General features: G+C 47.2%; 68 protein-coding genes and 2 tRNA genes (1 of these 70 cut by a window edge). 42 read left to right on the top strand and 28 right to left on the bottom strand.

Annotated elements, in window-relative coordinates:
* Window positions 1-32: the 3' end of an NAD(P)/FAD-dependent oxidoreductase gene (locus H0Z19_RS03925; protein WP_290724029.1), read on the top strand. Its footprint begins 1,063 nt before the window's first position; the window shows 32 of its 1,095 coding nt (coding positions 1,064-1,095); its start codon lies beyond the left edge, outside the window; its stop codon occupies window positions 30-32.
* Here the strand turns inward: H0Z19_RS03925 and H0Z19_RS03920 are convergent.
* A complete protein-coding gene (locus tag H0Z19_RS03920; RefSeq protein ID WP_290724027.1) occupies window positions 21-410 on the bottom strand; it encodes a winged helix-turn-helix domain-containing protein in 390 nt (129 codons plus the stop codon). The genes H0Z19_RS03925 and H0Z19_RS03920 overlap by 12 nt on opposite strands.
* 20 nt (window positions 411-430) lie before the next feature.
* Window positions 431-1,255 (bottom strand): ABC transporter ATP-binding protein, encoded by an 825-nt coding sequence (locus H0Z19_RS03915; protein WP_290724025.1) that lies wholly within the window; start codon window positions 1,253-1,255, stop codon window positions 431-433.
* A gap of 56 nt (window positions 1,256-1,311) precedes the next feature.
* On the opposite strand from H0Z19_RS03915, the gene H0Z19_RS03910 reads away from it, so the two are divergent.
* The 6 genes from H0Z19_RS03910 to H0Z19_RS03885 are packed head-to-tail and all read left to right on the top strand — an operon-like array spanning window position 1,312 to window position 7,071.
* Window positions 1,312-1,809: an ACT domain-containing protein gene (locus tag H0Z19_RS03910; RefSeq protein ID WP_290724024.1), complete on the top strand. Its 498-nt coding sequence runs from the start codon at window positions 1,312-1,314 to the stop codon at window positions 1,807-1,809.
* 30 nt (window positions 1,810-1,839) lie between these two features.
* On the top strand, window positions 1,840-3,189 hold the full coding sequence (locus H0Z19_RS03905) for a COG1361 S-layer family protein (protein WP_290724023.1): 1,350 nt from the start codon (window positions 1,840-1,842) through the stop codon (window positions 3,187-3,189).
* Window positions 3,186-3,872 carry an ABC transporter ATP-binding protein gene (locus H0Z19_RS03900; RefSeq protein ID WP_290724022.1) on the top strand — a complete coding sequence of 229 codons (687 nt, stop codon included), beginning with the start codon at window positions 3,186-3,188 and terminating at the stop codon, window positions 3,870-3,872. Before H0Z19_RS03905 ends, H0Z19_RS03900 begins: the two co-directional genes overlap by 4 nt.
* The gene (locus H0Z19_RS03895; RefSeq protein WP_290724021.1) at window positions 3,862-4,986 is read left to right on the top strand and encodes an ABC transporter permease; all 1,125 of its coding nucleotides are present in this window, start codon (window positions 3,862-3,864) and stop codon (window positions 4,984-4,986) included. The genes H0Z19_RS03900 and H0Z19_RS03895 overlap by 11 nt, the downstream gene beginning before the upstream one ends.
* Window positions 4,987-5,033: 47 nt before the next feature.
* The gene (ilvD, locus tag H0Z19_RS03890; RefSeq protein ID WP_290724020.1) at window positions 5,034-6,677 is read left to right on the top strand and encodes a dihydroxy-acid dehydratase; all 1,644 of its coding nucleotides are present in this window, start codon (window positions 5,034-5,036) and stop codon (window positions 6,675-6,677) included.
* Window positions 6,661-7,071, top strand: coding sequence for a hypothetical protein (locus H0Z19_RS03885; protein WP_290724019.1), 411 nt, complete (start codon window positions 6,661-6,663; stop codon window positions 7,069-7,071). Before ilvD ends, H0Z19_RS03885 begins: the two co-directional genes overlap by 17 nt.
* Here H0Z19_RS03885 and H0Z19_RS03880 read toward each other — a convergent pair.
* The 3 genes from H0Z19_RS03880 to H0Z19_RS03870 form a co-directional block, all read right to left on the bottom strand.
* Entirely contained in the window at window positions 7,068-8,006 is a 939-nt protein-coding gene (locus H0Z19_RS03880) for an archaeosine biosynthesis radical SAM protein RaSEA (protein WP_290724017.1), read from the bottom strand. The genes H0Z19_RS03885 and H0Z19_RS03880 overlap by 4 nt on opposite strands.
* Window positions 7,990-8,796 (bottom strand): rhomboid family intramembrane serine protease, encoded by an 807-nt coding sequence (locus H0Z19_RS03875; RefSeq protein ID WP_290724015.1) that lies wholly within the window; start codon window positions 8,794-8,796, stop codon window positions 7,990-7,992. Before H0Z19_RS03875 ends, H0Z19_RS03880 begins: the two co-directional genes overlap by 17 nt.
* 97 nt (window positions 8,797-8,893) lie before the next feature.
* Complete coding sequence (locus tag H0Z19_RS03870; protein WP_290724014.1) at window positions 8,894-9,523, bottom strand: hypothetical protein; 630 nt, start codon at window positions 9,521-9,523, stop codon at window positions 8,894-8,896.
* A 74-nt stretch (window positions 9,524-9,597) separates the two neighbouring features.
* Here H0Z19_RS03870 and sixA point away from each other — a divergent pair, with 74 nt between their 5' ends.
* The 3 genes from sixA to H0Z19_RS03855 are packed head-to-tail and all read left to right on the top strand — an operon-like array spanning window position 9,598 to window position 11,521.
* Window positions 9,598-10,053: a phosphohistidine phosphatase SixA gene (gene sixA, locus H0Z19_RS03865; protein ID WP_290724011.1), complete on the top strand. Its 456-nt coding sequence runs from the start codon at window positions 9,598-9,600 to the stop codon at window positions 10,051-10,053.
* A 59-nt stretch (window positions 10,054-10,112) separates the two neighbouring features.
* On the top strand, window positions 10,113-10,856 hold the full coding sequence (locus H0Z19_RS03860; protein ID WP_290724009.1) for an NAD+ synthase: 744 nt from the start codon (window positions 10,113-10,115) through the stop codon (window positions 10,854-10,856).
* On the top strand, window positions 10,853-11,521 hold the full coding sequence (locus H0Z19_RS03855; protein ID WP_290724007.1) for a MarR family transcriptional regulator: 669 nt from the start codon (window positions 10,853-10,855) through the stop codon (window positions 11,519-11,521). The genes H0Z19_RS03860 and H0Z19_RS03855 overlap by 4 nt, the downstream gene beginning before the upstream one ends.
* Here the strand turns inward: H0Z19_RS03855 and H0Z19_RS03850 are convergent.
* Complete coding sequence (locus tag H0Z19_RS03850; protein WP_290724006.1) at window positions 11,518-12,291, bottom strand: winged helix-turn-helix transcriptional regulator; 774 nt, start codon at window positions 12,289-12,291, stop codon at window positions 11,518-11,520. The two genes, H0Z19_RS03855 and H0Z19_RS03850, sit on opposite strands and share 4 nt — an antisense overlap.
* Before the next feature lie 122 nt (window positions 12,292-12,413).
* On the opposite strand from H0Z19_RS03850, the gene H0Z19_RS03845 reads away from it, so the two are divergent.
* Window positions 12,414-12,878: a MaoC/PaaZ C-terminal domain-containing protein gene (locus H0Z19_RS03845; protein ID WP_290724003.1), complete on the top strand. Its 465-nt coding sequence runs from the start codon at window positions 12,414-12,416 to the stop codon at window positions 12,876-12,878.
* Here H0Z19_RS03845 and H0Z19_RS03840 read toward each other — a convergent pair.
* The 7 genes from H0Z19_RS03840 to H0Z19_RS03810 all read right to left on the bottom strand — a co-directional run bounded on the left by H0Z19_RS03840 (window position 12,853) and on the right by H0Z19_RS03810 (window position 20,582).
* Window positions 12,853-14,385 carry a class I adenylate-forming enzyme family protein gene (locus H0Z19_RS03840; protein WP_290724001.1) on the bottom strand — a complete coding sequence of 511 codons (1,533 nt, stop codon included), beginning with the start codon at window positions 14,383-14,385 and terminating at the stop codon, window positions 12,853-12,855. The genes H0Z19_RS03845 and H0Z19_RS03840 overlap by 26 nt on opposite strands.
* A gap of 91 nt (window positions 14,386-14,476) precedes the next feature.
* A complete protein-coding gene (locus tag H0Z19_RS03835; protein WP_290723999.1) occupies window positions 14,477-15,181 on the bottom strand; it encodes a formylmethanofuran dehydrogenase subunit C in 705 nt (234 codons plus the stop codon).
* A gap of 13 nt (window positions 15,182-15,194) precedes the next feature.
* Window positions 15,195-16,880, bottom strand: a complete 1,686-nt coding sequence (locus H0Z19_RS03830) for a formylmethanofuran dehydrogenase subunit A (RefSeq protein ID WP_290723997.1) — start codon at window positions 16,878-16,880, stop codon at window positions 15,195-15,197.
* 6 nt (window positions 16,881-16,886) lie between these two features.
* Complete coding sequence (locus H0Z19_RS03825) at window positions 16,887-18,149, bottom strand: formylmethanofuran dehydrogenase subunit B (protein ID WP_290723995.1); 1,263 nt, start codon at window positions 18,147-18,149, stop codon at window positions 16,887-16,889.
* The gene (locus H0Z19_RS03820) at window positions 18,150-18,518 is read right to left on the bottom strand and encodes a molybdopterin dinucleotide binding domain-containing protein (RefSeq protein ID WP_290723993.1); all 369 of its coding nucleotides are present in this window, start codon (window positions 18,516-18,518) and stop codon (window positions 18,150-18,152) included. It abuts the gene before it with no gap.
* Between the two features lie 84 nt (window positions 18,519-18,602).
* Window positions 18,603-19,973, bottom strand: coding sequence for a hypothetical protein (locus H0Z19_RS03815; protein WP_290723991.1), 1,371 nt, complete (start codon window positions 19,971-19,973; stop codon window positions 18,603-18,605).
* A 9-nt stretch (window positions 19,974-19,982) separates the two neighbouring features.
* Window positions 19,983-20,582, bottom strand: coding sequence for a hypothetical protein (locus tag H0Z19_RS03810; protein ID WP_290724064.1), 600 nt, complete (start codon window positions 20,580-20,582; stop codon window positions 19,983-19,985).
* Between the two features lie 111 nt (window positions 20,583-20,693).
* Here H0Z19_RS03810 and H0Z19_RS03805 point away from each other — a divergent pair, with 111 nt between their 5' ends.
* The 27 genes from H0Z19_RS03805 (at window position 20,694) to cmk (ending at window position 35,272) form a co-directional block, all read left to right on the top strand.
* The gene (locus H0Z19_RS03805; protein ID WP_290723989.1) at window positions 20,694-21,464 is read left to right on the top strand and encodes a putative RNA uridine N3 methyltransferase; all 771 of its coding nucleotides are present in this window, start codon (window positions 20,694-20,696) and stop codon (window positions 21,462-21,464) included.
* Window positions 21,461-22,456, top strand: a complete 996-nt coding sequence (gene rpl3p, locus H0Z19_RS03800) for a 50S ribosomal protein L3 (protein WP_290723987.1) — start codon at window positions 21,461-21,463, stop codon at window positions 22,454-22,456. The genes H0Z19_RS03805 and rpl3p overlap by 4 nt, the downstream gene beginning before the upstream one ends.
* 2 nt (window positions 22,457-22,458) lie before the next feature.
* Window positions 22,459-23,217: a 50S ribosomal protein L4 gene (gene rpl4p, locus H0Z19_RS03795; protein ID WP_290723986.1), complete on the top strand. Its 759-nt coding sequence runs from the start codon at window positions 22,459-22,461 to the stop codon at window positions 23,215-23,217.
* A complete protein-coding gene (locus tag H0Z19_RS03790; protein ID WP_290723984.1) occupies window positions 23,211-23,456 on the top strand; it encodes a 50S ribosomal protein L23 in 246 nt (81 codons plus the stop codon). Before rpl4p ends, H0Z19_RS03790 begins: the two co-directional genes overlap by 7 nt.
* Window positions 23,457-23,467: 11 nt before the next feature.
* Entirely contained in the window at window positions 23,468-24,181 is a 714-nt protein-coding gene (locus H0Z19_RS03785; protein ID WP_290723982.1) for a 50S ribosomal protein L2, read from the top strand.
* Between the two features lie 79 nt (window positions 24,182-24,260).
* On the top strand, window positions 24,261-24,587 hold the full coding sequence (gene rpsS, locus H0Z19_RS03780; protein WP_365892333.1) for a 30S ribosomal protein S19: 327 nt from the start codon (window positions 24,261-24,263) through the stop codon (window positions 24,585-24,587).
* Window positions 24,588-24,592: 5 nt separating this feature from the next.
* The gene (rplV, locus tag H0Z19_RS03775) at window positions 24,593-25,054 is read left to right on the top strand and encodes a 50S ribosomal protein L22 (RefSeq protein WP_290723978.1); all 462 of its coding nucleotides are present in this window, start codon (window positions 24,593-24,595) and stop codon (window positions 25,052-25,054) included.
* Window positions 25,054-25,743 carry a 30S ribosomal protein S3 gene (locus H0Z19_RS03770; RefSeq protein WP_290723976.1) on the top strand — a complete coding sequence of 230 codons (690 nt, stop codon included), beginning with the start codon at window positions 25,054-25,056 and terminating at the stop codon, window positions 25,741-25,743. The genes rplV and H0Z19_RS03770 overlap by 1 nt, the downstream gene beginning before the upstream one ends.
* Entirely contained in the window at window positions 25,679-25,870 is a 192-nt protein-coding gene (gene rpmC / locus H0Z19_RS03765) for a 50S ribosomal protein L29 (protein WP_290723974.1), read from the top strand. Before H0Z19_RS03770 ends, rpmC begins: the two co-directional genes overlap by 65 nt.
* Window positions 25,846-26,154 (top strand): ribonuclease P component 1, encoded by a 309-nt coding sequence (gene rnp1 / locus H0Z19_RS03760; protein ID WP_290723972.1) that lies wholly within the window; start codon window positions 25,846-25,848, stop codon window positions 26,152-26,154. Before rpmC ends, rnp1 begins: the two co-directional genes overlap by 25 nt.
* Window positions 26,151-26,486, top strand: coding sequence for a 30S ribosomal protein S17 (locus tag H0Z19_RS03755; protein WP_290723970.1), 336 nt, complete (start codon window positions 26,151-26,153; stop codon window positions 26,484-26,486). The genes rnp1 and H0Z19_RS03755 overlap by 4 nt, the downstream gene beginning before the upstream one ends.
* Complete coding sequence (gene rpl14p / locus H0Z19_RS03750) at window positions 26,467-26,865, top strand: 50S ribosomal protein L14 (protein WP_290723968.1); 399 nt, start codon at window positions 26,467-26,469, stop codon at window positions 26,863-26,865. Before H0Z19_RS03755 ends, rpl14p begins: the two co-directional genes overlap by 20 nt.
* A gap of 10 nt (window positions 26,866-26,875) precedes the next feature.
* Entirely contained in the window at window positions 26,876-27,238 is a 363-nt protein-coding gene (gene rplX / locus H0Z19_RS03745; RefSeq protein WP_290723965.1) for a 50S ribosomal protein L24, read from the top strand.
* Window positions 27,239-27,243: 5 nt separating this feature from the next.
* Window positions 27,244-27,942, top strand: coding sequence for a 30S ribosomal protein S4e (locus tag H0Z19_RS03740; protein WP_365892315.1), 699 nt, complete (start codon window positions 27,244-27,246; stop codon window positions 27,940-27,942).
* 3 nt (window positions 27,943-27,945) lie between these two features.
* Complete coding sequence (locus H0Z19_RS03735; RefSeq protein ID WP_290723962.1) at window positions 27,946-28,488, top strand: 50S ribosomal protein L5; 543 nt, start codon at window positions 27,946-27,948, stop codon at window positions 28,486-28,488.
* Window positions 28,485-28,640, top strand: a complete 156-nt coding sequence (locus H0Z19_RS03730; RefSeq protein ID WP_290723961.1) for a 30S ribosomal protein S14 — start codon at window positions 28,485-28,487, stop codon at window positions 28,638-28,640. The genes H0Z19_RS03735 and H0Z19_RS03730 overlap by 4 nt, the downstream gene beginning before the upstream one ends.
* Window positions 28,641-28,645: 5 nt before the next feature.
* Window positions 28,646-29,035, top strand: a complete 390-nt coding sequence (locus H0Z19_RS03725; RefSeq protein WP_290723958.1) for a 30S ribosomal protein S8 — start codon at window positions 28,646-28,648, stop codon at window positions 29,033-29,035.
* The gene (locus H0Z19_RS03720) at window positions 29,019-29,576 is read left to right on the top strand and encodes a 50S ribosomal protein L6 (RefSeq protein ID WP_365892313.1); all 558 of its coding nucleotides are present in this window, start codon (window positions 29,019-29,021) and stop codon (window positions 29,574-29,576) included. Before H0Z19_RS03725 ends, H0Z19_RS03720 begins: the two co-directional genes overlap by 17 nt.
* Before the next feature lie 10 nt (window positions 29,577-29,586).
* The gene (locus H0Z19_RS03715; protein WP_290723955.1) at window positions 29,587-29,976 is read left to right on the top strand and encodes a 50S ribosomal protein L32e; all 390 of its coding nucleotides are present in this window, start codon (window positions 29,587-29,589) and stop codon (window positions 29,974-29,976) included.
* 5 nt (window positions 29,977-29,981) lie between these two features.
* Complete coding sequence (locus H0Z19_RS03710; protein WP_290723953.1) at window positions 29,982-30,422, top strand: 50S ribosomal protein L19e; 441 nt, start codon at window positions 29,982-29,984, stop codon at window positions 30,420-30,422.
* 5 nt (window positions 30,423-30,427) lie between these two features.
* Entirely contained in the window at window positions 30,428-30,991 is a 564-nt protein-coding gene (locus H0Z19_RS03705) for a 50S ribosomal protein L18 (protein ID WP_365892332.1), read from the top strand.
* The gene (gene rpsE, locus H0Z19_RS03700; protein ID WP_290723950.1) at window positions 30,988-31,584 is read left to right on the top strand and encodes a 30S ribosomal protein S5; all 597 of its coding nucleotides are present in this window, start codon (window positions 30,988-30,990) and stop codon (window positions 31,582-31,584) included. Before H0Z19_RS03705 ends, rpsE begins: the two co-directional genes overlap by 4 nt.
* A 6-nt stretch (window positions 31,585-31,590) precedes the next feature.
* Window positions 31,591-32,049 carry a 50S ribosomal protein L30 gene (gene rpmD, locus H0Z19_RS03695; protein ID WP_290723948.1) on the top strand — a complete coding sequence of 153 codons (459 nt, stop codon included), beginning with the start codon at window positions 31,591-31,593 and terminating at the stop codon, window positions 32,047-32,049.
* Window positions 32,050-32,054: 5 nt separating this feature from the next.
* Complete coding sequence (locus H0Z19_RS03690) at window positions 32,055-32,585, top strand: uL15 family ribosomal protein (protein WP_290723947.1); 531 nt, start codon at window positions 32,055-32,057, stop codon at window positions 32,583-32,585.
* 14 nt (window positions 32,586-32,599) lie between these two features.
* A complete protein-coding gene (gene secY / locus H0Z19_RS03685) occupies window positions 32,600-34,081 on the top strand; it encodes a preprotein translocase subunit SecY (protein ID WP_365892307.1) in 1,482 nt (493 codons plus the stop codon).
* On the top strand, window positions 34,078-34,743 hold the full coding sequence (locus H0Z19_RS03680) for a DUF106 domain-containing protein (RefSeq protein WP_290723945.1): 666 nt from the start codon (window positions 34,078-34,080) through the stop codon (window positions 34,741-34,743). The genes secY and H0Z19_RS03680 overlap by 4 nt, the downstream gene beginning before the upstream one ends.
* Before the next feature lies 1 nt (window position 34,744).
* Complete coding sequence (gene cmk / locus H0Z19_RS03675; protein WP_290723944.1) at window positions 34,745-35,272, top strand: (d)CMP kinase; 528 nt, start codon at window positions 34,745-34,747, stop codon at window positions 35,270-35,272.
* Here cmk and dnaG read toward each other — a convergent pair.
* Window positions 35,269-36,441, bottom strand: a complete 1,173-nt coding sequence (dnaG, locus tag H0Z19_RS03670) for a DNA primase DnaG (RefSeq protein WP_290723943.1) — start codon at window positions 36,439-36,441, stop codon at window positions 35,269-35,271. The two genes, cmk and dnaG, sit on opposite strands and share 4 nt — an antisense overlap.
* A 75-nt stretch (window positions 36,442-36,516) precedes the next feature.
* The gene (locus H0Z19_RS03665) at window positions 36,517-36,870 is read right to left on the bottom strand and encodes a response regulator (protein WP_290723941.1); all 354 of its coding nucleotides are present in this window, start codon (window positions 36,868-36,870) and stop codon (window positions 36,517-36,519) included.
* Between the two features lie 91 nt (window positions 36,871-36,961).
* Here H0Z19_RS03665 and H0Z19_RS03660 point away from each other — a divergent pair, with 91 nt between their 5' ends.
* Window positions 36,962-37,855, top strand: coding sequence for a glycosyltransferase family 2 protein (locus tag H0Z19_RS03660; RefSeq protein WP_290723940.1), 894 nt, complete (start codon window positions 36,962-36,964; stop codon window positions 37,853-37,855).
* A 147-nt stretch (window positions 37,856-38,002) separates the two neighbouring features.
* On the opposite strand, the gene H0Z19_RS03655 is transcribed toward H0Z19_RS03660, so the two are convergent.
* The 13 genes from H0Z19_RS03655 to H0Z19_RS03595 form a co-directional block, all read right to left on the bottom strand.
* Complete coding sequence (locus tag H0Z19_RS03655) at window positions 38,003-38,605, bottom strand: flavodoxin family protein (protein ID WP_290723938.1); 603 nt, start codon at window positions 38,603-38,605, stop codon at window positions 38,003-38,005.
* 34 nt (window positions 38,606-38,639) lie between these two features.
* The gene (locus tag H0Z19_RS03650) at window positions 38,640-39,269 is read right to left on the bottom strand and encodes a YkgJ family cysteine cluster protein (RefSeq protein ID WP_290723936.1); all 630 of its coding nucleotides are present in this window, start codon (window positions 39,267-39,269) and stop codon (window positions 38,640-38,642) included.
* A 14-nt stretch (window positions 39,270-39,283) separates the two neighbouring features.
* Window positions 39,284-41,470, bottom strand: coding sequence for an elongation factor EF-2 (locus tag H0Z19_RS03645; protein ID WP_290723934.1), 2,187 nt, complete (start codon window positions 41,468-41,470; stop codon window positions 39,284-39,286).
* A gap of 5 nt (window positions 41,471-41,475) precedes the next feature.
* On the bottom strand, window positions 41,476-42,060 hold the full coding sequence (gene rpsG, locus H0Z19_RS03640) for a 30S ribosomal protein S7 (protein WP_290723932.1): 585 nt from the start codon (window positions 42,058-42,060) through the stop codon (window positions 41,476-41,478).
* Between the two features lie 4 nt (window positions 42,061-42,064).
* Window positions 42,065-42,493, bottom strand: a complete 429-nt coding sequence (locus H0Z19_RS03635; RefSeq protein WP_290723930.1) for a 30S ribosomal protein S12 — start codon at window positions 42,491-42,493, stop codon at window positions 42,065-42,067.
* A 6-nt stretch (window positions 42,494-42,499) separates the two neighbouring features.
* On the bottom strand, window positions 42,500-42,919 hold the full coding sequence (locus tag H0Z19_RS03630) for a NusA-like transcription termination signal-binding factor (protein WP_290723928.1): 420 nt from the start codon (window positions 42,917-42,919) through the stop codon (window positions 42,500-42,502).
* An 18-nt stretch (window positions 42,920-42,937) separates the two neighbouring features.
* Window positions 42,938-43,198, bottom strand: coding sequence for a 50S ribosomal protein L30e (locus H0Z19_RS03625; RefSeq protein ID WP_290723926.1), 261 nt, complete (start codon window positions 43,196-43,198; stop codon window positions 42,938-42,940).
* A complete protein-coding gene (gene rpoA2, locus H0Z19_RS03620) occupies window positions 43,195-44,337 on the bottom strand; it encodes a DNA-directed RNA polymerase subunit A'' (RefSeq protein WP_290723924.1) in 1,143 nt (380 codons plus the stop codon). Before rpoA2 ends, H0Z19_RS03625 begins: the two co-directional genes overlap by 4 nt.
* Entirely contained in the window at window positions 44,334-46,937 is a 2,604-nt protein-coding gene (locus H0Z19_RS03615) for a DNA-directed RNA polymerase subunit A' (RefSeq protein WP_290724060.1), read from the bottom strand. The genes rpoA2 and H0Z19_RS03615 overlap by 4 nt, the downstream gene beginning before the upstream one ends.
* Window positions 46,938-46,949: 12 nt before the next feature.
* The gene (rpoB, locus tag H0Z19_RS03610; RefSeq protein ID WP_290723922.1) at window positions 46,950-48,764 is read right to left on the bottom strand and encodes a DNA-directed RNA polymerase subunit B; all 1,815 of its coding nucleotides are present in this window, start codon (window positions 48,762-48,764) and stop codon (window positions 46,950-46,952) included.
* Window positions 48,765-50,303, bottom strand: coding sequence for a DNA-directed RNA polymerase subunit B'' (locus H0Z19_RS03605; RefSeq protein WP_290723920.1), 1,539 nt, complete (start codon window positions 50,301-50,303; stop codon window positions 48,765-48,767).
* A gap of 29 nt (window positions 50,304-50,332) precedes the next feature.
* Complete coding sequence (locus H0Z19_RS03600; protein WP_010879378.1) at window positions 50,333-50,563, bottom strand: DNA-directed RNA polymerase subunit H; 231 nt, start codon at window positions 50,561-50,563, stop codon at window positions 50,333-50,335.
* Between the two features lie 24 nt (window positions 50,564-50,587).
* Window positions 50,588-50,661 (bottom strand) — tRNA-Lys (locus tag H0Z19_RS03595).
* A gap of 112 nt (window positions 50,662-50,773) precedes the next feature.
* On the opposite strand from H0Z19_RS03595, the gene H0Z19_RS03590 reads away from it, so the two are divergent.
* The 3 genes from H0Z19_RS03590 (at window position 50,774) to H0Z19_RS03580 (ending at window position 52,607) form a co-directional block, all read left to right on the top strand.
* On the top strand, window positions 50,774-51,742 hold the full coding sequence (locus H0Z19_RS03590; RefSeq protein ID WP_365892330.1) for an ATP-binding cassette domain-containing protein: 969 nt from the start codon (window positions 50,774-50,776) through the stop codon (window positions 51,740-51,742).
* 1 nt (window position 51,743) lies between these two features.
* The gene (locus H0Z19_RS03585) at window positions 51,744-52,499 is read left to right on the top strand and encodes an ABC transporter permease (RefSeq protein ID WP_290723917.1); all 756 of its coding nucleotides are present in this window, start codon (window positions 51,744-51,746) and stop codon (window positions 52,497-52,499) included.
* Between the two features lie 35 nt (window positions 52,500-52,534).
* Window positions 52,535-52,607: transfer RNA gene (locus tag H0Z19_RS03580), tRNA-Thr, on the top strand.
* The last annotated feature ends 269 nt before the right edge of the window (window positions 52,608-52,876 follow it).

The raw sequence follows: 52,876 nt of genomic DNA, 5'->3' as shown, positions 1-52,876 counted from the left end.
CCTTTTATCTTCTAAAAAATCTAATAATCTAGCTTTATCAGAACATAATCGCCGTCCTCAATCCTTGGGATTACCTCTCCTTCTCTGATTATTACTCTCTCAAACTCTCCCTTTCCGAGCTTTTTAACGAGATTTTCGTAGAATTCGTATAACCTCACAATCTCCTTTCCTCTCTCAGTAAGGACTGTCCTTCCTCCACCGCTTCCTCCTTTTTCACTCTCAACAACCTTTCCGACAGCTTTCTCCATTTTCTTGATGTATCCCCAGACATATCTGTAAGACATTCCAAGCTTTTTGCTCGCCCCGGAAATTGAGGCTTCTTCGTCTATGGCTTTTAAAATAGCCACACCACCTTTCCCTGCAACATGCTTTTCCTCTTTCTCAATCCACAATCTGAATTTGATATCCATAAACTCTGTCTAAGTATGCCTTAATTTCCTTTTCTCCTTATCAGGTTGAAGTAAACGTTCTCAAGTCTCGGAACTTCTCTCTCAATCTCAAGCACTTTTCCGCCCTGCTCCTTAACTTTTTCAACAAATTCAAGTAATTCATCTATCTCTGACAGTTCTACACTTTCCCTTCGCCCGTTGAAAGAGTAATCAACCCTGTATGTGGTGTTTTGACCAATCAGTTCTCCGAGACTTCCTGAGTAAAGAACTTCACCACCCTTCATCACCACAACCTTGTCCGCTATTCTCTCAACATAGTACATGTTGTGGGCTGAGAAAACTATTATCTTTCTCCTCTCAGCCAGCTCTCTCATCAGCTCAGCTATGCTCAGAGAGGTTGTCGGATCAAGCCCGCCGGTTGGCTCATCATAAATTAGCACATCAGGGTCGTGGAGGAGAGTTCTGGCTATGGAGACTTTTCTCTTCATCCCTTTCGATAGCTCTGCGATGTACTTGTCCGGTAGATTCAGCCTCTTAAGAAGCCCGTCAATGTTTGCCCTCACACCGTAAATCTCAGCAAAAAGGTTGAGGTATTCAGAGACGGTCATGTTGTCGTAAAGCGCGTCTATTTCAGGCAGGTACCCAATAATTCTCTTAGTGTCTTCACCAAAATCTCTGCCAAAGTATTTTACCTCCCCACCATCCGGTTTTATCAGACCCGCCAGAATTTTAAGTGTGGTAGATTTTCCGGCTCCATTTTCACCTATTAGTCCCAGAACTTCTCCCTTCTTCACCGAGAAGCTGATTCCCCTTACAGCCTCAAAGTTCCCGTATCTTTTAACGAGATTTCTGACCTCAAGCACCATTGGTTATTGACTTTGGAAGATATAAAGTTTAATAGTTGCGTGACAAAAATACAAACATGTGGAAAAAAGTCGCTGAAAAGTTCGATAAGTATCCCTCTCAAATTGCGGTTGCAAGAGAATTCCTCAGGCTCGGCATCTCAGTCAGAAACGGCAAGGCTTACTGCGACAAAATAGAGCTTGTTCCAACCAAAATTGCCGAGGCCATAGGGGTTGACAGAAAGGTGGTTCTTGCGGCCATTCAGAACATAGAGAGTGACGAGGAGCTGAGGAAAGTTTTTTCAGCGCTGAAGCCAGTGGCGAACATAGCTGAGGTTGCGAGAATTCTCGGCTTCGGAGTTCTTGAGGTCTATGCTGAGAGTCACAAGGTTGGTATTGTGGCGGGCGTTACATCAGCCCTCGCCAATGCAGGCATATCGATAAGGTACATTCTCGCAGAAGACCCAGAGCTTAGTGTTGAGTCAAAGCTGACGGTTGTGACAGAAACGAAGATTCCAGGTGCTGTTGTTGAAGAAATTCTCAAAGTTGATGGAGTGGAAAAGGTGCTGATAAGTTAAACATAAATAACTTGGTGAACTCTTGTTATCATGCGAAAAAGTCTGCTAATCTTGATTCTGCTGCTTGCTGTAGAGGTCGCTCACGCAGAGGGTGTCTCGGTAAGCTACCAAGTCTCGCCGGAAATCCTTCTTCCGGGCGATTATGCTGATGTAACACTAACCCTCGCCAACCCATCCACATCCGATGTGAAGGTTAACTCCATTGTAATCTCTGGAGCAAAGGCTGAGCCATCAGCGATATACTCTGTTGGAACTATTCCCAGCAGTGGTAGCTACACCATGACCTTCTCGGTTAAAGGTGAGCAGGTCGGGAGAAAAAATCTTCAGGTAAAAATCTCAACCGAGAACGAGACGATTACGCAGAACATCATGCTTGTAGTTGACGACAACTTTCCCTCTTTAACCATATCATCTCCCGTCTATAGGGGAGTTGTTAATGAAGTTGAATTTTACGTTTCCTCACCTGTCGAGCTTAAGGACGTCAAAGTGGAGGCATTGTTTGATGCTATACCCAAGACAGCCTACCTCGGCGACTTTTCCGGAGGAAAGGAGGGCAAAATAAAGTTCATTCCGAATTCGGACAAGCTTAAGTTCAAAATCTCTTTCTACAACGGCAGAAACTACCATGAAGTTGAGAGGGAAGTGACATTGCGGCTGGTAAACCCGCAAAACGTCGTGCTGAACGTAACTTCACCCTACAAAACCCTTTTCATCGGCGATGCCATTCCGATTCCGGTTGAGGTCACAAATCTGAGAAGTGATACCATTTACGACATCACCGTTTCTGCCGAATCGCCTCTTGGAAGCCTATCAAGCCCCGTCAGCATTGCAAAACTCGAAAGCGGTGAAAGCAAGACTTTGAGCTTCATATTCAGCCCATCAAAGGCCGGTGAGGGGGAGGTTGTTTTCAGAGTTGATTACAAGGACGAGCTCGGAAACGAGATGAGCGTGGACAAGAGATTCACAATTGAGGTCTTGGACAGCTACGCCGTAATGCTTACGAACATCAATGTGGCGAGAGAGGGGCTGAAGTACAGCGTTTCGGGTGATGTGAGCAACAACGGAAGGGGTGAGGTTTACAATGCCTACGCAATAGGAGAATGTGGCGGGTTCAGGACAGCCTACTTCATCGGAAATATCGACCCCTCGGACTTCCAGAGCTTCGAGCTTCCTGTTGAGTGCAACGGGAGCGTCAAGGTTACCGTGCAGTGGTCAAACGAGATAGGAGAGAACTTTGCCATCTCCGAAATCGTGGAACTTAAGGGAAAGAGCTTTGTTGAGGTTGAGGAAAATCCGATGCCGACATACATCTCCATCGCTGTTGCTGTGGTTATTCTGGCAATCGTGGGCTTCATAATATACAGGCAGATTAGAAAATGAAGGTCGTAGAGCTGAGGAACGTTTACAAAATTTACAGAACGGAGTATTATGAAGTAAGGGCGCTTGATGGAATAAGCATGGATGTCGAGGATGGGGAGTTTGTTGTCATAATGGGGCCCTCTGGGAGCGGGAAATCAACCCTGCTGAATCTTATAGGCTGTCTCGACAAGCCGAGTGAGGGAGAGGTGCTTATCAACGGTGTTGAGACGTCAAATTTGAACGATAATCAGCTTACCGAGCTGAGGAGGGATACCATAGGCTTCATCTTCCAGACATACAACCTCATCCTAACTCTAACCGCGCTGGAAAATGTGGAGCTTCCGATGATTTTCAGGGGGCTGGGCAGGGAGGAGAGGGAAGAGAGGGCGAAGGAGCTCCTCAGAAGTGTGGGGCTTGAGAAGGAGATGAACAGAAAGCCGAATGAAATGAGCGGGGGGCAGCAGCAGAGAGTTGCCATTGCGAGGGCTCTGGCAAACAATCCGAAAATTCTGCTGTGCGATGAGCCAACAGGCAATCTTGACACGAAATCGGGGGAGCAGGTCATGGAAATTATAAGGCACCAGAACGAGGAGCTTGGGGTTACGGTAATTCTCGTCACTCACGACCCGTCACTTGCAAAATATGCAGATAGAGTGATAAGGCTCAGGGATGGAAAGATAGAGAGTGTTGAACATGTTTCTTGAGCTTGCAAAGAGGAACCTGCAGAGAGCTAAGGTAAGAAGTCTTCTGGCTGTAGTAGGAATACTGATTGGTGTAATGGCTGTCTCCGCAATCGGCATTTTTGGAGAAAGTCTGAAGGCGGCAGTTGCCCAGAACTTCGAGGAGGTAGCGAATGAACTAATAGTAAGCCCGAATTTTCAGGAAGGTTACAAGTATCTTGAGGAGAAGGACATAAACAGGATTAAAAAGCTTCCAAACGTGGCTGAGGCGATAGCGATTAAGTCAGACTCTTTGCTGATTGAAACGAAGAAAAAGAAGTCCTATACAGTAGTTTACGCAATGGATGAAAAGGATGTTGAGGAGATGTTCGAAGCGGAAAAGGGTTCGATAAGGCTCAAAAGCAGTTGTGTTGTCGGAAAGAGGCTTGCTGAGTTCGCTGAAATTAGGGTTAACTCGAAAATCACCATTGGAGGTAGAGAGTTCAGAGTCGCAGCCATTCTCGAAGACACCGGGGCGAGGTTCGACATAAATCCGAATTCGGCTGTGATCCTCTCTCCAGAGGACTTCGAAAAAGTCAGCGATGTTGGGTACACACTGCTGATAGTGAAAGCTGATAGTCTGGAGAAGGTGGATGACGTTAAGAATGAGATCGAGGAAAAGATTAACAGCAGGGATGAAAAAGTGGTCGTTTTTGACCTTAAAATAATTCTTGAGGGAATAGACGAGGCTTTTTCCCAGATTAACATCTTTCTGATGGCTATAGCATCAGTTTCCCTGCTTGTCGCTGGAGTCAGCATTCTCAACATCATGCTGATGTCAACAATCGAAAGAACGAAGGAAATAGGCATTATGAGGGCAATAGGCGCGTACAGGTCGACTATTCTGAAAATTTTCCTAATGGAAGCTCTTATTCTTGGTCTGATTGGCAGCGGGATAGGAAGCGTTCTGAGTGTGGTAGGAGGTTATTTAATTGACTTGGCTATTCTTCAGGATGCAAGCTACGTTTTTCAGCTTTCGACTCTTCTGTACATAACTCTTGGTTTTTGCGTAGGGGTTTTCGTTTCAGTGGTTAGCGGTCTTTATCCTGCCTGGAAGGCATCCCGCCTGGAGCCTATCGAAGCTTTGAGGTACGAGTAAAGTGGGAAGACCAAAACTTAAAAAAGAGTGAAACACTCGTTAAAAGCATGAGAAGTGATGAGGTTAAGAGAGGAATAGACAGGGTAGCCCACAGGGCTCTTCTCAAAGCTCTTGGCGTGACTGATGATGAGATGGACAAGCCTTTCATCGGAGTTGCCAACGCCTACAACACAATTGTTCCCGGCCATATGACTCTTGACAAGTTGACTCAAGCGGTGAAAGAGGGAGTTTACGCTGCAGGAGGTGTGCCTTTCGAGTTTGGCATAATAGGGATCTGTGACGGTATAGCCATGGGACATGAGGGGATGTGCTATTCCCTGCCATCAAGAGAGATTGTTGCTGACAGCATAGAAGCGATGGTTGAGGCCCACAAGTTTGATGGACTTGTGGTGGTTGCGAGCTGTGACAAAATCATTCCCGGAATGCTGATGGCGATGCTCCGCCTGAACATTCCTGCTATAGCGGTCACAGGAGGGGCAATGATTTACGAGAGAGTTGGTGGAGAGAAGGTGTCGATCAAAGATGCGTTCGAGGCTGCAGGGATGTACAAGTCGGGAAAGCTGGATGATGCAGGATTAAAGCTTTACGAGGACTTCTGTGCCCCGTCCTGCGGAAGCTGCCAGGGTCTATACACGGCCAACAGCATGCAGCTCTTGACAGAGACGCTCGGTTTAAGCCTGCCGTACTGCTCAACTTCTCCATGTCCGTCTTCGAGAAAGCTTAGAATAGCAAAGCAGAGCGGAAAGAGGGTGGTTGAACTTGTCAGGCAGGACTTCAAACCACTTGATTTCATCAACGAGAGGTCGTTCGAGAATGCCATCACAATGGACATGCTTGTCGGGGGTTCAACCAACACCGTCTTGCATCTGCCCGCAATTGCTAGGGAAGCGGGTATAAAGCTGAGCCTCGACCTCTTTGACGAGATAAGCAGGAGAACTCCGCACATCGTCTCAATTGACCCCGCAAGCAAGGAGATGATTGTTGACTTGGACGAGAGCGGAGGAGTTCCGATGCTCATAAAGAAGGCTAAGAAGTACTTCCATGACGAAATGACCGTGAGCGGAAAAACGCTTTACGAGATTGCGGAGATGGCGGTGCTTAGAGGGAGGGACATAATAGCTTCTCCTGACAACCCGCTTCACAAAGAGGGAGGTATAGCGATTCTCAAAGGCAATCTGGCAGAGAACGGGGCTGTAATTAAAGCTGCTGCAGTTAGCGAGGACATGATGAAGTTCGAAGGAACGGCAAAGGTTTACGATAGCGAGAAGGAGGCTCTGAACGCAATACTGGATGGAAAGGTTGAGGAGGGAGATGTTGTTGTGATAAGGTACATGGGGCCAAAGGGTGCTCCGGGAATGCCGGAGATGCTCCTGCCAACTGCAGCCATTTCAGGGCTTGGACTGCAGAAGGTTGCCTTAATCACTGATGGAAGGTTTAGCGGTGCAACGAGAGGGCCGTGCATAGGCCACGTCTCACCTGAAGCAGCAGTTGGAGGTAACATTGCCCTCGTCGAGGAGGGAGATACGATTTCAATTGACATTCCTGCGAGGAAGCTTGAGTTGAAGGTCAGCGAGGATGAGCTTGCAGAGAGAAGGGCGAAATGGAAGCCCAAGGAAAGGGAGTTGAAGGGGTATTTGGCAAAGTATGCGAAGCTTGTAATGGGGGCTGAAGACGGTGCCGCCCTTCTTTGATTTTTTATCTCTAGGAATCGGATTCTTTGTCTTTCTTCTGTCAGCAATAGTGCTTCCGGGCATTTTCATCTGGATTGGGCTGAAGGCTATAGGAAAAGAGAGAGGAGTGCTGAGATGCGGAATGGCAAACCTTGCTGCCTTTGTCATCACGTCATTTGTGGCGTTTATCCTGCATTTCACACCTCTGGTAATTATACTTCCCTTTTTGGGATTTCTGATTTACCTCTACGTCCTCAAAACGCTGCTCGACATAAGCTTCATTGAAGCCTTCGCAGCAACGATAATAGCAGGAGCCGTGATATTTCTGGTTTCAGTTGCTCTGCTGCTCATCTTCGGAGTCTGGATGTTATTCTTCACACCACCGCCAATGCAGATGGGGCATGCAAAGTTTTAGAAAAGCGGGACTCTGGAAGACTTTTCGAGTTCAACAGCTTTTTTCCATTTTTCAAGGCATTTACAATCCAGCCCTTCAAGCAGAGAGATATCCTGAGTGAGCGAGAAATCCCTGATAGCTCTTGCCACTTTTTCATCGCACTTTCCGCAGTTATGCGGGCCTCGCTGCTTTCCCGCAGCCACAGGATCGCTCAGTATCTCAACACCAGCTTCCTTTGCCTCTCTGAGCACCTCTACTGCACTCCACAGCCAAGGTGGGCGGTAGAGTTTTGCCCTCCACAGCCTCTCTACAAGAGTGCCTTTCTGGACATTTGTGAGGTTCAGGGAGAATACGTCGACGTATTTTTTGGCTGCGATGACTGATTTTATAGCATCTTCAATCGCTTCCCCCTCAGCCAAGAAAGGAGGCTTTAGTAAAAGGTAGCACTTAACTCTGAATCCTTCGTTTCTCAGCACTGTTGCGGCCCTCTTGAAATCATCAAAGCTGAAGCCTTTGTTTATGCATAGCTCCCTTATCCTGTCATTGGCTGTTTCAAGGCCGATGCCAACCTCCAAGTTTACACCTTCAAACTCTTTGAGTTTATCTTCCGCAATGTACTCTGGTCTGCTCTCAACGATTAGCTTTTTCAACCCAGCCTGATTGAACCTCTCCAGAATGTAAGCTCTAATTTTTGGTGGAACTTCTGCATCATCGAAGAAACTTCCAGAAGTGAAAATTTTGAGCACCTGTTCATTTTCAAGCTGCTCGAATGCGTAGTTGATCTGCTGAATCAGCTCTTCTTCGCTTGCAGGGTAAGCATCGCTGGTGTAACCGCACATATAGCACCGGTCCCAACTGCAACCCCTCGTTCTCAGGATGACCGTCATACAGTTTACAATCTCTCCGTCAAGCCTCTCCTTCTCTTTCCAGATTATGGGTTTAGAAATAGAAGTCATATCTCACACTTCTCCTCCCAATCCTTTTTCCGTAGTAAAGCCCGGCAGCAAGTCCGGCGAGGTGAGCGATATTGGCGACGTTGGTATAAAACACACCTGTGTAGCTAGCGATCATCATCCAGAAGTCGTAGGCTGCGAAAAGAAACAATGCAGTTCGAATGCTGATCGGAATCGGAATGGGGAAAATGATTATTCTGATTTCAGGAGCAATCATAGCCAAGCATCCCATAACTCCAAAAATCGCCGCTGAAGCCCCAAGTGCTGGGGCAAAGCTTCCCACAGCATAGGAGTAGGCAATGTAGCCGATGTTCCCTACAAGACCCGATACGAAGAATATCTCGATGTATTTCCGATCTCCGAGTCTCCTCTCAAGCTCGGTTCCGAAAAAGAGCAGCACGAACATGTTGACGAAGAAGTGCCAGAACTCGACATGGAGGAAGATGCTGGTGATTAGCTGCCATGGCATTGACAGCAAAACCTCAATTTGGGGGTGGAGGGCGAAAAGATAAACCATCTCGTGGGGGGCGAGTATGGATATGAAGAAAAGGATTGTGCAGGTTACCAGCACAATGTTGTTCGCCCCATACTTCATCAAACCGATGCCCCCTCTCCTTTTTACGGGCTGAGGAGGCGTCCTTCTCTTCACATTAACGGGAACATTCCAGTACTCATCCAGTCCGTCACAGTCGTGGTTTTCAGGCAGTCTGTGTTCTGCACAGAAAGTCCCACCACAGTATCTGCATTTGAAGGGAAGAGTAACCTCCTTACCACACACATCACAGCGAGCCACTCAAATGACTGGGGGCGGAAAGTTAAAAAGTCTTCGGCTTGAGTCAATCTGTAGTTGGAAGAAGCGAGTAAAAGAAGCGAATTAAATAAATAAAACTTTATCTCTGAAACCTTAGGATGCTTCTTTTACCGCTCTCAATAACTCTCCTGACGACATCAGCTTCAATTCCGATTTCATCTGAGATTTTTTTCCAGTCCCTTATTCCGGTTACTTCAGAGTAGCTCAGGATAAAGTCCTCAACTCCTTCCTCATCTTCAAGATCCCAGAAACCGCTGTAAAGCGGGTTAAAGTCGAGCATGAATGCGTACTTCTCTTCATTGTCCTTCAGATTCATTCCGAACAAATCAGAGTCTGACAGGATAGACTCAACCGCTTCTCTAAGCCGTTTGCAGTTGTATTTCTTGCCGGGTGGACTGTATAAGCCCACAATTTCATTCATCTCATCTTCACTCATTGTGAAGGGTTGAGAAGGCATGGTCTGGATTATCTCAAACGTTTTTCTATCGACGGGAGATATCCTGCTTTTTCCCTTTTTGCTGAGCTTTACCGTGTAGTAGTCCAGATTTTTCCCCTTATTGAACCTGAAGTCTCTCTTTCTCAAATTTAAGAGTTCTTCCGGCGTGGATAGAGTCGAGGCTATCATCCTTATCAGAGCATGATGCAAAGTATTCTTCTTGGACAGCACTAAGTGATGCTGTATGTCGTACTCGGTTCTGAGCAGATCCATAGGTGGTAATCAGTCGCCCTTCTTATTTGCTTTATGTCGGGAAGGCTTATTAGGTGAAAAGGTGAGTATTTAACATGAGGCTTTATCTGATGCAGCACGGAAAGGCGAAGCCCAAGGAGGAGGATCCTGAAAGGGGACTTACTGAGGAAGGTGCTGATGAGGTTGAGAGGACCGCAGAATTCCTTGAAAGGGCTGGAATTAAGGTTGAAGGAATATACCACAGTGGTAAAAAGAGGGCTGAGCAGACCGCCGAAATTGTTGGAAAGCATCTGAAAGTAAAGGTGGAGAAGGCAGATGGTCTCGAACCTCTTGCTGACATCGGGGTGTGGGCGGAGAGGCTCGAGAAGCTTGATGAAGATATAATGCTTGTCGGCCACCTCCCGCACCTCTCCAGGCTCACCAGCTACCTCCTCACAGGAAATCCAGACCTTGATGCTGTGACATTCATATTCGGTGGTGTTGTGTGCCTTGAAAGAGAGAAAAGGAAGTGGAGGCTGTTATGGGCCGTTAGGCCTGAAATTCTGGCTTGATTTACTTGTCCTCCCCGTTTTTCAGAAAAATTTTAAACTTTGGGAAAGGTTGGAGTAACATGAACTTTGATAAAGTCGTTCAGAGAATCTGTGAATTCATAGATGAAATTGTCAAATCATCAGGCTCCACAGGTGTGGTTCTTGGGTTAAGCGGTGGTGTTGATAGCTCCACCGTCGCTTATCTCTGCACTAAAGCTCTCGGAAAAGAAAGAGTTTTTGGACTCATAATGCCTGAGATTGGTGTAACTCCGGAAAAGGATGTGGAGGATGCCATCAAAGTCGCGGAAATTCTAGGGATTGATTATAAGTTAATTGAAATCAATGAAATAATCGAAGTTTTTAAGGAGAAGGCTGGAGAGGGTAGTAAGATGGCTGAGGCAAATCTTAAGCCAAGGGTAAGAATGGTTCTCAACTACTATTATGCAAACAGCATGAACAGGCTTGTTGCTGGAACCTCAAACAAAAGCGAGCTCATGGTCGGATACTTCACAAAATACGGAGATGGCGGTGTTGATTTCATGCCAATTGGTGATTTATTTAAGACAGAAGTTTTCCAGCTCGCCTCTTATCTCGGAGTTCCTAGGAACATAATCGAAAAGAAGCCCTCAGCAGCCCTCTGGCCCGGACAGACTGATGAGGAGGAGATGGGCATAAGTTACGCCGAGCTTGACGAGATTTTAAAGCTGATTGAAAAAGGGGAGAAGAGGGACGATGAAAAGTTCAAGAAAGTCCTGAAGATGGTTGAGAGGTCGAAGCACAAGAGGCAGATGCCCCCAGTAGCCAGGGTGAGAGATTTACTATGAAAAAAGTTTTGCTTTTGCTTTTAATTGTCATTTCAATTACAAACGCCTCTGCCGTGGAGATTTACGGGAAGATTTACAGATGGGACACTCTTGATGTTGTGAATAATGTTGTTGTTGAAATAAGAGATGACGCTGTCCAGAGAATGGTCTCTGAAAACGGAGAATACAGGTTCAACGTCACTCCCGGAAATTACATGATTATAGCTCAAGCTGGAGAGTACTATGCCGTTGAGAACGTCACCGTTGAGAGTAGCATGAGGTTTGACCTCATCCTGTTCCCAAAGCTTGAGGATGTGGAGGAAATTCCTGACTTTCCGGCTGTTGAGGAGCAAGAAGAGGAATTTCCTTACTACATCATTGCAATTTTCGCTTCTGGTTTCGTTTTGGCCACTCTCTTCTTCATCAAAATTCGCTCTGGTAAACAGCCACCAACTGTTGAATGGGAAATTAAACCAACCGAGCATGACCTTCCCGAAGACCTTGCGGAGGTTGTGGAAATAATAGCAAAAGAGGGGGGAAGGATAACACAGAAGGAGCTGCGAAAGAGGCTGGGATACAGTGAGGCCAAGATGAGCCTGATCATTGCTGACCTTGAGCGGAGGGGTATTGTGGAAAAGGTGAAGAAGGGGAGGGGAAATATAATATTCCTCAAAGAGAAACCTTAAGTTTTTACAAACTCCTTAATCTCGAATTCAAGCCCCTCATCTATAAGACTTCTCAGCAAATCGTTCAGCATGCTTTCAGTACATGCAACAACTACACCACTCCCGTGATGAGCGGCCTCAATGCATACATCCTTTGCCCCAAAGAAAATTGGCTCGACCCTTATTTTCCTGCAGGTAACAAGAGCCTCTATTCCAATGGCAACGACTATGCTCGTTGGCCTTGACTTTACAAGTTCTCTAAACGAGTCGAGGTCAACTTTCCTGCTTCCCCCCTCCGCAACTCCCGGAACCTTAACTATGACTATCTCTCCCTTTTCTGGAGGCTCAAAGCTACCTGTAGGCTTGATCAGAACATCCTCACCATCTTCGGCTGATGTCAAAGCCACACCATTCCCCTTTGCACTTTTTTCTGCAAAGATGTAACCATCTCCGAACCAGTATCTTACCGAATCGCCTTCAGCTATTTTTCCCTTCGCGATGGCAACAACTGTCTTTGAGTAAATCTTCTTTAGAAGCTCCTCGCTGAAAAGGTGTAGATCTATGAGATTTCTGGACATCCACTCCTCTCCTTTCCTTGTCACCTCGTAGTAGCCCTTGTGAACGACATTTATAAACCCCTCAGAAACCATCTCCTTAAAATGCTCTGAAATTGCCTGAGGAGTTAAACCAAGTTTTTTCGCAATGTCTCTCTGATTGCATTCGGGGTTGACCATGAGTTCGGACAGAATAAGGAATCTGATGGTGTCCTTTCTGCTGAGAAGGACGTTCATAAATTTTGTTTGATTTTTAGTATTTTAAAGTTACTTTGGTTTCTTTAATTCATCCGATGCTAGGAATTCCAAGTTTCATATTTGATTAAAAGATTTTTTAAACTTCACATTATCTCGTTAACATGCCGAGAAGCCCAGTTTATTTTGAGTCTATCGAAATTGGAGAAAAAATCGAGTCTATACCGCGAACAGTCAGCGAAACAGACATCTGGACGTTTGCATACCTGACAGCAGACTTTTTTCCGCTCCATACTGATGCTGAATTCGCCAAGAAGAGCATATTTGGGAAGCCTATCGCACAAGGCATGCTTGTTCTCAGCATAGCTTTAGGAATGATTGATCAAGTGATCCTGTCCAACTACGACGTAAGTTCGATAATAGCCTTCTTCGGAATTAAGGACGTGAGGTTTTTAAGACCGGTCTTCATTGGTGACACCATTTCAGCCACGGCGGAGGTTGTGGACAAGCAGGATTTTAACGAAATAAGTGGAGTGGTTACATACAGGCTTGAGGTAAAAAATCAGAGGGGAGAGGCTGTTCTATCTGCCCTCTACTCCGCTCTCATTCGGAAAAATCCTTCAAAATGATTTCCTTTAATTTTATTCTGTCAGCTTTTCCAAGCCTCGTAAGTGGGATTGAGTCCATTATCAGCACTTTCCTGGGAACCTTAAAGTCTGCAAGCTCTTTTTTGCAAGCCTCGATGACTTCCTCCTCACTAATCGATTCTCCAGCTCTGGGGACAACTGCAACCCATACGACCTCTCCATATATCTCGTGGGGATAACCGAAAGCTGCAGCGATTCCTACCTTTGGATTTTTCATAACCACTTCCTCGACTTCTGAGGGGAGCACTGTGTAACTTCCAACCCTTATCACTTCCTTTTTCCTTCCTACAATGTATAGCTCCTCCCCCTTCTTATATCCCAGGTCGCCGCTGACCCAGTAACCATCTCTGAACCCCTTCTCTGTTTCTTCAGGCTGTCTGAAATACCCTTTACTCACCACCGGGCCCTTTACCAGCACCTCTCCAATTTCTCCGTCATTCAGTTCATTCCCTTCCTCATCAACAATTTTCACATCCACACCCTCAAAGGGCACACCCACGTAACCCTCTGTGAACTTCATTGGGTCATCTTCTGGTCGAGAAAAAGTTGCGAAGCCTGCAGTTTCAGTTGAGCCATAACCAACACCGATCTTCTCGCACCATTGCATCATTCTTTTTAGAAGTTCCGGATTTAGTTTCTCTCCTGCAGTCACGAGAAGCTCAACGGGTGGTAATGGAGCATTCAATGAGAAGATGAGAGCAAACATTGTTGGCACCGCCCCAAAAAATGCTATCTTCTCATCTCTTAACTCTTTTAGTACTCTATCAGGTCTCCAGTGGTCAATCAGAATCATCTTCGATCCGTTAACCAATCCTGTAGCGAACAATTCAGTGGTGCCACCAACATGGCTGGGTGGAAGGTGCACAAGCATGTTCACTCTTTCTTCCCTGCCGACATAGCTGATTATGCTTCTAAGCTCACCCAATGCCATTGACACGATATTCCTGTGAGATAGGAGAGTTGCCTTTGGAACCCCAGTCGTTCCGCCAGTGAAAATTATCAGGATATCGTCATCCGGTGTTTGCTCTACAGCTTTTTTTATTGGCTCACCTTCCAGCAGTTCGTCAAAATTCTTCTCGATAAAATATATCTCTGGATTGCCAACCTCTCCCCTTATCTCTGAGAGGATTTTTTCGACATCATTCTCCTGAAATCTTTCAACAGACACTACAACTTTTGGTTCTGCGTGACCCAGAAACCTCCTTAGTTCTGCTGTTCTGTACCTAACATCCATCGGAACGCAGATTGCTCCAATTTTCGAGCAGGCTAAAAAGGTGTAAACGTATTCAGGACTCATGGGGAGAATTGTAGCTACTCTATCACCTTTCTTAACTCCGAGCTTCAGAAGTGATGCCGCAAGTCTGTCTACTTTCTCCTTTAGCTCACCGTAGCTGATCTCTTTGTCTTTGAATTTTATTGCCGGATACGTCTCATTCACTTCAGCCCAGTGGTCGAGATACTGCCAGAGGTATTCAAATTCCTGAATCATACGAGCAGTGGTTTCCAAATTATTTAAGGTTTATTATGAGCATTTCAGGTTTACATAAGATAAATTTAATAAACACAAAAAGAAAGAAAAATTAAAGTCTTCTTACCACGCCCTCTCCCTTCACGTTCACGTCTCCGACCCAGGCATCCTCTTGTTTTACAAAGGTAGGCATCAGCTCGAACTCTCCGCCGATCTTTATCTCTCCGGCTTTCATGTCTCCTCCGACGAATCCGCAGTTTCCGTGAATGACAATCGTCCCTCCCTTCATCTCTGTGCCAATGAAATCTCCAGCATTTCCCTTGATCTCTATCTCCCCGCCAGCCATCTTCTCTCCAATGTAGTTTCCGGCGTTGCCCTCAATGGTGATCTTTCCACCGCTCATTCCGGTAGCATCGCCGTAGTAGGCGCAGCCCACCAGGTTTGCGGCATCTCCCTTGACGACTATCTCTCCGTCCTTCATCTCTGCCCCAAGCCAGTCGTCCGCATCACCCTCTATGACTATTTTACCACCTGCCATGTATGCCCCGCAGTTCGCTCCAACACTCCCCTTGACGACTATTTCGCCATCACTCATCCTGCAACCGACCCACTTCACCCTGCTGAAGTCCCCGTCAAGGACGAGTTTCTTGTCGTCTCCCTCCTTTGTTATCTCAAAGAGTTCTCCCAGCTCAACCACATCTTTCCCATAGTACACCTTGAACTTCTTGATTTCTCCCACGTCCTTCTCTGCCAGGTCTGGTGTGAGTTCTGCCTCGACCGTCACAACAAACTCCGTCTTAGGTTTTATGATGATCACCTTTACCACCCCCTCAGATTACTATCCTCTCTGGTTTCTTCAACCATTCCTCCTCAACACCGTAGTTCTGAAGCTCCACGCTGTAGTACTTGAAGTAGTCCTCAAGGTCTGGCTTGATTGCTTCCATGTCCACTCTGCCCGTTGCATCGACCCAGTAGGTCTTGCCCCAGCACTCATCTACAAGCTCACCGTTCTTTGCCAGAATCCTACCGCTCTTTATCGTGTACTCTGCGGTCTTGAAGGCCTTGTAAACCTTCTCGAAGTCGTTTGAGGTGTCAATTTCAAGCGGATTCAGGTCGTAAATTGCGATGTCAGCATCTGCTCCAACACCGAGATGCCCCTTTTGTGGCAGACCGAGAATTCTCGCTGGCAGAGAGCGTGTCATGTGTATGATCTCTTCCAGTGTCTTCTCCGTGTCGATAGCGGGGAGGTTTGTGGCCTTCTGAACGAATGGGCTGACCTTCTCAAGCTCACCCTCTCTCATCTTCTTGCTCATTAGCATGGCCATGACGTACGGATACTCAGTGAAAGGTCCACCATTCGGATAGTCTGTTGTCAGAACAACCTTGTCGCTGTCAATCAGCAAACCTAGCTCCAGACCAATAGCCCACTGCAGCGCATGAACTGGATTCTTCGGCAGGTAAACAAGCGGAACTATTCCTGCTCCACCCTCAACCTCGCTGTCCTTGTTGCTCCACCTCGCTCCCGTCAGCTTGTGGAGTGTGAACTGGAATGGCGCGTCTCCCGTCATTGCAGTTGCGTGTCCGAAAATTGGCTGCCCCATGTCGATTGTTACGTTGTCCATGCTGTTCATGGTTTTAGCTATCTCCTCCGCACCACTCGAAACAGTCCTCCAGCTATCTCCAGCGTAGGCGTTGAACTGCACGTGCGTGACATGGAGAACCTGCCTTGCATCATTGCTGAATCCACCTGCAAGCTTTATGGTTTCGATGGTGGTCTCGTAGTTTCCTGGCACGCCAAGGCGGTTGCAGTGCAGGTGGACGGAGTGGTTCAGCTTCAACTCTTCGACTGCTTTAATGAGAGACGTGATTATCTCCCTCGGAGTGACATTAAAGCCGGGAACTTGATCATCGAGGCTTGTCACGTTTCCTCCATACATCCAGGCCTCAACACCACCCGGATTCACAACCTTAACACCGAATCCCTTTGTCCTCTCAAGCGCCCAGGCGATGAACGTCTTCAGCTTCTCGATATCCTTCGCCTCAACGTACTTGAACACGAAGTGCCAGTTTCCGAAGACCGGAAGGGCGGCTTTGTCGATCATCGGAATCGCGTCAAGCTCCTCGTGTGTGTGCATGGCACCGATTGGTGGCTGTGCAGCTTCAAATGAGGATGTGTAGCCCATCTTTGCATACTCGTAACCGATTGCTGGAGAGGTGAGCAGAACTCTACCAACAGCAGCCCTGAACTTATTTGCAATGTTCCTCACAACCCTCATCTCTTCAGGACGCATCGTTCTGCCCGTGTTTATCTTGCTGCCTGCTATATGCGCGTGCATGTCAACTCCGCCGGCAACCACGAGCTTGTTTGAGGCGTCGATAACCTTTACATCTTCTCCTTTTACCTCGCTTTCCTCAACAATTTTACCGTCCTTGACGAAGATATCCATCTTCTCCGCCTTAACCCCATTTTTGGGGTCGATAACAATACCATTTTTAATATGCAGTGCGTGATGCATTGACAATCACCTCTTAAGCTCCTCAACCTTCTCAAACAGCTTCTCCAGAATCTGCTCGTCGCTCCAGTAGCTGGTTTCCACGATCTTCTTGACTCTCAGCGGAATTCCGTCCATTCTGTATGCCGTCCCCTCTGCTTCAAGCCCCGCAACTGCTGAGGGAATGACGACATTCGCAACCAAGGTTGTCATGTTCGGGAACGGGTCGATCTGAATCACGGGGATGTTTTTGAGGTGTTTTACCGCTGCCTTCGGGAAGTGTGCCGCTGGGTCTGAGGCAATTACAAGGGCAGCATCGCAGTCTTTCCTCTTCAGAACCTCAACCGCTGAGAACTCGGCAGGAGAGAACCTCGGATACCCTCTGCTGAAATCAATTGCATACTGGTAACCAACCTCCCATGCGGGCACCTCTCCAGCACCAACAACGTTGTAGTGCCCTCTCATCGGCCAGATGACCCATCTTGTGTGGCGGTTGAGGAGCTGAATCAGCTTTACTGCATTTTCGATGTTCCTGTCTCTGCCCCTTGACTGTGTAACACCAAGACCGTAGAGAATAGCCCCATACTTGGCGTTCTTCATTGTCTCTGCAAGCTCAATCAGCTTCTCCTTGCTCACCCCTCCAACCTCATCCGGCACTGCATCAGCATTGCCAGAAATTATTGCCCTCAAAGCAGAGATTATCGGGTAGTCGTATCCGGGCTTGATCTGGATGAACTCATCTGCAAGCTTTGCCGTCTTTGTAGGCCTCACATCAACCACAATCACTTTCCTCTGCTTCCTGTCCTTAATCAGCAAACCTTTGGCTGAGATGGAATATCTCATTCCGTGTCTTGGGTGGGCCTCCATCGGGTTTGCTCCCCAAAATACCACAACATCCGCCCTGTTCTTTATCGCTCCCAGACTCCCGCCCGGAAGCCCCTCTTCAATTACTGCCAGTGTTCCGGGAGCGTGGCAGACACTTGCGCACTGGTCGTAAACGCCCCTAACTTTCTCCGTCAGAAGCACACCAAGTCTGATGGCCTCGTTAACTGTAGAGGCCCAGCCGTAAAGTAAAGGCTTCTTCGCATTGACGAGAATCTCAGCGGCCTTCTCGATGGCCTCCTCATAGCTAACCTCTTTCCCATCAATCATCGGAGCCTTAATGCGCTCCTTCTTCGAGAACTTGCTGCTTCCAAGCTTGCAGAGCCTCTTTGATTTGAACTTCTCAGTATCAAACTGCCCGTCGTCGCAAACACTCCCGCAAAAAGTACATATTATATTTTCTTCGGCCATTTAAATCGCCTCCAGAAGCTCTTTAACACTCAAAACCTTCTCGTCCGTTTTCTCTACAGTTCCTTTTACGCCCTTAAACTGCGGCATTCCTGTTCCGTCAGTTGCAGGGTCGATGACCATGTTCGCGTAGGGGCCCATTGGGATAAATACAATTCCTTTCGGCATGTCTCCCTTCTTTGCGAAAACAACTACCTCGCCAAACTCTGTTTTTACCTTTACTCTGTCGCCCTCCTGCAGTCCGAGAGCGTTCCAGTCATCTTCGCTTAGTTCAGCGTAATTGACGGCGTTGAAGTACTCTTCGGTTAGTTTTTCCTCAACAGTGGCCCCCTGATTGAGGGTTCTACCAGATATAACTTCCACTTCCAGCATGCTACCACCAAAAGTTTTTAGGGAAGTCTCAACAAATACTATTTAACCGTTCTCTTTTTGGCTGTGTCAATAAAGAATGGATTTTCAATGTTTTTTAATTTTAAACTCCCGTCGTAACATGGAAGTAAATATATAGTAAGATAAAATCACTCCAATGCTCATCAGCCCCAACCCCGGCTCGACGAAATACTGGAGCCAGAAGTTGTTGTAGGGATTGGGAGTGTATGGCTGAGCGGGATTTGCGAGCATGTAGAGGTTTACGGTAGAGGTTGCAAGCAGCAATCCAGCCATTGTGATCCACCCGGCAATTGAAGCAATCTTTGATTCTGTCAATGTAAGATAGGCAAGCAGCAGAACTGCTCCCCAGAACACGAGCAGGATGTGCCAGTGCCCGATGTTGTATGCCAGCTCGGCCCAATCCCATACTTCCGCCCTAAATTCTGGATTGAAGAACCTTGGTTTTCTGAGGCTGATTGCGACTATGGCTCCGGGTGCAGCGACAAACGCCCATATCCAGAGGTTTCCGAGTTTCAACCCCCAGTTTAACACACCCTTCGGGCTTTTTATCTCGTAGTTAGCGGTTCTGAACGACAGCATGAGTGTGCCGAAGATTAGAGCGAGTGCTGCTGGAGTGATTATCAGGTGTGCAATTTTTCCAAAAAACCACACAGAATAGGAGGCGAGAGCCATCACGGTTTCGCCAAAAATAACTGCGTATACTGAAATTTTCGTCCATTTTCCGGGCTTCAATTCCAGAATTTTTACTGATACCAAAAACACAAGGGCGAGTGAAAGAGCTATCATCGCATGAAGATGCCCGGTCATCGCCCTCCAGACTTCATTTTCCTCCGCTAAGTCAGGATTGAACCTGCTCTGAATTTTGGCTTCGAGAAAGCTCTCCGCTGTGGTGTGGTCTATAAAGCTGCTCCCAACCCACCCACCTATGAGCGCCCCACCCAGAAGCAAAATACCAGCGATTATTATCGCCCAGTCCAGCAGACTTTTTTCTCGCCTTAGAAGCTCGAAGAGCACGAGAAGGCTTGCTGAAAAAGCAACCGCCAATCCTGCGATGAAAAGCCCGTGCCAGAAGAAGGTGTGATCAATGTAAGAGTAGGTTATGGCTCCTATTGCGACCATCAGAGCCCCAATCAGCATGAGGTTAAGTGCATCAGTATTTAAGCGGTATTGCCTTACAATCAGCGCCACCGTGCCATACATCAGTATGATGAAGACCGCATGATAGTAGTGCGCAACTCTTGTAAGATAAAACTCCGCCATATCGGGGTCGGGATTAATTATCTCTGCACCTCCGTTTGAGTATCTCGAACCAGGCAACTCCTCAGGCAATCCCACCGCTTTCCTGAAGTCTTTAAAGGGTGGTGAGAGCAGAACACCAAATCCTATGATGATCACCGCTAATGTGAAGGCAATAAGCATGTGGTGCTCTGCTCTCATTTCGCCACCTCACTCACAACAACCCAGTCCCTTGCTCGCATAAAGTCCAGCAGCCATAACGAAGGCTGAGAGGAATAGCAGTGGATGGAGCAAGAACACGACAGTTTCAAAGGGCAGTAAGGGCTTCCCCGCCATTAGCGTTGCCAATGCTAAGCCACCAACTGATATCAGCAAACCACCAACGCTGACAACTATTGCTGTTGCAGAAACCTGCTTTCGCGCTGCAAGGATGAGTGGCAAGAATACAATGATGAGTCCGGAAATAGAGTGAACAAGCACCCTTGGAATTCTTGCCAGCTCTCCACCAACAGCTATGAGAATCAGCATTAAAACCACGAACGCGAGATAGTGCTTCCAGTATTCACTCCTGCTCGCAATTATTCCGGTAGCAAGCAGTCCCGGGTACAAAGAACCAAGATAAGGAGTCGCTGATAGTTGCAGAGCATCCAAACCCATCGTTGCGAGAGCAATTGTTATAATCAGGAAGCAAAGCGATGAGATTGCCCACAAAATCGCTGCCACATGTCTTGCTCTCGAATACAGCATAGCCGACACGCCCAAAAGCGCAAAAGCTGAAATAACCGTTACCCACTCTTCACCGGGAAACATATCTATCACCAAATTCAATTCGGTTAGAGTGAGGCATAACCTTTTTCCCGAAAATATTCGATGGTTGAGTTTCAAGAATTACTTTTATCAACTGCCTGCTGATTTATCCCAATGCTCTCAATAGCAATACCCTCCTCCTCTCTAATCAACGAGAGGGATGAAAAGATCAAGACATATAAGGTGGGCATGATAGCGAGAGCAGCGGCAGTTTTCAGAGTAGATGAGATAATAATATATTACGACCCAATACTTGATGAGTCTGACTTCATTGCCGAAATACTCGAATACCTCGAAACACCGCAGTATCTGAGAAAACAGCTTTTTCCTCTCAAAAAATCATTGAGGTATGCCGGTTTGCTTCCTCCTCTCGCCATCCCCTCCCACACGTCGAAACATTTAAAAGTCGGTGAAGTGAGGGAGGGCGTTGTAAGACACGTTGCCCCTGACGGGACGCGATGGGTGGATGTTGGCATCGATGCCCTGGCGCCCCTGAAAAGTGATGCGGAAAAGGGCGCCCGCGTGACCGTCAGGATCTGTTCGAAGACGCCGTTGCGGGTGGAAGAAGCGGAGCCCCAGGAGTATTGGGGTTACAGAGTGAAAAAGCTCCGGTTGGAGGAGCTCGTAAAGAGGGAAAATCTGGTGGTAACCTCACGAAAGTGTGAGGTTGTGAAACCACCAGCGTTAAGACGGGACGTTACGATCGTATTCGGAAATCCGGAAGAGGGTGTGTTTGAAATCGCGAAAAGGTTGGGGATCAAGATGGAGGCAGAGTGCTGGAATGTGGTGCCGAATCAGGGAACGAAAACCGTGAGGTTAGAGGAGGCTATCTTTGCGACTCTTTCACTTGTTAATTTTGCAGACTACTGGGGTGGTTTGGAATGAAGTATCACAGACCGAGAAGGGGTTCTTTAGCGTTTTCTCCAAGAAAAAGGGCAAAGAGCATCGTTCCGAGAATAAGGTCGTGGCCAGAGTGCGATACGGTGAGGATGCAAGGATTCGCAGGCTACAAAGCAGGGATGACACACGTGGTGATGATAGACGACAGAAAGAACTCTCCCACCTACGGTGAGGAGGTTGTGGTTCCCGTTACGGTAATAGAGACGCCACCGATGAAGGTTGCAGCGGTGAGGGTTTACAAGAAGACGCAGTACGGAATGCAGATTGCAGCAGAGGTCTGGAGCAACAACTTGGATGATTTCCTCGACAGGAGGTTGAATCTTCCCAGAAAGGAGCCCGATGTTGAGAAGCTCAAGAAAGCGGTTGAAAACGGTGCTTCGGAGGTGAGGGTTGTAACCTACACGCAGCCGTATCTCATCACGGGAGTTCCGAAGAAAGTTCCTGACGTTATGGAGCACAAAATTGGAGGAAATGTTGAAGAGGCTCTCGATTACGCAATATCCAAGCTTGGTGGCGAAATAAAAGTTTCCGAAGTTTTTGATGAGGGTGCGATTATCGATGTTATAGCTGTCACGAAGGGCAAGGGATTCCAGGGGCCTGTAAAGAGGTGGGGTGTGATTACGCTGGATGCAAAGCATGCGAGGAGCAGCAAGCACAGAAGAGTTGGGAACCTCGGCCCGTGGAACCCCCACCACGTGAGATGGACGGTTCCGCAGGCGGGACAGATGGGATTCCACCAGAGAACCGAGTATAACAAAAGGCTGATCAAGATAGGAGAGAACGGAGAGGAGATCACACCAAAAGGAGGTTTTCTGCATTACGGTGTAATCAGAACTCAGTACGTCCTTGTGACTGGTTCGGTTCCGGGGCCGGTTAAGAGGTTGATAAGAATGAGGGATGCAATCAGGCCACCAAAGGCGGAGTTTGATGGTGTGAATATCGTTTACGTAAGTACGACATCCAAGCAGGGGAGATGAGTATGAAGGCAAAGGTCTTGAGCCTGAAGGGAGAAGTAACAGAGGAAATAGAGCTTCCTGAGGTATTCTCGGAAGAGTTCAGACCAGACATAATCAAAAGAGCTGTGCTGGCCATTCAATCTCACCGCAGGCAGCCCTACGGGCCGAATCCGCTGAGTGGTGTTGACTACTCATGGGAGAACTGGGGACCGGGACATGGATACGCAAGAGTTCCGAGATGGAAGCTCGGCAGAAGGGCGGTAGTTGTTCCTCAGGCTGTTGGAGGAAGAAGAGCTCACCCACCAAAGCCGGAGAGGAAGTGGGCAGAGAAAATCAACAAGAAAGAAATGAGGAAGGCTCTTAGGTCAGCAATTGCCGCTACCGCCAACGAGGAGATTGTGAAGCAGAGAAACCACCTGTTTGACGGAGAGCTGCCAAAAATCGTGACCGATGAGATTGAGTCTGTAAATAGAACAAAGGACGTTGCAGAGGTTTTCAAGGCGATTGGTGTTTACGCTGATGTTGAGAGAGCAAAGGATAGGAAGAGGTACAGAGCTGGCAAAGGAAAGATGAGAGGAAGAAGATACGTCAAAAAGAGGAGTGTTCTGCTCGTCGTTGGCAGGGATGGTGGAGTTGTAAAGGCTGCGAAGAACTTGCCGGGTGTTGATGCAGTCCTTGTTAAGGACTTGAATGTAGAACTTCTCGCCCCCGGCTGCCATCCGGGAAGATTGACTGTATGGACGAAATCTGCAGTTGTATATCTGGGTGAGTGGTTATGCTGATTAAATGCTTCCTTGTAACGGAAAAGAGCGTTGCAGAGCTTGAGAAGAACGTTCTGACGGCAATAGTGGATATAAGAGCGAGAAAAGAGCAAATCAAGAGGGAGATCGAAAAGCTGTTCGACGTTGAAGTGGAGAGGGTGAACACGCTGATAACCCCAAAGGGTGAGAAGAAAGCCTACATCAAGCTGAAGCCCGATTATTCGGCTGAGGAAATTCTTTCCAAACTCGGAGTGTTCTGAGGTGGTGATGTATGGGTAAAAGAATAATCTCTCAGAATAGAGGAAAAGGAACCCCAACATACAGGGCTCCCTCTCATAAGTATAAGACAGACGCAAAGCTTCTGAAATTTGGAGAAGAGGTAATTGAGGCGAGGGTTATTGACATTCAGCACGATTCTGCAAGAAACGGTCCTGTTGCTCTGGTTAGACTCCCTGATGGTTCTGAAACTTACATTCTTGCAGTTGAAGGTCTTGGGACTGGTGATGTTATTTACGCTGGCGATCAGGTTGAGATTGCATCCGGGAACACGACTTATCTGAAAAACATTCCCGAGGGAACTCCGGTTTGCAACATCGAAGCTCAGCCTGGTGATGGTGGAAAGTTTATCAGGGCAAGTGGAACTTTCGGATTTGTTGTTTCAAGAGAGGCTGATAAGGTTCTCGTTCAGATGCCTTCTGGAAAGCAGAAGTGGTTCCATCCGAACTGCAGGGCGATGATAGGTGTTGTGGCAGGCGGAGGTAGAACTGATAAGCCATTCGTTAAGGCTGGCAAGAAGTACCATAAGATGAAGAGCAAGGCTGCAAAGTGGCCAAGGGTGAGAGGAGTTGCGATGAATGCCGTGGATCACCCCTTTGGTGGTGGTAAACATCAGCATGTTGGTAAGCCCAAGACTGTTAGCCGTAACGCTCCTCCAGGAAGGAAGGTTGGAAGTATTGCAGCCCGCAGGACGGGCGTGAGGAGGTGATAATGTGGCGTTAAAGAGTAAGGTTGTCAGACCGAGAGATTTCAAGTATCGCGGTTACACACTCGAAGAGCTTCAAAAAATGCCACTTGACGAGCTTGCAAAGCTTCTCCCGGCAAGGGAGAGGAGAAAACTAAAAAGAGGCTTCACCGAGCAGGAAGAAAAGCTCTTGAGAAAGCTCAGAAAGAAGGGACTGGCGAGGACACACTGCAGGGACATGGTAGTGCTGCCCGAGATGGTTGGAAAGGTTGTGTTTGTGCATAACGGCAAGGAGTTCGTCAGAGTGGAGATAAGGCCGGAGATGATAGGTCACAGACTGGGAGAGTTTGCACTAACCAGACGCTTCGAGAAGCACAGCGGTCCCGGTGTCGGTGCTACTAGGAGCAGTAAGTACGTGCCGCTGAAGTGATGCCTATGGCGAGAGTGAACTACGCTTACAAGCCTGAGGATGAAACGAAAGCTGCTAAAGCAATGGGCTACGAGATGCCAATCAGCTTCAAGCATGCCGTTGAAATCTGCAGGGAAATCAGGGGAAAGAAGATAGATGAGGCAATAAAACTACTTGAGGAAGTAGCTGAGATGAGAAGAGTCATTCCATTCAAAAGGCACAAGAAGAAGGTGGCGCACAGAAGGGGTTTGGAGAAGTGGTATGCAGGGAGATATCCGCAGAAGGCTGCGAAGTACGTTCTGAAGGTTCTCCAGAATCTCAGAGCAAACGCGGAGTACAAGGGTCTGGATATGGATAATCTGGTTATAGTGCACGCTCAGGCTCAGAAAGGGAGAGTTATTGAGAGATACATGCCGAGAGCGTTTGGAAGGGCAACTCCGAGATTTCAGCAGCTGACAACAGTAGAGCTTGTAGCAGAGGTGAGGTAATGGCGGTAGAGAGAAAGTTCGTTCAGGATAGGTTGAAGAAGCTGATGGTCAAGGAGTGGATCAAGGACGAAGTGAGGAGCGCAGGTTTCGGAGGAGTGGACATACTGCGAACCCCCCTCGGAACTCAGGTTACGCTGTTCGTTGAAAGGCCAGGACTGGTCATTGGAAAGGGGGGAAGGAGAATTAGAGCTTTGACGGAAAAGTTGAAGGACTTCGGTATCGAGAATCCCCAGGTTAGCGTTGACGAGGTTGAGAAGCCAGAATTCAACGCCCAGCTAATGGCTTCACTGCTTGCAAGGGCTCTGGAGAGGGGATGGTACTTCAGAAGAGCTGGCTACAGGTTCCTTTACAGAATCATGGAGGCTGGGGCGAAAGGCTGCGAGATTGAAATCAGCGGAAAGCTTGTTAGCGAGAGGGCCAGAACCGAGAAGTTCGTTGCAGGCACGATTATCCACACCGGAGATCCCGCTGAGAGCATGGTTCAGAAAGGCTTTGACATAGCCATCAAAAAGCTGGGAGTTCTTGGGGTTAGCGTGAGAATAATCCCACCCGATGTAACCTTGCCTGATGAGTTTGAAGTTAAGGATGTTAATGTGGAGCAGCTGAGGGGTGAAAGCGGTGAAGATGAAGGAGATAAGGGAGATGAGCAGGGAGGAGAAACTCAAGAAGCTGAGGGAACTGGAGCTTGAACTTCTCAAGCTCAGAACTCTCGTGAGGAGCGGCGGTGCAGTGGAAAACCCGGGAAGAATTAGCCTCATCAGAAAGGACATCGCAAGGCTGAAGACGGCATTATGCGAGGAAGGCTACAGGGTGTAGAAGTGATAGCCAGAGACTGGATTGGCCTGAAGGTGGAGGTTGTCGAGAGTCCAAACAAAAGTGAAGTGGGGATGAAGGGAGAAGTGGTTGATGAAACTCAAAACACGCTCAAAATAATGACTGAAAAAGGTTTAAAAGTCGTGGCGAAAAGAGGTAGAACCTTCAGAGTGTGGTATAAGGGTAAAATCATGAGGATAAAAGGTGATCTGATAAATTTCAGGCCGGAGGATAGGATAAAGAGAGGGTTGATGCTGCTTAAAAGAGCCAAAGGTGTGTGGATATGAGGGATATTGGTATTGACGTGAAACCTCCTGAAAGGGAATGTGAGGATAAAAACTGTCCGTTTCACGGCACGCTATCAGTGAGAGGGCAGTTGCTTCGCGGTAAGGTGGTTAAGACTTACGGAAAAACTGCAGTGATTGAAAGAGAGCTTATCAGATACGTTCCAAAGTTCGAGAGGTACATGAAGAAGAGGTCGAAGCTACACGCTCACAACCCAAGATGCATCAGAGCAAAACCGGGAGATATAGTCACGATTGGCGAGTGCAGACCGATTAGCAAGACGAAAAGCTTCGTGATTTTAGAGGTGGTAGGCAATGAAGGCAATAAGAGCTAACATTCCGAGGGCTTTGCCAACAGGAGCAAGGCTGGTTTGTGCAGATAACACGGGGGCAAGAGTGCTCGAGATCATCGCTGTTAAGGGTTACAAGGGTGTAAGGCGGAGATATCCTGCAGCAGGTGTTGGGGACATAGTTGTTGTTACGGTTAAGAAAGGCACTCCCGAAATCAGGAAGCAGGTGCACTATGCTGTTATTGTCAGGCAGAGAAAGGAGTACCGCCGCCCCGATGGGACGAGAGTGAAGTTCGAAGACAATGCGGCAGTAATAACAAACGAGAGAGGAGAGCCGAGAGGTTCTGAAATCAGAGGGGCTGTTGCAAGGGAGGCTGCAGAGCGCTTCGCGAAGATAGGTACGATTGCATCCGTTATAGTGTGAGGTGGTAAAAATGGCAGTTCCAAAGTCCAAGCAACCGAGGAAGCAGAGAAGATGGCTTTACAAGACGGCCAAGCTTCATGAAAGACACAAGCTTCTTCACACCACACTTTCGAAGGACCTCAGGAAGAAATACGGAAAGAGGGCGATAAGGGTCAGAAAGGGAGATAAAGTCAGAATTATGAGAGGTCAGTTTGCAGGCCACGAAGGAAGAGTGCTTGAAGTCGACATGAAGAGGTGCAGAATCACGGTTGATGGCGCCACCGTTACGAAGTCTGACGGAACTGAGGTTGCGGTTCCCATTCATCCGTCAAACGTCATGATCATAGACCTCGGTGAAGTTGACGAGGTCAGAAAGAAAATACTTGAGAGGTGATTGAGTTGCATCAGAAGAGACTTTCAGCTCCAAAAACATATAAAATACCGAGAAAAGTTTCAAAGTGGGTCGTAAAGCCCTCTCCAGGTCCGCACAACAAGGAAGCAATCCCGCTGCTTGTGCTTGTTAGAGACTTCCTTGAGCTGGCCGATACGGGGAGAGAGGCAAGGAGGATAATCTCGTCCGGTGAGATACTCGTTGATGGGATTGTGAGGAAGGATTACAAGTTCCCTGTGGGCCTTTTCGATGTTGTTACGATTCCGAAGCTGGAGAAGAGCTACAGAATTCTCTTCGACGAGAAGGGAAGGTACATTCCAAAAGAGGTTGAAGATGCCGACCTCAAGCTTTACAAGATAACCAACAAGACTCTTGTGAGAGGAGGAAAGGTTCAGCTCAACCTTTTCGATGGTACGAACATCCTTGGCAGCAATGAATACAAGACGAAGGATAGCATTCTTCTGAGAATTCCTGAAAAGGAGGTCGTTGACCACCTGAAGTTTGAGGAAGGCGCTCTCGTGATGATTACGGGTGGAACTCACGCTGGTGAAATAGGCAGGATCAAGAGCTACAAGATAGTTAGAAGCTCAGCCCCCAACTTAGTGACGGTTGAGGGTGAGGAGAGGGACATTACAACAATTGAAGATTATGTTTTCGTGGTGGGTAAGAAGGACAGTGACAAACCCGTGATTGACCTGGGGGTGTAAGCAATGCAGGCAGTCGAAGTTGAAAAGAAAGAGAATGAATTGAAGGAGAACCCGATGAGAGAAGTGGTACTGGATAAAGTCGTCATTAACATCGGCGTTGGTGAGAGCGGAGAGAGACACAAAAAAGCCTACAGCCTTTTAGAGGAGCTTGTTGGCCAGAAACCCGCCATAACTTATGCTAAAATGACGATCAAGAACTTCGGAATCAGAAAGGGTGAGGCGATTGGAATTAAGGTCACCCTTCGCGGTGAGAAGGCACTTAAGTTCATTAAGGATGCGCTCACCGTGAAGGAGAACAGACTGAGCAGAAAGTCTATTGGTGATGGTTATTTCGCATTTGGTATTGCCGAGCACATTGACCTGCCAGGAGTTGATTACGACCCCGATGTTGGAATTTTCGGGATGGATATATGCGTATCCCTGAAAAGGAGGGGCTACAGAGTTGCGAGAAGAAGGAGAAAGAAAGCGAAGATTGCAACATCTCACAGAGTGACCAAAGATGATACAATCCGCTGGCTTGAGTCTCTGGGGGTGATTGTAGAATGAAGAAAGAGAGAACGAAGGTTTTTGGTAGAGGGGCGAATGAGTGCAGGAGATGTGGAAGGAGGAGAGGCTTAATAAGAATGTACGGTCTGTATCTCTGCAGACAGTGCTTTAGAGAAGCTGCTGCCGAGCTTGGGTTTAAGAAGTACTGGTGATGGTTATGAGCGTCGATACTCTGTCTAATGCAATGATAGCAATAAAGAACGCTGAAATGGTTGGCGAAAAGAAGTGCGAGATAAAGCCAGCCTCGAAGCTCATCGGTAATGTGCTCAAAGTCATGAAGGATTACGGATACATCAAGGGCTTTGAGTACGTTGAGAATCACAGGGGAGGGAAGTTCATAGTTGAGCTTTCAGGGAACATCAACGATTGCGGAGCTATCAGACCAAGATTCTCATCGTCAGTTACAGAATACGAGATGTACGAGAAAAGGTATCTCCCCGCAAGGGACTTCGGAATTTTGATAGTCTCGACTACAAAGGGTGTTATGTCCCAGAAGGATGCAAGAAAGCTTAGATTAGGAGGTGTTCTCCTTGCTTACGTCTACTGAAGTTTACGAAGAAAGAGTTGTTGAAGTGCCGGAGGATGTGCAGATAACCATAGAGGGTGACAGCTTCAGAGGATACACGCTGAAGGCTGTCGGGCCAAAGGGAGAGAACACCAGATACCTGAAGTACAGAGGAGTTTTCATAGAGGTCGAAGACGGAAAAGTGAGGGTTTACACAACCTCTCCGAAGAAGACACACAAGGCGATTGTCGGAACCTTTGCAGGACACATTGAGAACCTCATAACCGGCGTCAAAGATGGTTTCGAGTATCATTTGAAGGTGGTTTATGCTCACTTCCCCATTAAGGTCAGGGTTGAGGGTAATGAGGTTATAATTGAGAACTTCATCGGTGAGAAACATCCCAGAAGGGCCAAGATAGTCGGAAGAGCACAGGTTGAAATAAAGGGTCAGGATATCTACGTAAGAGGGATTGACATAGAGGAGTGCGGCCAAACTGCAGCAAATCTTGAGCAGGCGACGAAAATTAAGCGAAAAGATCCACGTGTTTTCCAGGATGGAATTTACATCGTCAAGAAGCCCTGAGGTGATGATAATGGAGCAGAAAAGACTTCTTAAGGTTAGGAGAAGGCAGAAGGCAAGAAAGCCAGAGTTCAGAAGGTGGTGCTGGAACAAGAAGCTGAGATTGAGAAACAAAAGCTGGAGAAGGCCTAGAGGTCTGTTCAACAAGCTGAGAAGAAGATATGGGGGTAAGTGGAGTGGCAGAATTCCGGTAAACGTTGGATTCGGCTCTCCAAAAGCAGTGAGAGGTCTGCATCCGAGCGGTTATGAGGAAGTTCTCGTTTACAACCCTGCAGACTTGGATAAGATAGACAAAGAAAGACAGGCGGTCAGGATTGCATCATGTGTTGGAATGAAGAAGAGATTGGCGATTGAGGATAAAGCGAAGGAGCTGGGAATTAAGGTCCTCAATCCTTCAGGGTGATGATTATGGATTTGAGACTGCAGCGCAGACTTGCGGCATCTGTACTGAAGTGTGGTGAAAACAGGGTATGGTTCGACCCTACAGCACTGGAAGATATTGCAACAGCAGCAACAAAGGAGGACATAAGAGAACTTGTCGAGCAGGGTGTTATAAAGAGAAAACCCGTAATTGGTGTTAGCAGGGCGAGAATAAACAAGAGAAAGCTTCAGAAGAGGAAAGGAAGAAGAAGAGGCCATGGAAGCAGAAAGGGAGCCAAGGGAGCTAGAATGCCGAGGAAGAGGATGTGGATTCTCAGAATAAGGGCACTCAGAAAGGCGCTGAGGCAGATGAAAGCCGAGGGTGTTGTTGACAGGGCGACGTACAGACTTCTCTACAGAAAGGCGAAAGGTGGAGAGTTCAGGAGCGTTGCCCACCTGAAGAGTTATGTTGAGCAGATGAAGAGGTGATGAAATTGGCGAGAGGTCCGAGATACAAGGTTCCACTCAGAAGAAGAAGGGAAGGTAAGACGAACTACAGGAAGAGGTTAAAGCTCCTCCTTTCAAGGAAGCCGAGATTAGTGGTCAGGATTACCAACAGAAGAGTTATTGCTCAGATTGTGGAATACGCTCCCGAAGGGGACAAAGTAGTGGTTGGAGTCGATTCAACGATGCTGAGAGAGTATGGCTGGAAGGGGGACTTGAACAACACGCCTGCAGCCTACCTTACAGGAATCCTCATTGCCAAGAGGGCTCTTCAAAAGGGAGTTAATGAGGCTGTTCTGGACATCGGCCTCCACACACCAACAAGAGGGTCAAGAGTTTTTGCAGTGCTGAGAGGCGCTGTAGAGGGAGGACTTGACGTTCCCCACAGCGAAGAAGTTCTTCCGGATGACTCAAGAGTTAGAGGTGAGCACATCGCAGCTTATTACGAAATGAAACCTGAAATGTTTGGTGAGTATGAGAAAAGAGGATTAAAGCCCTCAGACCTTCCCGCTCACGTTGATGAAGTTAAGGAGAAGCTGATGGTGATATCATGACCGAGGATTGGGTGCCAAGAACAAAACTCGGGAGACTGGTTGCGGACGGAAAAATAAAGACCATGGATGAAGCCCTTGCGAGCAACCTTCCGCTGAAGGAGCCCGAAATAGTTGACGTGCTCCTTCCAGATTTGGAGGATGATGTTCTTGAGATTTCGATGGTGCAAAGAATGACCGACAGCGGAAGGAGGACGAAGTTCAGAGTTACCGCTGTTGTTGGCAACAGAAATGGCTACGTAGGAATTGGAACAGGAAAAGCTTCACAAGTAGCACCGGCAATTCAGAAGGCAATCAACAACGCCAAGCTTAACATCTTCAAAGTTCAGAGAGGTTGCGGCTCATGGGAGTGCGGGTGCGGTGGAGACCATTCACTTCCATTTAAAGTGACCGGAACAAGTGGAAGTGTAAGAGTCACACTAATTCCCGGGCCAAAGGGTCTTGGAATTGTGGCTGGAGACGTGGCGAAGAGAGTTATAGAGCTTGCTGGAGTGAGGGATGTCTGGAGCTTTACCAAGGGGCAGACAAAAACGACTGTAAACTTTGCAAAGGCAACCTATGAGGCATTGAAGAAGACAATGTACGTGAAGAGGTGATTGAAGATGTTTGCAGTTGTTAGGATGAGAGGAACAGTTGATGTGCATCGCAAGATAAAGGAAACGCTGAAAATGCTCAGGCTGCACAAGAAGTACCACTGCGTCGTTGTTCCGGACACACCTTCTTACAGAGGAATGCTTCAGGTTGTTAAGGATTACGTTGCGTTTGGCGAAATCAACGCAGAAACCCTTGCATTGCTTCTTAGGTTGAGAGGGAGGCTTACTGGAGACAGAAAGCTGACTGATGAGTATGTTAAGGAAAAAACTGGTTATGAGACCATTGAAGACTTTGCAAAAGCTGTTGTCGAGGGAAAGGCGAGCCTCAAAGACCTGCCGGATTTGAAGCCAGTATTCAGACTGCACCCACCGAGAAAGGGGATAAAAAACATTAAGTGGCACTACCCGAGAGGGAATTTGGGTTATCATGGGGAGGAAATTAACAAATTGCTTTACAAGATGAGGTGATTCTGATGCCAAAGAAGAAGGTGAAGAAGTTCCGCGGATCAAGAACCTTCGGCTGGGGAAGCCACAAGAAAAGAAGAGGAAGGGGTAGCAGAGGAGGAGCAGGAAATGCAGGTGTTCACAAGCACAAGTACATCAAGTTCGTCAAACTTGCAAAGAAGGGAGAGTATCTGTTTGGCAAGTATGGGTTTACAAGGCCAAAGATACTCACAAAAGAGTATCTTAACGTTCAGGCTGTAAGGGAAACTCTCAGGTGGCTCAAAAAGGAAGGAAGGCTTGACGACTACACCTACCGCTTCCTTTACTCAAGGCCTGAGCTAAATGCTGGTGACCTTGATGAAATCATCGACAGACTTGCGAGTCTGGGTCTGGCAGAAAAAGATGGGGATGTCTACAAAATAGACCTGACTGAACTCGGATACTCCAAACTGCTTGGTAGCGGAAGAGTGACAAGAAAAATCGAAGTTAAAGTCTTCGAGGCCACGCCTAAGGCTATGGAGAAGATAGAGGCTGCCGGCGGCAAGGTGGTTGCTGAGTAAAGGGGTTGGTCGAATTGGACTCAGTGATAAGAGCCTTACAACCTTATTTTGAGCGCATCCCCAGTGTTGAGAGGCCAAAGGGTCATGTCCACTTCAGAGAGAAATTTGCGTGGACTGCGGCCATACTTCTCCTGTATTTCATCCTCTCAAACGTTCCGGTTTTTGGCCTGTCTCCAGAGTCAATAGACATATTTGCCGCTTACAGGGCTCTTTTTGCTGGTGCTACGGGCTCTATTATAGCCCTTGGTATAGGGCCCATTGTTACAGCTTCAATTATCCTTCAGCTTCTTGTCGGAGCTGGTATAATACGTCTTGATTTAACCAATCCCGAAGATAGGGCCGCATACCAGGACTTCCAGCGCTTCCTCGTATTTGTAATGATAGCTGCCGAAGCACTTCCCCAGATTGCTGGAGGCCTTTTAAAGCCCGATTTAAGCCTTGCAGCCCAGCTTGGAGTCTCTCCAGGATTAATATCCTTCCTGATATTCATTCAGCTCTTCATAGGTGGAGTTCTTATCGTTTATATGGACGAGGTTGTTTCCAAGTGGGGTATTGGTAGCGGTGTTTCACTCTTCATTTTAGCCGGAATAGCTCAGTCCATCGTTATAGGACTTTTCAACTGGGTCATCCCACCGAACTCAAAGATGCCAGCAGGCATTATACCAAGGTGGATATGGATAGCTCAGAACTACCCGCTTGATCAGCTTTTCACCGGAAGCGGTCTTGCATTCCTGCTTATCCAAGGAGGAATTCTGGCTTTAATAACCACTGCTATAATAATCCTGCTCGTTGTATTCTTCGAAGGAACGAGAGTTGAAATCCCGCTCGCCCATGCAATGGCAAGAGGTGCAAGGGGAAGATTTCCAATAAAGCTTGTTTACGCCAGCGTTTTGCCCATGATATTTGTCAGAGCTTTGCAGGCGAATGTCGTAGCCTTTGGTCAGCTTCTTCACACAAGAGGAATAACGATTTTCGGGGAATTTGTGAATGGCAAAGCTGTCAGCGGGTTGATGTTTTTCCTGCAGCCAATAAGAAGTCCATACGACTGGGTACCAGCGCTGTTCAAATCTCAAGGGGCTGCATTTGCATCGATTCCGGACTGGATGATAATTCTGCACCTCATCGTTGACGCCCTGATATTAGTAGTTGGTGGCATACTCTTTGCCTGGTTCTGGGTCGAGACGAGCGGAATGGATGCAAGAACTGTCGCATCCCAGATAGCCAAGTCAGGAATGCAGGTTCCGGGGTTCAGAAAATCACCTCAGGTACTTGAGAGAGTGCTCTCCAGATACATCCCAAAGGTCACGGTTCTTGGTGGGGCAATAATCGGCATCCTGACTCTTATCGCAAACATGCTCGGAACAATTGGAAATGTCAGCGGTACAGGTTTGCTGCTGGCAGTTAGCATCGCATACAGATTCTACGAAGACTTGGCGAAAGAGCAACTCACTGAAATGCACCCGCTCATCAGAAGAATGCTCGGTGAAGAAGTATGAAGCAGGTGATTTCAAGGTTCGTAATGATACTTGGAGCTCTCCTTTTTATTGGAATACTGTTCAGCAGAGACTTTCGCCTCGAACTTGGACTGATTGTGGAGTCAGTGATGTTCCCTTTCTCTTCTTACCCATTCCACATCGTTATCCTGATAATGTCCATTCTCACTGGCATATATTCGAACCTCATTCAGAAATATACCATAAACCACAGAAGGTTGAGAGAACTGCAGGAGATTATGAGAGAGTACCAGAAAGAATACATGGAAGCGACGAAGCAGAACAACCAGTTCAAGCTAAAACAGCTTGAAGAAAAAAAGCAGGAAATTCAGCAGCTTCAGAGTGAAATGATGTCAATGCAATTCAAGCCGATGTTCTACACCTTCGTCGTTACAATCCCGATTTTTGCCTGGCTGTGGGAGAAGGCATCCGCAAGCTATGAGCTTGTCACCGGTTCAACGAGCTATGGTAACCTTACTACAAAGCTTCCAGAAACTTTTTTGAAAACCCTTAATCCAGACCTGTATATCATAAACTCACCGTTTTTAGGTCAGATCCATGTTGTAACACCGGTTCTAGTTTTCCCCTGGTGGCTTTTTTGGTATCTACTTTGTTCAATAACCTTCGGTCAGATCATAAAAAAGGTCTTGAAGGTTGGTGTTTGACATGAAAATAACCATTTCCGGACCTCCTGGGAGTGGTACAACGACTGTTGCGAAAATTGTCGCTAAAAAGCTTGGACTAAAGCTCATCTCCGCCGGAGACGTCTTCAGACAGCTGGCAGCAAAAAAAGGGATGACTGTCGAAGAGTTCAGTCAGTATGCAGAAGAGAATCCAGAGATAGACAGACTCATAGATCAGACACAGAAGGAGATGGCGGAAAAGGAGAGAGAAGTTGTGGTTGAAGGTAGACTTTCAGGCTGGTTCGTGAAAAATGCTGACCTCAAGGTCTGGATTTTTGCCGACCCCGAGATCAGGTATTCGAGGATAGCGAATAGAGAGGGAAAGGATTTGGCCGCTGTAAGGCAGGAAACAAAATTGAGGGAAGAACTCGAAAAGAGGAGATACTGGAAGTTCTACAGCATTGACATCGACAACTGGACAATTTACGACCTCATAATAAATTCAGGAAGCTTTGACGCTGAAGGAGTTGCGGATTTAATATTAAAAGCAGTAGAGGTTAAAAAAAATTAAAGTTGATCAAAAGTGATAACCCTGAGTGATGTGGGAACCTTAACTACACTTCCAAGCCTGACTCCAACAATGTAATCAAACTCCTTTTTCGCTGCAAGGTCGATAAGCCTCTGTGTGATAATGCCGTCAAACACTATTGCGCTGCCCTTCATGTTGTTTGTTTTCAGGATTTTTACGAGATCCCTAACAGGAACCTCCTTTATGACGTTCAAGTTCCTGTCAAGAACCCTTGCAGTCAGTCTACCCTTCACAGATTCTGTATGCTTCCTGAGAACGTCAGAAATGCCCTCTTTTGGCTTTTCCTTTTCCGCTGTTTTCTCCTTCTCCTTGCTCTCTCTTGCTTCCTTTTTCAGTACGTGAAGCTGCTCAACTGGCACCTTGTTCCTGAGAGACTTCAGAATTTCCTTCTGCGTTAACTCTTCAACCTCTTTTCCCTCCGGCGCTCTTGCTACGTAGTCAACTTCAGCAACCTGCAGCAACTCCTTCAGAATCAGGTCTCCACCTCTATCTCCGTCGAGAAATGCCGTAACGGTCTTCTTTTTGCTGAGCTCTACGATAGTTTTTGGAATGTTCGTCCCCTCTACAGCAATCACGTTCTTGATCCCATGCTTCAGCAGGTTCAGCACGTCAGCCCTTCCTTCAACGACGATTATCGCATCCGATTCGTCAATCGCCGGTCCTGCCGGAAGCTTTTCCTCTCCATATTCCACAATCTCGTCAGCCCTTATCGCCTGCCTTACGATTTCTACTATTTTCTCAGACTCAATTTCTGGCTCCTCAAAGTGCTCCCTTAGGATATTCATGGCTCTCTCTACGATTCTCTTTCTCTTGCTTGCCCTCACATCTTCGATTTTCAGCACTTTAATCCTTGCTGAACACGGTCCAACTCGCTCAATCGTCTCAAGTGCAGCGGCAAGTATGGCAGTCTCGACCTTATCGAGGCTTGATGGTACTTTTATTTCTCCAGTGCTCCTTCCTCCCTTGCTCTCTATCTTTACCTCTATCCTCCCTATCCTGCCTGTCTTCTGAAGCTCTCTCAGATCCAAGTCACCGCCGAGCAATCCCTCTGTCTGGCCAAATATAGCTCCCACTACGTCAGGACGTTCGACAACACCTTCTGCTTCTATTTCAGCGTGAATTAAGTATTTCGTAGTGTCGTTAGCTTTCATAGTTATCATACCTCCTTTAATGTCAGATGACATCCAGATAAAATTCGTACTCGCCTTATAAATAGTTATTGCAGATCAGGAAGAGTTGAGAATCTTGTTTATGAGCTCAACCACATCCTTTCTGGTGAACGGTTTCTTGAGGATGTAATCCGCTCCAGCCTCCTGAACCCTCTCTCCCTTAGAACTCGCGTAGGCAGTAATTGCAACAATTTTCGCTTCAGGATCGATTTTCTTGATTTCGGATGTAGCCTCAATCCCATTCATCAGCGGCATCATTATGTCCATCAGCACGATGTGTGGCCTTTCTTTTTTGTAAAGCTCAACGGCTTCCCTTCCGTTCGAGGCTTCTATCACTCTATAATCTTTTAGCATTATTTTAAGAATTTCTCTCATGGCAATTTCATCATCAACGACCATAATCTTGATCATTCCCCAACACCTGTAAAAATTAGATTTTAAGAATTTAAAAACCTTAGCAATTCCGACACCTTTTTGTAGTGAAGCAATACCAAATCTTTAAATGAAGACAGCAGTGATTTCAATATACAAAAATGCTAAATTTCTTGAAGAGAATATCAGGCTTCTAAAAAAGGAGGGTTTTGACGTAATTCTCGCTGTCGATGAACCAGAAGATGATGTATTTGAGATAATGAGAAAATACAACCTCAAAGCTACGATAAGTGAGAAGAGAAGGGGAAAATGGAGGGCTCTGAATGACGCCGCAAAGATGGCCAATGGCGAGCTGTTGCTGTTCCTGGATTCGGACACAGTAATCAACAATCTTTCCGGAGTAAACGGTGCAGACGTTGTTGAAGTTGTTAAAGAGGTAAAGGGAGAGGGATTGCTTGAAAAACTCGTCGCGGTAGATTATCTTGTCATGGCAATGTGTGCCAAGCTGGCATCAAAATTTGGCTCATGTCTTGGAGTGGACGGTGCGGCTTTTTTGATAAAAAAGCGAGTCTTTGAGGAATTGGGAGGGTTTAAAGGCAAGGTAAACGAGGATACTGAACTTGGCGTGAGGGCAGCATTGAGGGGGTACAGGTTTGCAGTTTGCGGAAAGGCCTTTACAGCCTCTCCAAAGACCTTTGGGGAGTGGTTCAGGCAGAGAGAGAGGTGGAGTGTCGGCGGAGCGGAAGTTTTCGTTGAAAACATTTTTGCAATCCTCCTGAGACCTCGCTTGTGGGTGCCGTATCTGGTGCTCTTCTATCCTGCAATTTTCGGTTTGATAGTGTCATTGTTTTTCACAGAGAGCTACATCGCAAAGCTTCTTTACCTGATTTTGCCATTCTTCGCTCTGCTTACGCCAAAACTCGCTTCGGTGGCAATGCTGGCCGTTTACGAATTGGAGAACCTGAGAAATTTGATTGCCGGACTGATGTCTTTCATCGCCTGGTCAGTTATAATTCTGGCTTGACTACAGGATAGACCTTAAAGTCCTGCCGGTCTATTACTTTGTCTACTCTCCCCTCTGGACGATAATCTGCCTTGTGTCGTTACTAAGGGTTGTGTTTGCAAAGGTTAGAGGTAGAAAAATAGAACTGAAAGACTGGGTTGTTTAGAATTAACCCCTCAAGCTCTTTGTAGCCTCTGCAACCTCCACGATTCTCTTTGCAAGAGCCTTTGCAGAGTTAATTGCAATTTCATCCTTTTTCACGCTTCTCCATCCTGCATCTCCCTGAATAACGCCTACGGGGAACGTTCCGGTAGTTATGGGATTCTCGACTATTGAGACTGGAATCATTGCCTGACCAAGTGCATAAACCAAGAGGCTCATCGCTGCATACTCAGCCCCTCCATGTCTGAGGCCTGAAGTTACTACAGGAGCAAAAACTCTGTTTCTCAGCTTGTAGTTCCCCATCCTCGCCATCCTGCTCCTGTCAATTAGATTCTTAACAATTCCTGGGACATTTCCGAAGTATGTTGGAGCACCTATGATAATCGCATCCGCTTCCTGCATTTTTTCAAGAACCTTGTAGATGTCGTCCTTCTGGCTACACTCTCCTTTAAGGCAGGCGTCACAGCCCTTACACTCTCTAATCTCGTAGTCCTTCAGATGGATTATCTCCACCTCATGGCCGAGTTTCTTAACCTCTTCTGCAATCACTTCAAGCAAGAACAGCGTATTTCTTTTGTTCGGACTTCCGTTTATTGCAAGCAGTTTCATAGGAGCGGTAAATAAGGGGAGTATTTAACCTTTTTTAAAGTGAGGAAACAATTTTTATCGATTGCCTTATCCCCTCTTTCAATGCTTCAATGTCATCCTCTATCCCTGCCTCAACCTTGAACCTGTCAATGTCGAAGCAATACTTGTAGATTTTTTCAATTTCTTCCCTATTCAAAAACTTTCCCGACCTGTTTTTTGCTGAAATCAGCTCGAAAAAAAGGTCGTTCATACTGTTGTATTCCATTGCTTTCTGGTCTTCTATCCACTTTTGTGGACTCCACTCCTTGTCTTCTTCATGTCCGAGACAGAATTCTTCTCTAAGCAGGTAATACTGCACTTCTTCCCCAACCCTGACCCTTGCAAGCGGGTAAAGTCTGCACGGAGTGGGACGATGAGGGTAGATGCTGCAACCCTTGTCAGTAACGAAGGGGCATCTTTCATCCACCATCTTCAGCACTATCACTGGCAGTCCTGTTGCCATGCCGACGTGTCTTGAAGTGTACCTTTCCAGAAATTCTGTTGTTGTTATCTCCAGCCCCCTTGCCATCCTTAGAACGTCGTAGGGTGTTAGAGCAAGGTTCAGATTCTTACAGCATTCATTAAAACATTTTATTCCAGGATAACACGCAAAGTTGAACTTGTCAACAGGTTCGAGTTCTTGCATGGTAAAAGAAAAAATTAGAGCCCGACAAAATCTTCAGGCTTTGGCATTTCAAGCTTCAGACCCTTCCTTTTCCTAACTTCCATAACGAAATCTTGGAAAAGATTCTGCGGGACGAGCTCAAATCCTGCATGCTCAGTGCTCCAGATTGCCTTTCCAGAAGTCGCACCTCTTATGGCTCCAGCGAATCCGAACATCTCTTTAACAGGGGCTTTTGCAATTACGGTTACCATATCCCCTTCAGTTTTCATTTCGAGTATCTGGCCCCTTCTACCCTGAATTTCTCTCGTAACTGCACCCATCATATCCTGTGGGACTGTAATGAATATCCTCTGGTACGGTTCAAGGAGTGCCGGCTTTGCCTGCAGTATTGCGGCAAATATAGCTGATCTCACTGCAGGAATAACCTGTGCCGGCCCTCTGTGCACGGCATCTTCGTGGAGCTTACAGTCAACCAACTTCACCTTTATTCCCATACATGGCTCTCTCGCCACAGGTCCTGCTCTCATTGCCTCTCTGAATCCCTCGAGGATAAGTTCCATAGTCTCGTTGAGATACTGAATACCCTTTGTGACATCACAGAATAGGTTTCCTTCATAGTACTCTTCCGCCCCTGCAGCCTCCTCACTTGCAAGCCCGGCTTCCTGCAGAAGCTTTCTCCTCTCCTTCTTGTCCATTTTCATGTCAACTATGCCCTCTTTGAATAGCTGGATTACCTTCTCTGGCAGTGGTTCAACGACAATGTAGAACCTGTTGTGCTTGTTAGGTGATTTACCCTCAACAACGGGTGAAGTATCAGTGACAGTCTCTCTGAACACAACAATTGGCGGAGAGGTGATTACATCAAGCTTGTAATCTCTTCTGATTCTCTCAACCTTGACCTCGAGATGCAGTTCACCCATTCCGCTTATCAGATGCTCTCCAGTCTCCTCGTTCAGAGTGATGTGGAGCGTTGGATCCTCCTTTGCGAGCTTCCTCAGCACCTCAATAAGTTTCGGCAAATCCCTTGGGTTTTTGGCCTCAATTGCCATCGTTACAACGGGCTCGCTGTAGTGCTTTATGCTCTCGAAGGGCGTTAAGTTCTCAACTGTAGTGCACGTTGAACCGGCAACAGCATCTTTAAGTCCTACAACTGCAACAATGTTGCCTGCGGGAATCTCATCAACCTCAACTCTTCTCGGTCCCATATAGAGACCAACGGTCTGGATTCTATTCTTTGCCTTTCTGTCGACTATGTAAAGCTCCATACCCGGCTTTATCGTTCCGCTGTAAAGTCTACCAACAGCAATCTCCCCCGCCTGAGGCTCTACAACGATCTTGGTAATCATTAACGCCACTGGCCCCTTCGGGTCGCAGTTTACCATCGCCTTACCTACTTCGCTGTTGATATCTCCCTTCCAGATAACGGCTATTCTCTCCTTCTGAGCCTGTATTGGTGATGGCAGATGCCTTATAACCATGTCGAGGACGACCTGATAGAGCGGGCTCTTCTTTGCCAGCTCCTTAACCTTGCCCTCTTTGATGTGCTCGTAAACCTCCTTGAAACCGATTCCTGTTTTCTTCTGGGAAGGTACGCTTACAGCCCAGTTGTAAAGTGCAGAACCAAATGCTGCACTTCCGTTTGCAACATCTATCTTCCACTCCGAATACTTGTCAGGCCTCATTGCCTTGATGAGTTTGTTGACTTCAGTGATGACCTTTATCAGCCTCTCCTGCATCTGCTGCGGTGTGAGTTCAAGCTCCTTTATGAGCCTGTCAACCTTGTTTACGAATAGGACTGGTTTAACGTTCTCCTTCAATGCCTGCCTCAAAACAGTCTCGGTCTGTGGCATCACTCCTTCAACGGCATCAACGACTACAATGACACCGTCAACAGCTCTCATTGCTCTTGTAACGTCTCCTCCAAAGTCCACGTGTCCTGGAGTGTCTATGAGGTTGATCAGGTAGTCCTTTCCTTCATACTCGTGAACCATTGAAACGTTTGCCGCGTTGATTGTAATTCCTCTCTCCTGCTCCTGCTCGTCGAAATCAAGATAAAGCTGCTGTCCTGCAAGCTCCTCGCTAATCATTCCCGCTCCGGCGAGAAGGTTATCACTCAGAGTTGTTTTACCGTGGTCGATGTGAGCCACAATTCCTATGTTCCTTATGAACTCCGGTTTCCACATTAACTCTTTAATCTTGTCTACTTTCTTTGCTCTGGCCACTAAAATCACCTCGCTGACTTAGCCACTCTCTCAACTTCTTCCTTCTTCGCAACAGCATAGCTTCTGCTCTCGTTGTTTGCGGCAGCGATAATTTCATCAGCTAAACACTGGGCTATGCTTCTCTTTGATTTAAACGCTGCCCTTCTTGCCCCCTCAGCGATATTTCTGAGGGCTATATCAACTCTCCTCGAGCTTGAGGTGTCTACAGCTTTGGGAACGGCTATACCGCCGTATTTGAGCCTTACAACCTCTTCTCTTGGCCCCGCATTGATAATCGCATCAACAAGAAGCTGAATAGGGTTCTTCTTTGTCTTTTTCTCAATAATTTCAAAGGCCTCTTTAACGATATTGTATGCGAGAATTTTCTTTCCTGTGTTGTGTCCCTTCCTCATTACCTTGTTAATCAGTCTTTCTACGATGAAAACTTTCTGCTTAGCAAATGGAACGTTCGCATGCCTCCCATGGTTGTGCGGTACATACTTTGGCTCAAGGCAGATGTAGCTCTCCAGTGCAGGGTCGCCTATTTGCACCTCGCCCGGATCGTATTTGCCAAAAACCAGCAGTTCTTCCTTTGTAAAGCCGTATTTCATACCTTCACCTCAGCCTCTTCTCCTTTCTGCCCCTTACAAGCTCCTTGAGGCTGGTGTTGTTGACCTTGACCACCTTATACCTCACTCCGGGAATGTCTCCCATGCTCCTTCCCATTCTTCCTCCGATTTTCTCTACGATCACTTCATCGTGCTCATCAATGAAGTTTATTGCTCCGTCTCCGGGACAGAAGGCCGTGATCTGCCTACCGTTCTTGATTAGCTGAACCCTGACAGCCTTTCTGATGGCTGAGTTGGGCTGCCTCGCCTCAATTCCAATCTTCTCCAGCACTATTCCTCTCGCCATCGGCGCTCCTTCAAGCGGGTCCGCCTTGGCGGCAAGACCAAGTGCTCTCCTGACGAATCTCCTGTCACTCCACCTGAACTTCTTCCTGTTTTCCATGAGCTTTCTTGCTGCGAATAATCCTCTACCCATATTTCATCACCTTACTATTACATCTTCAATATCGTGATGCCTCTTAGCCAGTTCTTTGGCTTTATTAATGTTTTTGCCACCTTTTCCAATCACTATTCCTTTTAAATCTGGACTTACACTAACTACTGCTATTTTCGCACCGTCTTTCTCCATTAATTTGACATTGACCTTAATGGGTTTAAAAATATTGGCAATAAACTCTGCCGGGTCTTCTGAGTGTTCGATGATTTCGATTCGCTTCCCTATGAGTTCCTTCGCCCTTTCTACGTTAATGCCACCTTTGCCTATTGCAACGCCCATGTGGCCCCTTCTCACAACAAAAACCACCTTGTCCTCGTAGACCAAGCAGTCCTTGACACTCGCCCCTGTAAGATTTTCAAAAAGAGTTAAGTATCTGATGCCGTCCGCTGACAGTTTAACGCCCATGCTGAACCCCCGAAAAGATTAGATCTCTTCCGTCACAGCCATAGCAGCAACGCTGAATGGTTTTCCGCAAAGTGCTCCGAGTTCCATGTTCGTTCCGTCGTAGACCAGTATCTTGACGTCGTAGCTCTTTATCTTCTCAAGCACGTCTTCTGGGCAGTTAGATGCCACAATGACTGCCTTTGCCTCTCCCTTCTGCAGTGATTTAAGAGTGCTCTTACTACCGAGCCTGTATCCTCCGGTTTTCAACACGGTCTTTATTATCGCCTCAACTTCTGTCATTTCTTACCCCCCATTTTTAATACAAGTTCCACATCTCCTGTTCCAAGCTTTATAGGCTGCCCCACAATTATATTTTCGGTTATGCCCCTCAAATGGTCCTCTTCGCCTCTAACGGCAGCATCAAGCAGATTGTTGACCGTCATTTCGAAGGCAGCCCTCGCTAAAATGCTCTGCTTTTCTCCGGCAACACCATGCCTTCCGATCTGCCTCAACTCTCCGTCTGCGGTCATAACGTCAGCCACCAGCATTATGTGCCTAACGTCAACCTCAAGGCCCTGCTCCTCAAGGGTGTCGAGGGCCTCCTTTATTATGGCGTTTCTTGCCGCCTCTATCCCAAGCACCTCATATATCTCGTATATGTTGTTTGTGGTTGTTCGGGCAAAGTCCACACCCTTTACCCTCATTATTTTCTTCAAATTGGAGCCCTCAGTATATAATACATATTCATCATCCTCTTTCCTTATGATTACTCTCCTGATCTCCTTGAGTCCCATTATGACAGTGTCCTTCAGCTTGTCAAAGGCGGCCATTAAAGCCTTGTATGATGGCTCGGTAATCTGAACTGAGAGTCCCTGTTCAGTTTCCTCTACCTCCACCTTAAGGGCTTTTTCTATCTTTTTCTTCAGGTCCTCAACTGTGAGCCCTTTTCTCTCCAACGCTCTCTCGTCTGGCTTGACTATTATTGTAAATCTCCTTATGTCTACTTCAATATCGGCTACATCCTTGACATAAGTGGCTTCAATCCTGTTTGCAACTTCCCTGGCCTTTTCCCTATCTTTTGCATATTCTGGAAGGAGTCTGATGGTCATCATTGGTGTTGATGGATTCTTCCTCACGTCAAGGATTTCTATAAGTCTCGGAAGGCCGAGGGTGACGTTTATTTCAGCAACACCAGCATAGTGGAAGGTTCTCATCGTCATCTGAGTGCCAGGCTCTCCTATTGATTGGGCTGCAACAATCCCCGCAGCCTCACCGGGCTCCATAAGGTTTGCGAGATAGGCCTGAAAACATTTTTCAATAACTTTCTTTGCTTCAGTTTTTTTCAAACCATGCCTCTCAAGTTCGGCTTTTATCTCCTCTTTAACCGCGGGAGGAAATGGATAATCTTTCAACAATGAGTCGTAATTTACCTTGCTCATTTCTTCACCTCCCCGACAACTTCCCTTATGATTCTTCTGATGTCAACAGGTCTTCCCCTGAAGCTTCTCATCGGATCAACCCCATCCTCACCGTATCTGAACTGCACCAAAGCCCCTGAAGTCTGCTCTCTCACTGTTCCGTCGTATTCAACCTTCAAATCCTGCAGAGCGTTAATCATTCTCCTCTGGAGGTATCCAGACTGAGAGGTTCTGACGGCAGTGTCAACCAAACCTTCTCTTCCACCTGCCGCATGGAAGAAGAACTCAACAGGAGATAATCCCCTCTTGTAGCTGCTTCTGACAAATCCTCTCGCCTCTGCTCCAAGATCTCCTTGCTTGAAGTGGCTCAGAGTTCTGTTGGTGTAAGTGTAACCTCTGCTTATCCTCTCTCCTCTGACCGACTGCTGGCCGATGCAGGCGGCCATCTGGGTCAGGTTGAGCATCGAACCTCTTGCCCCGCTCACGGCCATGATAACCGCGGCGTTCTCCATACCGAGGTGTCTCTGGGCTATCTTTCCTGCCCTATCTCTCGCTCTGCCGAGAACCTGCATTATCCTCATTTCGAGCGTCTCCTCAATACTTCTTCCGGGCATTGGCTCTAAATCTCCTTTCCTGTAGGCATCTATCAATCTGTTAACTTCATTTTCAGCTTCCTTAAGCACTTCCTCGATCTGCTCCGCAGCTTCAGGCGGGATGTCCTCATCATCTATTCCTACAGTAAAACCGAGCTTGCTAATTATTCTGATTGCGAGCTGTGTCATGTCGTCAATGAACTTCTTCGTTCTCTCTTTTCCGTATTTCCTTGCTATTTCATCAATTACTATTCCTTTAAACGCTCCAACAGCCTTCTCATCAATCGTGCCCTTCAGCAGCTTCCCGTTTTCTATGATCACATAGGCATCATACTCACACTCAGCCCCTTTGCACTCCTCACAGCCCTGACAGATTTCCGCCTTAAATTCAAGCGTTATATCTGGAAGAATGAAGCTGAAAATTTCCTTTCCGGTGTACTCATCTTTCACAGGGATTTCGGAGACATCCAAACTTCTCAGAAGCTCCATTGCCTCCTCTCTGGTAAACTTCTTCTCACCTCTCGTGAGCAGATATAGACCGCTGATGTGGTCGTGAATTCCTCCAATAATCGGCCCTCCAAATCTTGGAGAAAGGATGTGCTCCTGCACCGCCATCAGAATCTTTGCCTCCGCCTGCGCTTCAAGGCTCTGAGGGACGTGCAGGTTCATCTCATCTCCATCGAAGTCAGCGTTGTATGGTGGGCAGACTGCAGGATTGAGCCTGAAAGTCTTGTAAGGCAGCACTCTCACGTAGTGAGCCATGATGCTCATTCTGTGCAGTGAAGGCTGCCTGTTGAACAGCACGATGTCTCCATCCATCAACTGCCTCTCAACAATCCACCCCGGCTCAAGCTTTTCAGCTAACTCCTCTTTGTTGGACTCAATAACCCTGATTCTCCTCCCATCTGGCCTGACTATGTAGTTTGCTTTCGGATGCTCGCTTCTGAGTACGAACTCCCTCGCTATGTCGATGTTCTGATGTGTTACATAAATCGGAACGGTAAGTTCTTGGGCAATCTCCATCGGCACGCCAACCTCATTGATGCTGAGGCATGGGTCTGGGCTGATTACAGTTCTCGCTGAGAAGTTAACACGCTTTCCTGAAAGCGAACCTCTGAATCTGCCCTCCTTCCCCTTCAAACGCTGAGCCAATGTTTTTAGTGGCCTTCCGCTGCGGTGCCTTGCTGGAGGGATGCCGCTAACCTCGTTGTCAATGTACGTGGTGACGTGGTACTGCAAAAGCTCCCAGAGGTCCTCAAGTATCTGCTGCGGTGCGCCAGCCTCTTTATTCTCCATAAACCTCTGGTTAATTCTGATTATGTCAACAAGCTTGTGTGTCAGGTCATCCTCACTCCTCTGGCCGGTTTCGAGAATGATTGACGGCCTTACTGTAACTGGAGGAACGGGGAGAACTGTAAGAACGAACCACTCAGGGCGAGTTGCCTTCGGGTTGAGGCCAAAGGCTGGCAGGTCATCATCAGGGATTTTTTCCAGCCATTCCCTAACATCCTTGGGCGTCAGCCTGTGTTCTCCGAGGTAGAAAAACGTTGGTTTGTCGAATTTGACTTCAATCTGCTCCGCTCCGCAGTGTGGGCATTTCTTCGCAGCTTTTGTTAGCCTGAAAACTTCTTTAACAACATCTTCGTAGCTCTGATTGAGCTCCCTCCTCCTTTCAATTTCGGCTATGAACTTATCTCTCCTCTCATCTTTAAGCAGAATCCTGCCACACTCGCTGCACGTTCCATTCAGCAGTCTTGCGATCATCTTTGCATAGCCGACATGTATGACGGGTGCGGCAAGCTCAACGTGGCCGAAGTGCCCCGGACACTCTCCAGCCTTGCCTCCGCAGGTCTTGCATCTCAAACCTGGGTCTATTACACCGAGTCTGGTGTCCATCAGTCCTCCATCTATCGGAAAACCGTCATCGTCATACGTCTCAGGAGTAATGATCTTCACGACGCTCATTCTCCTGATCTCCTGAGGAGAAAGAACCTCAAATTTGATAGCGGAAATTCTTTTTGGGACCATTTTCACCTCACCTCATGCTCTATCCCCCAAAACTATCCTTGGAGCAATCATCATAGATTTTAACTCATCCAGAAGAAGCTTGAAAGCGTAGCTCATCTCCACTTTGTGTATGTTACTTTCATCATCGCAGATGTGGCAGTAGGCAGTTTTTCTTCTGTAGTCGTAGGTGGCCAAATGACCGCAGTTTCCGCAAACCCAAACCTCCACCTTGTCTGACTCCTCAAGCAATCTGTCCTTAAGCAGCAAAGCAGCACCGTGACCGATGAGGACATCCCTCTCCATCTCTCCAAACCTGAGACCTCCTTTTCTTGCCCTTCCTTCTGTTGGCTGCCTGGTGAGAACCTGAACCGGACCACGGCTCCTTGCGTGAATCTTGCTTGAAACCATATGGTAGAGTTTCTGGTAGTAGATTACTCCCACAAAGATGTCCACAAGGTACCTTCTGCCTGTAATACCATCGTACATGACTTCCTTACCGGTGTGGCTGAATCCGTACTTTTTGAGGGTCTCTCTCAAATCTTCCTCCCTCTCACCGTGGAAAAGGGAACCATCGACTCTCCTCCCCTCAAGACAACCAACCTTTCCTCCGATCATCTCAAGCACGTGTCCAACAGTCATTCTTGAGGGGATTGCGTGGGGGTTTATTATCAAATCAGGAACGATTCCTGACTCCGTGAAGGGCATGTCCTCTTCGGGAACGAGCAGCCCTACGACTCCCTTCTGCCCGTGCCTTGAGGCGAACTTATCACCAAGCTCGGGAATTCTCAAATCTCTAACCCTAACCTTTGCAAGCTTCGAACCACCTTCAGATTGCATGAGGAAAACAGCATCCACAACACCCTTCTCGTTACTTCTCATCGTCACGGAAGTTTCCCTTCTCTTTTGCGGAGATATTCCGAGTTCAGTAGGCTCCTCAAGAAATCTGGGTGGTGAGGTTCTTCCTATCAGCACGTCATCAGGTCCCACTTCCGTTTCGGGGAATATTAGGCCGTCTTCATCAAGTTGAGCGTAAGCCTCAGCACCCCTGAAACCGGAAATATCTGCTCCAGGTATCTCAAACTTATCCTCCTGGCCACCAGGATATCTCATCTCCTCCGATTCATAGGTTCTGTAGAAGAAGCTCCTTCCAAGACCCCTCTCCACACTTCCTCTGTTCATTATGAGGGCATCCTCAATGTTGTAACCTTCATAGCTAAGCACTGCAACAACAAAATTCTGGCCTGCTGGCCTCTCATCGAATTTGATCTCAATCTGCGTATCTGTTGTAACAATCGGGACCTGAGGGTGCTGCATCAGATGTCCTCTCGTATCCGTTCTCCATGCGAGGTTGGAGTAAGGAATGCCGAGGCTCTGCTTTATCATCGCCGCTCCCATAGTGTTTCTCGGAGAGGCGTTGTGCTCGGCATAGGGAATGCTGCCGGTGCAGATTCCAACGATGAGTGAGGGGTCAAGCTCAAGGTGAGTGTGCTCGGGAGTGAGCTCATGCTCGTAAACAGCAACGTATGCATTTTCCTCCTCCTCAGCATCGAGGAACTCAATCAACCCCTGCTTGACGAGGTCTTCTATCGTCATCTCCCCGTTCTTGATTTTTTCAATGTGTTCAGGTGTTACGAGAGGTTTGCCGTCTTTCACAACAATCAGAGGTCTCCTTGCCCTTCCAGCATCGGTATTTATTCTCACCTCGTTCGAGTCAGGATAGTAAACGACGTTAACCTGATTGGATATTCTGCCTTTTCTCCTCATTTCACGGATTCTGTTTGCAAGTTCCTCCCCATTATCATGAAATCCAACAAGGGCACCGTTAATGTAAACCCTACACTTCCTCATTCACTCACCTCTTATCGGCTCAACACCAAGCCTGAAAACTACCTTCTTTATCTCATTCTCGTCCGCCCCAACACTAACCTCGGCGTATTCAGCAAAGTTCTTAACAAGGCCACAGTTCGGACCTTCAGGAGTTTCGCTCGGACATATCCTGCCCCACTGCGTTGGATGTAAGTCTCTCGCTTCGAAGTGGGGCTGAGACCTTGAAAGTGGAGACACAACTCTTCTCAGGTGAGAGATGACAGAGATGTAGTTGTGCCTATCGATTAGCTGCGATACACCAGTCCTTCCACCAACCCAGTTCCCAGTCGCCATCGGATGCATGAGTCTGTCAGTTAAAACATCACTCCTTACTGCTGTTGACATCTTAAGCGGTCTTCCCCTGATTTTTGCCCTTTCAAGCTGATACTTAACATCCTTAATCAACCTCAGAAATGCGACCCTGAATATCTCCTCCATGAGGTCTCCTGCGAGCTTCAACCTCTTGTTGGCGTAGTGGTCCTTATCGTCCTCCCTCTTGTAACCCAGATAAAGCTCGAAAACGGCTTCCGCCATTCTTGCAAGGAAGAAGGCCTTTGCCCTCCTCGACTCCTTATCCGTACCGAGATGGGGCAGGAAGTACTGGTCAAGAACCTGCTCGGCCCTTTGATATCTGTACTCCCTGCTCTGGCCAGGAGCAACTCTCTTTCCGATGTACTCTATAGCTTCTTCCTGGCTTCCCACTTCCGCATCTTCGATGTTCTGGAGCATGTACTTCATTATTTCAGGATTCGTGCTCACCATCTCAACTATTTCCTGATCGGTTTCAACGCCAAGCGCCCTCATCAGAGTGACGAACTTGATTGGCTTGGGAAGCTGTGGGAAGGTGACTTCAAGGATGTTGTTCCTCCCTCTCTCAACCACGATAAGAGCCCTGTAGCCTGCTCTCTGGGAGAAGCACTTTGCAAGCTCAACCATTTCCCCATACTTCTCCTCCCTCTCAAGCAGAATCTTGTTTGGTGATAAATCTTCAAGCGTGACGAGGGCTCTTTCGGTTCCGTTAATTATGAAATATCCACCCGGATCGTAAGGGTCTTCACCGGCAATACAGAGCTTTTCCTCATAGCTAAGATTCTGGAGGTTATCCACCTTTCTTGCCTTCTCAAGAACAGAATCGATGAATTCGGGATTGAGGTTGCAGATCTTGGACTTTACCATTACAGGAAGCATTCCAATCTGGACGTACTCCGTTTCAAGGGGTTTCCCCTCATCATAAACCGTGCATTCAAGGTAGATCGGCGCTGCATAGTTGAGGTTTCTCAGCCTTGCATCTGCGGGAAGAAGAGGCATCGTCGTTCCTTCTGCCTCCTTAATTATAGGTGTAGCCACCCTAATTCTTCCCAGTTCAACGTAAGTATCGGGAATGTCCAGCTCAATAATTCCCTGCTCGTCAATTACCCTCTGCAGACCCTCATCTACGAACCTGTTAAAGGAGTCAATTTGGTGTTTCACCAACCTATCATGGGTAAAGTACGCCCTAGCCAAAACACGAGTGTCGAGCATGTTATCTCACCTTCTCCTTTTGCATTTCATCATACGACCAATCTGTAAAAAACACTCTCTCCTGCAGTTAAACTTTTCCTTGTTATTTTTACAATATCTCCAGGTTTGGCTCCAATTTCTTTGGCTATAGGGTCATCTGCCTTAATTTTTGGAAGCTGCTCTTTTCCGATTCCCAGTATCTTCAAAAGCTCTTCTGCTTCCTCTTTACTCAAAACTTCATGTTTCGGAACGAGCATATGGTCCTGCAGCTTGAACTTCATTTTGATCCTCCCAATTTTTAAATACGGGCTCGACGGGATTTGAACCCGCGACCGACGGGTTAAAAGCCCGTCGCTCTGCCTGGCTGAGCTACGAGCCCTCAACTATCTGCAATGGTGAGGATTTAAATCTTTTTCGTGCTCCGCAGATACAAACAAATGCGAAAGAGACAGATATATTTGTCGGCGTAATTGAGCTGGATGGGGAAGAGGATGTACGCAATTGAAGTTGAAAATCTCGTGAAGAAATTTGGAGATTTCGAAGCAGTTAAAGGTGTTAGCTTTAAAGTGAGGAAAGGTGAGATTTTTGCCTTTCTCGGCCCAAACGGGGCGGGAAAAACGACAACAGTCCACATACTCACAACACTGCTCAAGCCCACCTCAGGAAAGGCTATAGTTGCTGGCTACGATGTTGTGAAAGATGCCAAGGAAGTGAGAAAAAGAATCGGCATAGTTTTTCAGGATCCGAGTGTAGATAGAGACCTTACAGCATATGAAAACATGCTCGTTCACGGTGGGGTTTATGGGTTGAGAGGCAGAGAGCTGAAGGAGAAAATCGAGGAGCTTTTGAAGTTTGTAGAACTGTGGGAATTTCGGAACAAGCTGGTAAAATACTTCAGCGGGGGAATGCAGAGGAGGTTAGAAATAGCGAGATCGCTGCTGCACCACCCCGAAGTGCTCTTTCTGGATGAGCCTACACTTGGCCTGGATCCTCAAACAAGAGCTCACGTGTGGAGTTACATCGAAGCGATGAGGGAGGAGCAGGAAATGACGATATTTCTCACGACTCACTACATGGAGGAGGCAGAAAAGCTTGCTGATAGGGTTGCGATAATAGACCATGGCAGGATTATTGCCGATGGAACTGTTGAAGAGCTCAAAAAGCTGGTGGGGGGTGATGTGATTTATCTAAAAGTTGAAGATGGGGCCGAGTGCTTTGAAACGGATTTTGGTAGTTGTGTTGTTTTGCCGGACGGTAGAATTAGAATCGACGTTTCAAACGCAAGTGAGGCAATCCCCAGAATTTTTGAGGCTGCGGAGAAGGAGGGAATTAAAATTCTGGAAATTACCTATCACAGACCCACACTCAACGATGTTTTTCTCCATCTCACCGGGAGAGAGATTAGAGATGAGGGGGGAAACCTGATGAAGGGGATTACCAAGGCAAGGATGAGGCGGTAGCATGAGGGCGTTTGAAATCATGGTTTACAGGCAGGTAAAAAGATTCCTGAGGGCCAGATCAAGAGTTGCAGGAATGATTATAAACCCTCTTGTCTGGTTAGCTTTCTTCGGCATTGGATGGAGCAACGCTTTCAGAGACACTAGCATTTTCGGCGGTGTTGACTACCTCACCTACCTCTCCCCCGGCATATTTGCCATGACAGTTTTCAATCAGAGCTTCGTGAGTGGGATTAGCGTCATATGGGACAGGGAATTCGGATTTTTGAAGGAGGTGCTTGTTGCTCCTGCATCGAGAAAGGAAACTATAGCTGGCAGAATTTTTGGTGATTCAGCGGTTGCAACACTTCAAGGTGCCATTATACTCTCCCTTACCTTCTTTATTGCCAAAATCAACCTCCTCGGTGTGATTTCGGCTCTTGGGGTTGGATTTGTTCTTGCCGTTGCCTTCTCCAGCTTCGGAGTAAGTATAGCAGCGAGGATGAGAAGCATGGAGGGCTTTCAGATGATAATGGCTCTCGTGATGCTTCCGCTGATATTCCTCAGCGGAGCGATTTATCCAATTGCATTCATGCCTTCTTGGATGAAAGCACTTGCACTTGCCAATCCGCTGACTTACGCCGTTGAAGCTTCAAGAGTTCTGCTTACTGGAGTCAGCGGAATTTTCCCACTATATCAAAGCCTGCTTATCCTTCTGATACTCACAGCGGTGATGCTCTACATTGCGATGGTTTCCTTCGAGAGGAGCACCGTGGAGTAAAATTAATTAACTCTGAACCTTCACCATCCTATGTTGCCGCCGTGGCTTAGCTGGCAGAGCGGGTGATTCGTAATCACCAGGTCGCGGGTTCAAATCCCGCCGGCGGCTTGTTTGGTTTTTGTCCCAGACATTTTCTTTTTATGCGTTTGGTAGAACTACTTGATGTGTATAGTCCCGAAATTTTTGACCTTATAAACCCTACCTCTCATTCCCCAACACCTCATCAAAAAGCTTGAATGCAACACCTAACCTTGCCTCTACCGGCAACCTGCTCCAGAAAGCATCTTCTGGTGTTTGGAGATACCATTTCGTATCTAAGCTCTCGTGGAATCTGACGTTGTTGTACCAGTAAACGAAGTCATCTAAGCATCCTGCAT

It is taken from the genome of Archaeoglobus sp., from assembly GCF_017656475.1.
In the GTDB taxonomy this organism is placed as follows: domain Archaea; phylum Halobacteriota; class Archaeoglobi; order Archaeoglobales; family Archaeoglobaceae; genus Archaeoglobus.
Note: the sequence above shows the minus strand (reverse complement) of the source record. Positions and strands in the feature narration are given on the sequence as shown.

What these genes read in the sequence shown, in the direction of transcription:
- sixA (WP_290724011.1), top strand. Translation starts at nt 9,598, where the DNA reads ATGAGGCTTTATCTGATGCAGCACGGAAAGGCGAAGCCCAAGGAGGAG.
- H0Z19_RS03605 (WP_290723920.1), bottom strand. Translation starts at nt 50,303, where the DNA reads ATGCTCGACACTCGTGTTTTGGCTAGGGCGTACTTTACCCATGATAGG.
- H0Z19_RS03790 (WP_290723984.1), top strand. Translation starts at nt 23,211, where the DNA reads ATGCTGATTAAATGCTTCCTTGTAACGGAAAAGAGCGTTGCAGAGCTT.
- rpl14p (WP_290723968.1), top strand. Translation starts at nt 26,467, where the DNA reads ATGAAGGCAATAAGAGCTAACATTCCGAGGGCTTTGCCAACAGGAGCA.
- H0Z19_RS03915 (WP_290724025.1), bottom strand. Translation starts at nt 1,255, where the DNA reads ATGGTGCTTGAGGTCAGAAATCTCGTTAAAAGATACGGGAACTTTGAG.
- H0Z19_RS03895 (WP_290724021.1), top strand. Translation starts at nt 3,862, where the DNA reads ATGTTTCTTGAGCTTGCAAAGAGGAACCTGCAGAGAGCTAAGGTAAGA.
- ilvD (WP_290724020.1), top strand. Translation starts at nt 5,034, where the DNA reads ATGAGAAGTGATGAGGTTAAGAGAGGAATAGACAGGGTAGCCCACAGG.
- H0Z19_RS03710 (WP_290723953.1), top strand. Translation starts at nt 29,982, where the DNA reads ATGGATTTGAGACTGCAGCGCAGACTTGCGGCATCTGTACTGAAGTGT.
- H0Z19_RS03730 (WP_290723961.1), top strand. Translation starts at nt 28,485, where the DNA reads ATGAAGAAAGAGAGAACGAAGGTTTTTGGTAGAGGGGCGAATGAGTGC.
- rpsE (WP_290723950.1), top strand. Translation starts at nt 30,988, where the DNA reads ATGACCGAGGATTGGGTGCCAAGAACAAAACTCGGGAGACTGGTTGCG.
- H0Z19_RS03850 (WP_290724006.1), bottom strand. Translation starts at nt 12,291, where the DNA reads ATGAACGTCCTTCTCAGCAGAAAGGACACCATCAGATTCCTTATTCTG.
- H0Z19_RS03905 (WP_290724023.1), top strand. Translation starts at nt 1,840, where the DNA reads ATGCGAAAAAGTCTGCTAATCTTGATTCTGCTGCTTGCTGTAGAGGTC.
- H0Z19_RS03900 (WP_290724022.1), top strand. Translation starts at nt 3,186, where the DNA reads ATGAAGGTCGTAGAGCTGAGGAACGTTTACAAAATTTACAGAACGGAG.
- H0Z19_RS03785 (WP_290723982.1), top strand. Translation starts at nt 23,468, where the DNA reads ATGGGTAAAAGAATAATCTCTCAGAATAGAGGAAAAGGAACCCCAACA.
- H0Z19_RS03660 (WP_290723940.1), top strand. Translation starts at nt 36,962, where the DNA reads ATGAAGACAGCAGTGATTTCAATATACAAAAATGCTAAATTTCTTGAA.
- H0Z19_RS03870 (WP_290724014.1), bottom strand. Translation starts at nt 9,523, where the DNA reads ATGGATCTGCTCAGAACCGAGTACGACATACAGCATCACTTAGTGCTG.
- rpsS (WP_365892333.1), top strand. Translation starts at nt 24,261, where the DNA reads ATGCCACTTGACGAGCTTGCAAAGCTTCTCCCGGCAAGGGAGAGGAGA.
- cmk (WP_290723944.1), top strand. Translation starts at nt 34,745, where the DNA reads ATGAAAATAACCATTTCCGGACCTCCTGGGAGTGGTACAACGACTGTT.
- H0Z19_RS03810 (WP_290724064.1), bottom strand. Translation starts at nt 20,582, where the DNA reads ATGTTTCCCGGTGAAGAGTGGGTAACGGTTATTTCAGCTTTTGCGCTT.
- rpoB (WP_290723922.1), bottom strand. Translation starts at nt 48,764, where the DNA reads ATGAGGAAGTGTAGGGTTTACATTAACGGTGCCCTTGTTGGATTTCAT.
- H0Z19_RS03830 (WP_290723997.1), bottom strand. Translation starts at nt 16,880, where the DNA reads ATGCATCACGCACTGCATATTAAAAATGGTATTGTTATCGACCCCAAA.
- H0Z19_RS03635 (WP_290723930.1), bottom strand. Translation starts at nt 42,493, where the DNA reads ATGGGTAGAGGATTATTCGCAGCAAGAAAGCTCATGGAAAACAGGAAG.
- H0Z19_RS03665 (WP_290723941.1), bottom strand. Translation starts at nt 36,870, where the DNA reads ATGATCAAGATTATGGTCGTTGATGATGAAATTGCCATGAGAGAAATT.
- rpl4p (WP_290723986.1), top strand. Translation starts at nt 22,459, where the DNA reads ATGAAGGCAAAGGTCTTGAGCCTGAAGGGAGAAGTAACAGAGGAAATA.
- H0Z19_RS03770 (WP_290723976.1), top strand. Translation starts at nt 25,054, where the DNA reads ATGGCGGTAGAGAGAAAGTTCGTTCAGGATAGGTTGAAGAAGCTGATG.
- rpsG (WP_290723932.1), bottom strand. Translation starts at nt 42,060, where the DNA reads ATGAAATACGGCTTTACAAAGGAAGAACTGCTGGTTTTTGGCAAATAC.
- H0Z19_RS03815 (WP_290723991.1), bottom strand. Translation starts at nt 19,973, where the DNA reads ATGAGAGCAGAGCACCACATGCTTATTGCCTTCACATTAGCGGTGATC.
- rpl3p (WP_290723987.1), top strand. Translation starts at nt 21,461, where the DNA reads ATGAAGTATCACAGACCGAGAAGGGGTTCTTTAGCGTTTTCTCCAAGA.
- rpmD (WP_290723948.1), top strand. Translation starts at nt 31,591, where the DNA reads ATGTTTGCAGTTGTTAGGATGAGAGGAACAGTTGATGTGCATCGCAAG.
- H0Z19_RS03855 (WP_290724007.1), top strand. Translation starts at nt 10,853, where the DNA reads ATGAAAAAAGTTTTGCTTTTGCTTTTAATTGTCATTTCAATTACAAAC.
- H0Z19_RS03725 (WP_290723958.1), top strand. Translation starts at nt 28,646, where the DNA reads ATGAGCGTCGATACTCTGTCTAATGCAATGATAGCAATAAAGAACGCT.
- H0Z19_RS03680 (WP_290723945.1), top strand. Translation starts at nt 34,078, where the DNA reads ATGAAGCAGGTGATTTCAAGGTTCGTAATGATACTTGGAGCTCTCCTT.
- rnp1 (WP_290723972.1), top strand. Translation starts at nt 25,846, where the DNA reads ATGCGAGGAAGGCTACAGGGTGTAGAAGTGATAGCCAGAGACTGGATT.
- H0Z19_RS03715 (WP_290723955.1), top strand. Translation starts at nt 29,587, where the DNA reads ATGGAGCAGAAAAGACTTCTTAAGGTTAGGAGAAGGCAGAAGGCAAGA.
- H0Z19_RS03820 (WP_290723993.1), bottom strand. Translation starts at nt 18,518, where the DNA reads ATGCTGGAAGTGGAAGTTATATCTGGTAGAACCCTCAATCAGGGGGCC.
- rplV (WP_290723978.1), top strand. Translation starts at nt 24,593, where the DNA reads ATGGCGAGAGTGAACTACGCTTACAAGCCTGAGGATGAAACGAAAGCT.
- H0Z19_RS03805 (WP_290723989.1), top strand. Translation starts at nt 20,694, where the DNA reads ATGCTCTCAATAGCAATACCCTCCTCCTCTCTAATCAACGAGAGGGAT.
- rpmC (WP_290723974.1), top strand. Translation starts at nt 25,679, where the DNA reads ATGAAGGAGATAAGGGAGATGAGCAGGGAGGAGAAACTCAAGAAGCTG.
- H0Z19_RS03735 (WP_290723962.1), top strand. Translation starts at nt 27,946, where the DNA reads ATGCAGGCAGTCGAAGTTGAAAAGAAAGAGAATGAATTGAAGGAGAAC.
- H0Z19_RS03625 (WP_290723926.1), bottom strand. Translation starts at nt 43,198, where the DNA reads ATGACAGAAGTTGAGGCGATAATAAAGACCGTGTTGAAAACCGGAGGA.
- H0Z19_RS03690 (WP_290723947.1), top strand. Translation starts at nt 32,055, where the DNA reads ATGCCAAAGAAGAAGGTGAAGAAGTTCCGCGGATCAAGAACCTTCGGC.
- H0Z19_RS03880 (WP_290724017.1), bottom strand. Translation starts at nt 8,006, where the DNA reads ATGACTTCTATTTCTAAACCCATAATCTGGAAAGAGAAGGAGAGGCTT.
- H0Z19_RS03600 (WP_010879378.1), bottom strand. Translation starts at nt 50,563, where the DNA reads ATGAAGTTCAAGCTGCAGGACCATATGCTCGTTCCGAAACATGAAGTT.
- H0Z19_RS03840 (WP_290724001.1), bottom strand. Translation starts at nt 14,385, where the DNA reads ATGATTCAGGAATTTGAATACCTCTGGCAGTATCTCGACCACTGGGCT.
- H0Z19_RS03825 (WP_290723995.1), bottom strand. Translation starts at nt 18,149, where the DNA reads ATGGCCGAAGAAAATATAATATGTACTTTTTGCGGGAGTGTTTGCGAC.
- H0Z19_RS03590 (WP_365892330.1), top strand. Translation starts at nt 50,774, where the DNA reads ATGTACGCAATTGAAGTTGAAAATCTCGTGAAGAAATTTGGAGATTTC.
- H0Z19_RS03860 (WP_290724009.1), top strand. Translation starts at nt 10,113, where the DNA reads ATGAACTTTGATAAAGTCGTTCAGAGAATCTGTGAATTCATAGATGAA.
- H0Z19_RS03755 (WP_290723970.1), top strand. Translation starts at nt 26,151, where the DNA reads ATGAGGGATATTGGTATTGACGTGAAACCTCCTGAAAGGGAATGTGAG.
- H0Z19_RS03910 (WP_290724024.1), top strand. Translation starts at nt 1,312, where the DNA reads ATGTGGAAAAAAGTCGCTGAAAAGTTCGATAAGTATCCCTCTCAAATT.
- rpoA2 (WP_290723924.1), bottom strand. Translation starts at nt 44,337, where the DNA reads ATGAGCAAGGTAAATTACGACTCATTGTTGAAAGATTATCCATTTCCT.
- H0Z19_RS03615 (WP_290724060.1), bottom strand. Translation starts at nt 46,937, where the DNA reads ATGGTCCCAAAAAGAATTTCCGCTATCAAATTTGAGGTTCTTTCTCCT.
- rplX (WP_290723965.1), top strand. Translation starts at nt 26,876, where the DNA reads ATGGCAGTTCCAAAGTCCAAGCAACCGAGGAAGCAGAGAAGATGGCTT.
- H0Z19_RS03650 (WP_290723936.1), bottom strand. Translation starts at nt 39,269, where the DNA reads ATGCAAGAACTCGAACCTGTTGACAAGTTCAACTTTGCGTGTTATCCT.
- H0Z19_RS03655 (WP_290723938.1), bottom strand. Translation starts at nt 38,605, where the DNA reads ATGAAACTGCTTGCAATAAACGGAAGTCCGAACAAAAGAAATACGCTG.
- H0Z19_RS03585 (WP_290723917.1), top strand. Translation starts at nt 51,744, where the DNA reads ATGAGGGCGTTTGAAATCATGGTTTACAGGCAGGTAAAAAGATTCCTG.
- H0Z19_RS03845 (WP_290724003.1), top strand. Translation starts at nt 12,414, where the DNA reads ATGCCGAGAAGCCCAGTTTATTTTGAGTCTATCGAAATTGGAGAAAAA.
- H0Z19_RS03630 (WP_290723928.1), bottom strand. Translation starts at nt 42,919, where the DNA reads ATGGGCGTTAAACTGTCAGCGGACGGCATCAGATACTTAACTCTTTTT.
- dnaG (WP_290723943.1), bottom strand. Translation starts at nt 36,441, where the DNA reads ATGAAAGCTAACGACACTACGAAATACTTAATTCACGCTGAAATAGAA.
- H0Z19_RS03920 (WP_290724027.1), bottom strand. Translation starts at nt 410, where the DNA reads ATGGATATCAAATTCAGATTGTGGATTGAGAAAGAGGAAAAGCATGTT.